This is a genomic window from Chryseomicrobium imtechense, assembly GCF_041475995.1.
GTDB classification, from domain to species: domain Bacteria; phylum Bacillota; class Bacilli; order Bacillales_A; family Planococcaceae; genus Chryseomicrobium; species Chryseomicrobium aureum.
Genome location: NZ_JBGOBM010000017.1, coordinates 1 through 49,483 on the forward strand (window position 1 = coordinate 1; position 49,483 = coordinate 49,483).

The following is a 49,483-nucleotide window of genomic DNA, read 5'->3' on the forward strand; positions in this document are numbered from 1 at the left end:
CCCAACGGGGGTCGGGGCGGTGACGCTCTATCTTGACGTCTTGCATGTTCAGTTTTCAATGTTCATATGTCGTCTTGAGACAACTTTTAAAGTATATCAACTTATCAATCAGTTGTCAACACTTTATTTTATTGATGTTGTACTGCCTTAGCGACCTACTTATCATACCAAGGATACGGAGAAAGGTCAATACTATTTTTCTAGAAAAATAAAAGAGACTTATAAAATCATAAGTCTCTTTTACTAACTATTAGTTTTCAGTTGGTTCTTCTTCTATAGAAGGAGTTTGCTCGACGGTACCTTCTACTACTGTCCCGTCTTCTAAAAGCTCGACTTCTTCTTCTTCACTCTTTTCAACTTTTGCTACTGTAGCAATCTTTTCTTCATCACTTAAGCGCATTAGTCGAACACCTTGCGTTGCACGTCCAGTCGTGGAGATATCTTCTACAGCCATACGAATCAACATGCCCTGAAGTGTGATCAGCATCAAATCTTCAGTTCCATCAACAGTTTTCAATGCACTCAAGTTTCCGTTCTTCTCCGTAATCTGACACGTCTTTATTCCGTATCCACCGCGAGATTGCAGACGGTACTCAGAGGCAGCTGTACGTTTTCCATACCCATTCTCTGTTACAACGAGGACTTCCTGGTCATCTTCAAGAATTTCCATGCCGACAACGAAGTCGTTTTCGCGAAGTTTGATACCTCGAACTCCAGCTGCTGTTCGACCCATCGAACGGATATCCGATTCTTTGAAGCGTACAGAGCGTCCTTGGTGCGTTCCGATAATGATATCTTTTTCACCATCTGTGCGACGAACAGCCATCAACTCATCCTCTTCACGAAGAGAAACAGCAATCAGACCGTTTGTACGGATGTTTGCAAATGCTGTAACTGGTGTACGCTTTGTAACGCCATCACGTGTTGTAAAGATGAAATACTCGTTGTCTTCAAATGAAGACATTGGGATCATCGCCGTAACATTCTCATCACGCTCGATGTTGAGTAAATTGACGAGTGGCAATCCTTTTGCTGTACGGCCATACTCAGGAATTTCGAATCCACGTGCACGATACACCTTTCCTTTGTTCGTAAAGAAGAGAATGGTATCGTGTGTAGAGGTATTCAATAGGTGTTCTACGAAGTCATCTTCGTTGGTGCCCATTCCTTGAACACCTCGACCCCCACGACGTTGACTTCGGTAAGTATTCACCGGCAAACGTTTGATGTAGCCTTTGTTTGTCAATGTCAGTACCGAGTTTTCTTCTGGGATCAAGTCTTCATCTTCCATGATTTCTGCCCCACCCGCCATAATTTCTGTACGACGTTTGTCGGAGAACTTGTCACGAATCTCGATAAGCTCTTCACGAATGATTTCAATAACACGGTATTCATTTTCAAGAATAAATGTTAACTCTTCTATGAGAGCAAGTAATGCGTTGTATTCTTCTTCAATTTTGTCGCGCTCAAGCCCTGTTAGACGTTGTAGACGCATATCTAGGATAGCTTGCGCTTGACGCTCGGATAGTTCGAACTTTTCCATCAATCCGCGTTTTGCTTCGTCGCCAGTTTGAGAGGCACGAATCAATGCGATGATTTCATCGATATGATCTAATGCGATGCGCAGACCTTCTAAGATGTGTGCGCGGTCTTTGGCTTTATTCAAGTCAAACTGTGTACGACGACGGATGACCACTTTTTGATGCTCTAGGTAGTGGTACAATGCCTCTTTCAAGTTCAATACTTTTGGTTGGTTGTCAACAAGGGCAAGCATGTTCACGCCAAAGCTTGTTTGAAGTTGTGTTTGCTTGTATAGATTATTCAAAAGGACATGCGTGTTTGCGTCTTTACGTAGCTCAATGACGATACGCATACCATCGCGATCGGACTCATCTGCAAGGTGTGTAATACCTTCGATTTTCTTATCACGCACAAGCTCTGCGATTTTTTCGATCAAGCGTGCTTTGTTGACTTGATACGGAATTTCTTTGACGATGATGACTTGTTTGCCACTCGCTTTTTCCTCGAATTCAACTTTTGCACGCGTGATAATTGAGCCGCGTCCTGTTTCGTAAGCACGACGAATCCCGCTTCGTCCCAAGATGATTCCACCAGTAGGGAAATCAGGACCTGGAATAAATTCCATCAGTTCATCAATTGTAATTGCTGGGTTTTCAGCAAGGGCTAAAACACCATCGATGACTTCTCCAAGGTTGTGTGACGGAATGTTTGTTGCCATCCCAACCGCAATCCCTGAAGCTCCATTAACCAGTAAGTTCGGGTAACGACTTGGCAACACAGCTGGCTCTTTTTCTTGGCCATCGTAGTTGTCTTTATAATCGATTGTATCTTTGTTGATGTCACGCAGCATTTCCATTGCGATTTTTGACATACGCGACTCGGTATAACGCATTGCCGCGGCGCCGTCTCCGTCAATCGAACCAAAGTTCCCGTGACCGTCTACAAGCATGTAGCGGTAACTGAAATCTTGTGCCATACGTACCATCGCATCGTAAATGGAGGAGTCGCCGTGTGGGTGATATTTCCCCATTACGTCACCGACGATACGCGCTGACTTTTTATATGATTTATCCGGTGTGTTCCCGAGCTCTTGCATTCCATAAAGAATTCGGCGATGAACCGGTTTTAATCCGTCCCGTACATCTGGTAACGCACGTGAAACAATAACACTCATAGCGTAATCAAGGAATGAAGTCTTCATCTCATTGCTGATATTAATTCCTCTTACGCCTTTATTCGGTACTTCCGACATGCTGCTTGACCTCCCATTCTTTCTTCACCTAAACGAAATCACACATCTCGCCGAAAAGATGACGAGATGTGGTACTAGTTTTAAATATCTAAATTTTTCACGTATACTGCGTTGTCTTCAATGAACTGACGACGTGGTTCTACTTCATCGCCCATCAGTTGTTCAAAGATAGAATCTGCTTCAAGTGCATCTTCTAAATTGACTTGTAGCAATGTACGGTACTCTGGATCCATAGTTGTTTCCCATAACTGCGTAGCATTCATCTCACCAAGACCTTTGTAACGCTGGACATTTGGCTTTGGTTGTTTTGGAAGACGCTCTAAGATGGCACGTAATTGACTATCGCTGTAACAATATTCAATATGCTTTCCTTGTTTCACTTGATAAAGTGGTGGTTGTGCAACATAGACATACCCCGCTTCAATCAACGGACGCATAAAACGGAAGAAGAACGTCAATAGGAGTGTACGAATGTGTGCACCATCGACATCGGCATCCGTCATAATCACGACTTTATGGTAACGTGCTTTTTCTAAATTGAACTCGCCACCGATTCCAGTGCCAAGTGCCGTAATCATTGCACGAATTTCATTGTTTCCTAGGATACGGTCAAGACGTGCTTTCTCCACGTTCAAAATTTTCCCGCGAAGTGGAAGGATCGCTTGGAAGTGACGGTCACGACCTGATTTTGCAGAACCGCCTGCAGAGTCACCCTCTACGATATACAGTTCGCTTTCTGCCGGGTTACGTGATGAACAGTCCGCAAGTTTCCCTGGTAAGCTCGACACTTCAAGTGCAGATTTACGACGTGTAAATTCGCGAGCTTTTTTCGCAGCGACACGTGCACGAGCGGCCATTAGACCTTTTTCGACCACTTGACGTGCTACTGAAGGATTTTCAAGCAAGAAGCGCTCGAAGCCTTCTGAGAACAAGCTATTTGTGATCTGGCTCACTTCTGAGTTCCCAAGTTTCGTCTTGGTCTGCCCTTCAAACTGAGGGTCTGGGTGTTTGATGGAAATGATAGCCGTTAGACCTTCACGTACATCGTCACCTGTCAGGTTGGTTTCAGATTCTTTTAAAAGATTATTTTTACGCGCATAGTCGTTGATCACACGTGTAAGAGCTGTTTTAAATCCAGACTCATGTGTTCCGCCTTCATACGTATTAATGTTGTTGGCAAATGAGAAGATGGCTGCATTGTATCCTGCGTTGTATTGCATCGCAATTTCAATTGCAATTCCTTCTCGCTCTGCTTCTACAAAAATCGATTCGTGAAGAGGCTCTTTTTTGGCATTCAAATGTTCGACGTATGATTTAATTCCACCTTCATAGTGGAACGTCTTTTTCTGTTCTTGGCCTTCACGCTCATCCTGAATCGTGATAGCTAGACCACGGTTCAAATAAGCAAGTTCACGGATACGATTCGCTAGAATATCAAATTCATACTCCGTTGTTTCTGTGAAAATTTCCGAATCTGCTTTGAAACGTGTTGTCGAACCTGTAGTATCGGTATCTCCAATGACTTCAAGTGGTTGCGTAACAGCGCCACGCTCAAACTTGATTTCATGAATTTTTCCGTCACGATGCACAATTACTTCAGCATGTTCGGATAAGGCATTTACTACTGAAGCACCTACACCGTGAAGACCACCAGATACTTTGTAACCGCCCCCGCCGAATTTTCCTCCGGCGTGAAGAACAGTCATGATGACTTCAACGGCTGGTTTCCCCATCTTTTCATGGGTGCTGACAGGAATACCTCGTCCGTTATCTTCTACACGGATCCAGTTGTCTTTTTCAATTGTGACTGTAATATGGTCACAGTGACCGGCTAATGCTTCATCAATCGAGTTGTCGACGATTTCCCATACTAAATGGTGAAGACCTTTTGAACTGGTAGAACCAATGTACATTCCAGGGCGCTTACGGACGGCTTCGAGACCTTCTAAAACCTGAATCTGGTCTGCATCATAAGAAGTTTGGATTTCTTTTTCTTCCATTGCCAAGTGACTCACCTACTCTTTCTGTTTGGCACATCTAGTGTTTCTCTTCAATCGTTCCATGTTCCACATGAAACAATTTGGCTTGTGTGACGACGTCATGTGTCAGACCATCTACAGTTGTGGTTGTGACAAATGTCTGCACTTTATCTTGAATAGTATTTAACAGATGCGTTTGTCTGAAGTCATCGAGTTCAGATAAGACGTCATCCAATAATAAAATGGGTGGTTCACCGACTTCTTGGTGAATCAATTCAATTTCAGCAAGCTTCAGTGACAACGCAGTCGTTCGCTGTTGTCCTTGAGATCCATAGGTCTGTACGTCATAGTCGTTAACAAAGAACTGCAAGTCATCTCGGTGTGGACCGTAAAGGCTTGTTCCCCTCTGGACTTCTTGACGCTTCGACTTCTCAAGTTTTTCTGTCAGCTGTTGCTTCCACTCTTCAGGACCTGCATCTAAATCGATACCTGCTGTGCACTGATAGCGGATGTTTAACTTCTCAAGTCCTCGGGAAATACCATGATGAATGGGTTCTGCCCAGGACTGCAACAGCTCGATAAACTGCATGCGTTTTTTCAGCACTTTGACTGCTGCTTCTACATATTGTTCTGTATAAATCGCAAACATCACATCGTCGAACGAAGGATTCCCTTGGTTCTGCTTCAAGATGTGGTTGCGTTGTTTTAAAATCTTTTGAAATTGTAAAAGGTCATGCAAATAAACAGGTGATATCTGGCCGATTTCCATATCCAAAAACCGTCTTCTCACCTGCGGGCTACCTTTTACCAAATTCAAATCTTCTGGTGCAAACATGACGACGTTCATTTGACCGATATAGTCACTAAGACGGGATTGTTCCAAATGATTGACCTTTGCTTTCTTGCCTTTTTGCGAGATGGTCAGTTCGAATGGAATGGTGCCGTATTTTTTATGAACATCACCTTTTATTTTACCATATTCCGCGTTCCAACGTATCAATTCTTTATCGTTTGAGGTGCGGTGAGATTTCGCCATCGCAAGTACATAAATGGCCTCCATGATATTGGTCTTGCCTTGTGCATTTTCACCGAGGAAGACATTCACATGTTTAGAAAAATCAGCTTGAGCCGATTCATAATTCCTATAATTTGAAAGCGCCAATGTCTCGATGTGCATTCTACGCCTCAGGTCCGATCAATTTAAACTTTCCATGCTCAGGAATGAGAACGACATCTCCTGTCCGAAGCTTCTTCCCTCTGCGGTCTTCTGCTTCTCCGTTGACAAAAACTGTGTTCATTTGAAGAAATGGACGCGCCATCCCACCTGAATCAATGGCACCGGTCATTTTTAATAGTTGACCGAGTGTGATGTATTCTGAATCAAATCGAATCTCATTCATCGTTTGATACCTACTCTTTCTAAAAGTCATTATCACTCCATTTTACCCTATTTTTGTGGATAAGTAAAAAGGAGTCGCTGCAATGAGCGACTCCTTGGAAATTAATACGTTCGGACTGGCAAGATCAATTGCAAAATCGCATCATCATGCACAGATTTTAAAATGAACGGACGCATGACCCCAGTGAACTGGATTTGCACGTCATGACCTTCAATAGCTTTTAGTGCATCCATCATATACTTTGCACTGAACGAGATAACTAGCTCTTCTCCTTCAATCTGCTCTGCAAGCACTTGCTCTTCTACTTTCCCGATTTCAGGAGAGTTGGATGAAATCTCTACTGCACTTTGCCCTTGTGTCGTGAAACGGACCACGTTGTTGCGATCTTCACGCGCTAATAAAGATGCACGATCGATGGCTTGGTGAAGTGCACGGCCATTTACTACGACCAGCGTCTTATGTTCAGAAGGAATCAGGCGGCTCGTGTCCGGATAGTTTCCTTCAAGAAGACGTGAATAAAATAGGACGTTTCCAGCTTTGAATAAAATTTGTTGGGAAGTTAATACAATCTCGACAGGTTCTGAGTTATCTTCAAGAATCTTATTGAGCTCGTTTAAGCTTTTCCCTGGAATCACTGCGTTGTACTCTTCAGAAGGAGCACTTTCAAGCTTTGTCGAGCGACGTGCTAGACGGTGGCTGTCTGTTGCAACACACATCAACTCACCATCACGGATTTGCCAGTTCACCCCTGTTAGTACTGGGCGACTTTCTGAAGTCGAAACTGCAAAGACCGTTTCACGAATGATGGACTTGACTAAGTCAGCTGGCATTGTGAAGGATTGGTCTTCTTCCATCTGAGGAAGTAATGGATAGTCGTTGGCATCTTGACCGATCAGATGGAATTCTGATTTTCCAGAACGAACATCTGTCTGATAATTATTTTTCACTTCAATAAGAACGTCATTTGTTGGAAGCTTACGAACAATCTCATTAAAGAAACGTGCTTGCAATACGATGGAACCAGTCTGTGTCAATTGAACAATCTGCTCTCCATCTTCTTCAAGTGGGATGAATGTTTGAATTGTAATATCTGCATCACTACCTGTTAAGTAGATCCCTTCTTTTTTTGCCTCGATTTTAATTCCTGTAAGAATTGCGACGGTGGTTTTTGAACTTACTGCTTTCATGACATCATTCAATGCCTCGAGTAAGCGATCTCGCATTACTTCAAATTTCACGCTGAAATCAGCTCCTTATATACATATTTATTTTTATTAAAGAATAACAGCAATAGTAATAGGCACTGTGAATATGTGTATAAGTGCATTTTCCCCTACAGAAATATGGTTATCCACATGTGCATAAAGTGTTTGTAAGTTAACGAATAACTAGTAGAGTTATCCACACTATTCAGATGAGCGTCCTAATAGACTCTTAATCTGTTTAATTTCACTTTTAAGCGTTTCATCTGTTTTGAGCAGAGTTGAAATTTTTTCAGTCGCATGAATGACCGTTGTATGATCACGACCTCCAAATTCTTCTCCGATTTTCGGCAGCGAAAAATCTGTCAGTTCACGAGAGAGATACATAGCGATCTGACGTGGATAGGCAATTGATTTTGTTCGCTTCTTTGCTGAAAAGTCTTCTAAACGTACATGGTAGTGCTCTCCAACGACTTTTTGAATGTCTAAGATGGTGATGATGCGTGAGCGACTGGCAGGCATAATATCTTTTAGTGCTTCAGAAGCCAAATCGACATTGATGTCGCGATTGATCAAAGATGAATACGCAACGACACGGATGAGAGCTCCTTCAAGCTCGCGGATATTAGAATCAATCTGATTGGCGATGTATACCATCACTTCATTACTAATATCTAAGCCGTCTGCACGTGCTTTTTTGCGAAGGATTGCGATACGTGTCTCTAAGTCCGGTGGCGAAATATCGGTAATCAGGCCCCATTCAAAGCGCGAACGTAAGCGATCTTCAAGTGTTGGAATTTCTTTAGGCGGACGATCACTAGAGATAATAATTTGTTTAGATTCCTCATGCAACGCATTGAATGTATGGAAAAATTCTTCTTGGGTTGATTCTTTTCCAGCAAGAAACTGAATATCATCTATTAGCAGCACGTCTACATTGCGGTACTTATTGCGGAAATGGACAGTTTTATTGTCTCGGATGGAGTTAATGAATTCATTTGTGAATTTTTCAGATGACAAATACACCACCTTGGCATTTGGATTATGTTCTTGTACATAATGACCAATGGCATGCATCAAGTGGGTCTTTCCAAGTCCAACTCCTCCATAAATGAAGAGTGGATTATACGCTTTTGCAGGTGCTTCAGCGACTGCGAGTGATGCAGCATGCGCAAAGCGGTTTCCGGAACCGATAACGAATGTATCGAACGTATACTTTGAGTTCAACATACCTGGTGAGAAGTCCGGCTGATCGTCTTGAGAGACCATCGGCTTTGGTGCAGGAATGTCATAGTCTTCTAAGTTTTGATCTTTTGGAACGATGAAGGAAATCATCGCTTCCTTTCCAGTCAAATCATGCAAAATCGCAGCAATTTGATGGACATAATGGTTTTCAAGCCAGTCACGCGCAAATGAGTTTGGTGCTGCGATTGTCAACGTGTCTTGTTTATAAGATAAGAGCTTTGTCGACTTCAGCCACGTTTCAAAACTCGGTTTCGAAACTTGTTTCTCCATCTCAGCGAGCACCCGGCCCCATAGTTCTTCGAGTTGATCCAACGAGGTACACTCCTTTCTGATTTGTGTCATATAAAAGCCAGACGCAATTCGACATGGCAAAAAAATATAGAACAATTATACACACTATAAAATACATGTGGATAAAACTTTACACAGACTGTGAAAAATATTATCCACACTTTATTAACAAATGTGGATAACTGAAAAAGGCGATTTTTTATGTACAGAGTAAAACACAATTAGCATATCATTTTTAGCTAGTACTGACAAGACTTGATTGAACTTATCCACAAAGCCTGATTTACACACAGTTATAGTTGTCCACAGGTATGAATATGTGCAAAAACTGTTCATAAGGGATGTTGATAACTTAGAATGGTGATTTTACATATTCCCATCGAAATTTGCAAGTGTTTGTCGAGAATGTGGATAACTTGATCTGGAGCATGAGGAAAAACTAAATTTTGCGCATTGACAGTCTGGGGCAGATTTAAGTATAATAGTCAAGACTGTCTGGAGATATTTAAGAATAGTCAAAGCAGGAGGTGTCTTACACAATGAAACGTACATTCCAACCAAATAAACGTAAACGCAGCAAAGTTCACGGGTTCCGCGCACGTATGAGCACAAAGAATGGTCGCCGCGTATTAGCTTCACGCCGTGCTAAAGGAAGAAAAGTATTATCAGCATAAGTCCACTGAACCCTCAGTGGATTTTTTTTTACTATATTAGATGTGGAGAACGCCACTCTAGAAACTCCGAGGAAATCAGACGTGCCCGTGAAGGCGCTCTTCAGCCTTTGCGGGTGCGGCTGATTCCGGAGTGTGTTTCTGGCGTTCGGAACTCGATTCCACCACAAAAAACTTTGCTCTTCCTATTAGAAAGAAACCAAAACACGCAACAGATATTTACAGGAAGGTCGGAGGTCCATGAATAAACACCAGCGGATCAAAGACAACAAAGAATTTCAGGAAATCTTTAAAAAAGGGAAGTCGTATGCCAACAGACAGTTTGTCGTTTATATCATGCCAAGTGAAGAGACACATTTCCGAGTTGGGCTTTCTGTCAGTAAAAAGGTAGGAAATGCAGTCACACGAAATCGTGTTAAACGATACATACGTCAAACCTTTCTAGAACTGAAAGACGATGTTAAGCCCGCCAACTATATTATTATCGCCAGGATTCCGGCGGCCACACTAGATTTTCATGAGACAAAAAAGAGTCTCGAACACGTATTGAAAATCGCGAAAGTTTATCGTTCGAGTGGTAAGATAAAGAAAACAGAAGACAATGCAGGGGGACGTACAAGGTGAAAAAGAAGGCACTTCTCACTCTGCTTATAGTGTCTGCACTATTTTTAGCAGGGTGTACAGAATTCAATGCGCCAATTTACGATGAATCAACCGGGTTCTGGAATGAATACATCGTATGGCCACTTGTTTCAGCTATCACGTATTTTAAAAATCTGCTTGGAACGTACGGACTTGGAATTATCGCAGTTACGGTCATTATCCGTTTAGCCATCCTTCCACTTTTGATTAAGCAGACAAAGAGCTCGAAAAAAATGCAGGAAATTCAACCTCAATTGAAGTTACTGCGTGAAAAATACAGCTCAAAAGATGCACAAACACAACAAAAATACCAAGCAGAAATGATGGAACTCTTTAAAGAGAAGGGTGTCAACCCAGCAGCAGGTTGTTTACCGGTCTTGATTCAGATGCCGATTTTAATCGGATTCTATCATGCCATCAGCCGCATGAATGCTACTCCAGAAATTAATCTTGGTGATTTTTTGATTTTCCCATTAGCAGAGCCAAGTATTACACTTGCGATTCTTGCAGGGGTGTTCCAATTAGTTACTCTGATGACAGGCCCAGCGATGGACAACCCACAAATGAAAATCATGATGTATATTATGCCATTTATGATTGTCGGATTTGGTTTGATCTTACCATCAGCATTAACCCTGTACTGGGTAATCGGAAACATTATCTCATTGATCCAAAACTTAGTAATCTACAAGCCGTGGAATAAGCCACAGGTCGTTCCAGTTCAAACGGGAGGGAAAAAGAGATGAGATCCACTACACAAACTGCAGCAACAAGTGAGCAGGCAATTCAACAAGCATTAAAAGAGCTTGGAATTCGTCGCGATCAAGCGTCGATCAAGATTTTAGATGAAGGTAAAAAAGGCTTTCTCGGTCTAGGAGCGAAGCCTGCAGTTGTGATAGTGAATGTCAAAGACGGTGTGACTGTTGAAGAAACACCGTCCTCTCCAGTGGTTGTCGAAGAGACGAAAGAGGTCGTTGAATCAGCAGCAGTTGATATCAGTGAACAGCCGATTGAGGCTGTGTCTGAACAGACTGAACCTGTAGTCGTCGAAACACCCGTTGCCAAGATTACAAATGATAAAGCAATTGAAGAATCGATCCGATACATGAAAGAAGTCGCGCAAGGAATGGGAATCAACGACTTAGACGTTACACATGAAGTCGAAGGCAAGTATGTTCACTTCCAGTTGAACAGTTCGAAAGCTGCTCAGTTGATTGGAAAGCGTGGTCAAACTTTAAATGCGCTTGAAAATCTTGTTCAATTGGTTGCAAATAAGTACTCGGGGAACTTCATGATCGTCAAAATGGACGTTGAAAACTACCGAGAGAAGAGAAAAGTAGCACTTGAACAACTCGCAGAACGAATGGCGGATAAAGCACGTCGTTCTGGAGAGAAAGTCGAGTTCGAACCGATGAATGCGTATGAACGAAAAATTATTCATAATGCATTATCTACACATGTAGACATCGATACGTATTCTGTTGGAGCAGACCCACATCGTCACTTAGTAATTGAACCGATTCAATAAGCAAAGGAGCCCCTTAGTGGGCTTCTTTTTTTGTCCAATTGTCACAGTTCCATAACTAGAGTTTTCCACAAAAATATGCTATTGTAAGGTGTTAGTGCGTTCAATAAAAATCAGTTATCCACACGTGGATAACTGTTCGATAGAGGAGAGAAACCAATAATGGAATTTGATACAATTGCAGCGATTTCCACACCACTCGGAGAAGGGGCGATCGCAATTGTTCGCCTAAGTGGTCCAGAGGCTGTTTCAATTGCTGATCAGGTGTTCCGCTCTCCTTCCCATAAAAAATTAGCGCAAGAAGCGACACATACCATTCATTATGGACACTTAGTCCGTCCTGAGACTGAAGAAGTCGTAGAGGAAGTCATGGTATCTCTGATGAGAGGGCCTAAGACGTTCACACGCGAAGATGTAGTAGAAATCAACTGCCACGGAGGGCTTGTCACAGTCAATCAGGTCCTGCAACTGGTATTACGTGCTGGAGCGCGCATGGCAGAGCCTGGAGAGTTTACAAAGCGTGCCTTCTTAAACGGTCGAATTGACTTGTCTCAAGCAGAGGCGGTCATGGATCTTATCCGTGCTAAAACGGACAAGGCGATGAATGTGGCGCTCGGTCAAATGGATGGTCGACTGTCTCGACTTATTCAATCTCTTCGCCAGGCATTGTTAGAGACGCTTGCACAGGTCGAAGTAAACATCGACTACCCAGAATACGATGACGTGGAAGAAATGACGATTCCACTCATGCGTGAGAAGGGCATGTGGGTCAAGCAAGAGATTGAGAAGCTGCTAGAGACGAGCATGCAAGGAAAGATTCTGCGTGAAGGGCTTGCGACTGTTATTGTCGGTCGTCCGAACGTAGGGAAATCTTCTCTATTAAACAGCCTGATTCAAGAAAATAAAGCTATTGTCACAGATATTGCGGGAACGACTCGTGATATTATAGAAGAATATGTCAATGTTCGTGGCGTGCCTCTGAAATTAGTCGACACGGCCGGTATTCGGGAGACAGAAGACATCGTTGAGCGTATCGGTGTCGAGCGATCTCGTCAGGTGTTAAAAGAAGCGGACTTGATCTTGTTGGTCATGAACCACTCAGAGGCATTATCAGAAGAAGATGAGCGTCTCATTGAAGCGACGCATGGTATGGAGACGATTGTTATCGTCAATAAGACGGATCTTCCGCAAGCATTGGATTACAGCAAGCTTGAAGAACTTGTCGGCCACCGCCGTATCGTGACGACATCTATTCTTCAAGATGAAGGTATTGAGGAACTTGAGCAAGAAATTGCGAAGCTGTTCTTTGAAGGGAATATGCAGGGAGGCGACATGACGTATGTATCGAACGCGCGTCACATCGCACTTCTTCATCAAGCCAAACAAACAATCGAAGATGCCCTGGATGCTACAGAACAAGGCGTTCCAGTGGATATGATTCAAATAGATGTAACTCGAACTTGGGAAATACTTGGAGAAATCGTAGGAGACACTGTAGAAGAAAGTCTCATCGATCAACTCTTTGCTCAGTTCTGCCTCGGGAAATAACAACAGAGAGGAAGAGACTATGCGTACTTTTGACGCAGGCACGTATGATGTAATTGTCATCGGTGCCGGGCATGCCGGAGTAGAAGCGGCACTTGCTTCTGCCAACATGGGTGCCAAAACACTCGCTTTAACTATTAACTTAGATATGATTGCCTTTATGCCATGTAACCCATCCGTAGGAGGACCGGCAAAAGGAATCGTTGTCCGTGAAATCGATGCACTTGGAGGCGCAATGGGGAAAGTCATCGACCGTACCCATATCCAAATGCGGATGCTCAATACAGGAAAAGGGCCAGCTGTTCGAGCGCTTCGAGCACAAGCTGACAAAGTCCTTTACCAACAAGAAATGAAACGTTTGATGGAAGAGCAACCAAATCTTTCTGTTCATCAAGCAGTAGTAGAAGAACTGATAATCGAAGACGAGGAAGTAAAAGGTGTTATCACACAGGTAGGTGCTATTTATAAAGCCAAAACTGTTGTTGTTACGACCGGTACTTTCTTGCGCGGGGAAATCATTATTGGTGACTTGAAGTATTCATCAGGTCCGAATAATCAACAACCGTCTATAAAACTCGCAGATAACTTGCGTGAACTAGGCTTTGATCTTGTCCGTTTCAAAACAGGTACACCACCACGTGTAAATTCAAACACAATTGATTATTCAAAAACTGAAATGCAACCAGGAGACGATGTACCACGTGCTTTCAGTTTCGAAACGACAGAGTTCATCATGGACCAACTGCCGTGCTGGTTAACGTATACAGGGGAGAAGACCCACCAAATCATCGAAGAGAACTTGCACTTATCACCGATGTATTCTGGAATGATCAAAGGGACTGGCCCACGTTATTGCCCGTCTATTGAAGATAAAATCGTGCGTTTTAACGACAAGCCACGCCACCAGATCTTCTTAGAACCAGAAGGACGCAATACAAAAGAAGTGTACGTACAAGGCTTATCAACGAGCCTTCCTGAGCATGTACAACGTCGTCTGTTAGAAAGCATTCCAGGTCTTGAAAAAGCGGAAATGATGCGTGCAGGCTACGCCATTGAGTACGATGCGATGGTTCCGACACAACTATGGCCAACACTCGAGACGAAAAAAATCAAAAACCTCTATACAGCAGGACAAATCAACGGAACTTCTGGGTATGAGGAAGCAGCGGGTCAAGGGTTGATGGCAGGTATCAATGCAGCACGCCGCTCGAAAGGTGAAGACGAGGTCGTTCTGAGCCGTTCTGACGCGTACATCGGCGTATTAATCGATGACTTAGTAACAAAAGGAACGAATGAACCGTACCGTCTACTGACTTCACGTGCTGAATACCGTCTCCTTCTTCGCCACGACAATGCAGATCTTCGTCTGACAGACTTGGCATATGAGATTGGACTCGTGTCTAAAGAGCGCCACGACCGTTTTACAGCGAAAAAAGAAGCGATTGAAACAGAGTTAAAGCGCCTTCGCAGCATTATCATCAAACCAAATGAAGAGACGCAAAATCTGATTCGTTCTGTCGGTGGAAGTGAATTGAAAGACGGAATTCGCGCGTCAGATCTATTGAAACGTACGGAAATGACGTACGACCTAGTTGCACAACTTGTACCGTCTGAAGTAGAACTCTCTGAAGACAGCAAAGAACAAGTCGAGATCCAAGTGAAGTACGAAGGATACATCGAAAAATCATTGCAACAAGTAGACAAACTGAAGAAGATGGAAGATAAAAAAATCCCAGAAAACATCGATTATGATGCTATTTCAGGCCTCGCCACAGAAGCACGTCAAAAACTGAAAGAGGTACTGCCACTTTCATTAGCACAAGCTTCTCGCATTTCTGGAGTAAACCCGGCTGATATTTCTATTCTTCTAGTTTATATCGAACAGGGACGAATCGCTAAAGTCTCAAGCTAAGGAGCATTTCATGAACGAACAACAATTTATCGCAGCATTAGCTGAAAAAGGCATCCATTTATCGGAGCATCAGATCAAGCAGTTCAAGACATACTTTGAACTGTTGGTCGAATGGAATGAAAAGATGAACCTAACAGCTATCACAGATTTAGAAGAAGTCTATTTAAAACACTTCTATGATTCCATTACTGCAGCATTTTACGTGGATTTCTCAGAGCCTCTTACAGTTTGTGATGTAGGTGCAGGGGCAGGATTCCCAAGTCTTCCAATGAAGATTTGCTTCCCAGAAATGCGCGTCACAATCGTCGATTCACTTAACAAACGTATCCAGTTCTTAACACACTTAAGTAAAGAACTCGGACTTTCCCATGTAGAGTTTGTACATGCGCGCGCCGAAGAGTTTGGCCAAAACCCAGCGTATCGCGAGTCGTTTGACATTGTCACAGCGCGTGCTGTTGCACGTCTATCAGTATTATCGGAGCTTTGTGTGCCGTTAGCAAAAGTAGGGGGGCGCTTTGTAGCTATGAAAGCAGCGTCAGCTGAAGACGAGTTGAAAGATGCAAAAAAAGCGCTAACAGTTCTAGGTGCAGAATTAAAAGAAGATTTTGCATTTAAACTGCCTGTTGAAGAGAGTGATCGCAAACTTTACATTTTCACAAAGAAAAAAACAACACCAAAGAAATATCCGCGAAAACCTGGGACGCCGAACAAAAGTCCAATCCAGTAAAATGTTCCACGTGAAACATTTAATCTTCAAGCGATTTGTGATAGATTAGTAATAGAAGGTGGTGCACGTTTAGATGAAAAGTCCTTTTTCCAGGCTCTTTGGTGGTACAGATAAAGGGAAAGAAAAAGATGCAAGTTCAGAAGTGACAGCAACTGCAGCGACATCTACTACTGTAGAAGAAGTTGTTCAAATCCCAATTGGACGCATCGTTCCAAATAAGTATCAGCCTCGTACAGTTTTTGATGATTCAAAGATTGAAGAGCTTGCCCGGACGATTCGGACTCATGGTGTAATTCAGCCAATCGTTTTACGGGAAATCGAATCCGGTCAGTATGAAATCATTGCAGGAGAACGTCGTTTTAGAGCGATGAGCAAGCTAGAGTGGACAGAAGTACCTGCAATTGTTCGTAATTTATCAGATAAAGAGACGGCTTCTGTTGCGCTTATTGAGAACCTACAACGAGAAGAATTGACAGCTATTGAAGAAGCGCTCGCCTATCAGCAGCTAATCGAGTTACATGAATTGACGCAAGAAGCTCTTGCACAGCGACTAGGAAAAGGGCAATCAACAGTCGCCAATAAAATTAGGCTTCTTAAATTACCGCAACAAGTCCAGGATGCGATTTTGACTAAGGACTTATCCGAACGACATGCGCGTGCATTAATGAAAGTAAAAGTAGAGGAGCTGCAACTTGAACTTCTAAAACTAACGATTGATCAACAATTGAGTGTCAAACAATTAGAAGAACATATTGCAAATCTGCAAGCAAAAGCAGAAAAATCCGAAAAAAAGACTCCGGCTAAACCGCGACAGAAGATGGTTAACAAAGACGTGCGTATAGCCTTGAATACATTGAAGCAATCTCTCACAATGATTTCAAAAAGTGGGATCAACTTTGAAACACAAGAAGAGGATCAAGATGATTACTATCAAGTAGTCATTAAAATTCCAAAGCGAAAATAGCCCATTTAAACATCTTTGCACTGTGTGTAGAGATGTTTTTTTTGTAGAATGTTACGCACATGTAACACTATAATTAAAAAAATTTGATAGAATAAGAGATATGAGCTCAGAAAGTAGGTGCAAGAGTGGGAAGAATTATCGCCATCGCCAATCAGAAGGGCGGAGTGGGAAAAACCACCACATCCGTGAACCTCAGTGCCTGCCTTGCATATTTAGGCAAAAAGGTACTACTTGTTGACATTGACCCACAAGGCAACGCATCAAGTGGGGTCGGAGTAAACAAAGGTGAAGTCGATCAGTGTATATATGATGTGTTGATTGATGACGTGCCTGTAAAAGATATTATTATGGAAACTAAAGTAGAGAATCTACATATCGTTCCAGCTACAATTTCACTTGCTGGTGCGGAAATCGAATTAGTGTCTACTATTTCACGAGAAGTTCGCTTGAAACGTTCACTGGAAGAGGTTAGTCCTTATTACGATTATGTCATTATTGATTGTCCTCCGTCTCTTGGCCTTTTGACGATCAATTCTTTAACGGCATCAGATGCCATCATCATTCCTGTACAATGTGAATTTTATGCCTTAGAAGGGCTTAGTCAGCTTCTAAGTACAATTCGTTTAGTACAAAAGCATTTAAATAAGAACTTATCCATCGATGGAGTTCTACTAACGATGTTCGATGCTCGTACAAACCTTGGTATTCAAGTCATTGAAGAAGTGAAAAAGTATTTCCAAGAAAAAGTGTACAAGACCATCATTCCGCGTAATGTGCGTCTTTCAGAAGCACCAAGTCACGGGGAACCTATTATTATATATGATCCAAAATCACGTGGTGCAGAAGTGTACCTGGAACTGGCGAAGGAAGTGATTAAGCATGGCTAAAGGATTAGGAAAAGGCATCAATGCACTATTTCCAGGCGAAGATCAAAACACACAAGAACGTGTGGAACAGATTGAATTGAAACTCATCAAACCAAACCCTTACCAGCCACGTAAAATCTTTGATCAGCAGGCACTACAAGAGCTAAGTGCTTCTATTAAAGAACATGGCGTCTTGCAACCAATCATGCTTCGCAAAAAGGGAAGTAAGTTTGAAATTGTGGTTGGAGAGCGACGATTCCGCGCTTCACAGCTAGCAGGTTTAGCTGAAATTCCAGCAGTTGTCCGCAATTTAGACGACCGTGAAATGATGGAACTTGCTATTCTTGAAAACTTGCAACGAGAAGATTTAACGGCAATAGAAGAAGCAGAAGCGTATCAAAAGCTGATGGATACACTTGATTTAACACAAGAACAATTGGCTTTCCGTTTAGGAAAGAGTCGACCGCATATTGCGAACCATCTTCGTCTCTTAGTATTACCTGAGGAAGCAAAAAAAGCGATTTCAGCTGGTGAAATTACAATGGGTCATGGAAAAGCGCTTCTTGGTCTGAAAAAGAAGAAAAATATCCCATTGATTCTTGAAAAGACGAAGAAAGAGCAATTGAATGTTCGCCAACTGGAGGCACTTGTCCAACGTTTGAATGAAAATGTTCCACGTGAAACAATTGAAAAAGATAAGAAGGATATTTTCACTGTAGAGAAAGAGTCTGAATTGCGTGAGCGATTTGGTACAGCGGTGAAAATTAACCGTTCAAAAGATCAAGAAAAAGGAAAAATTGAAATTGATTTTTACTCAAAAGATGATCTGGAACGTATTCTAGAACTTTTAGAAAAGTAAACACTGACCTATTTCCACGTGCTGTGGAAATAGGTTCATTTTTTATAGTGCATGATTAGCGAAATGAAATTGTGAGAAAAGTAGGGATGAAGATGGTGTTATGGGGGACGCTGATCAATGCGCTTTTGATTGTAGTAGGAGCAATTGCTGGGCGACTATTAAAAGGAATCCCAGATCGTATGAAAGAGACGGTTATGTATGCAATTGGCTTAGCGGTTGCAGTGATGGGAATTCAAATGTCATTTGAAAGTACAAATTTTATTATTGTAATCATTAGTTTAGTAATAGGAACTGTACTAGGGGAGTGGTGGGATCTTGACCGTCAATTAAACCGACTGGGTCAGTGGCTTGAGAAGAAGATGAGCAGAGGTGGTCAAGAAGGCACGATTGCTCAAGGGTTTGTTACAGCGACTTTAATTTTTGTGATTGGTGCTATGGGCGTGTTAGGTGCATTAAACAGTGGGCTACGTAACGATCATGAGTTGTTGATTAGTAAAGGAATTATTGATGGATTCACATCGATTCTATTAGCTGCCACTCTAGGAATCGGAGTTCTACTTTCTGCAATTCCAGTCGCACTTTACCAAGGGAGTATCGCTTTATTTGCTACACAAATCACGCGACTTGTTCCAGATGAGGCATTGACACTCTTCTTAAGTGAGATGACGGCGACTGGAGGCATTATGATCTTGGCCATCGGGTTAAACCTAATCGGTATTACAAAAGTGCGTGTCGCTAATTTGCTGCCAAGTCTGTTGGTAGTGGCTCTTTACGTAGCATGGACGTTTGTGTTTTAGCTAAATGACGATGCCATGCTAGAAACAGGGCATTCGCTATGACACGCGCCATGTCATGTGTAATATGAAGCCGAGTAGTTTGCAACGTTTCGATTCCTTCGCTATGAAGGTGGTTGACTACACCTTTAATCGAATAAGACCCTATAGCGGGTAAGTCCTTTTGAACGGCTTTGCCTGGCCAAAGAGGACCAATCTCGAGTAAAATATCACCGATGGCACGATGATTGCCTAAACAGGCATCAATTGCGACGAGTGGAGCGTCTGAATCAAAGGAATGCAATTCTTCTACAATAGTAGTTAGATTCAATGCATGTACAAGCGAATCTAGACAACCTACAACGCGAAATGGAAAGCTTGAATAAAGGGACAAGAATGATCCGGTGAGTGGGCCGAGAGCATCACCTGTTGAACGGTCTGTGCCGATGCATACAAATGTTAGACGGGGGTCATCAAAAGGGAGTACAGTTAAGAGAGCCGAGCTCAGCTCCCAAATAGCACCTTGTGCTTCAAAATTAGTTGAGTGAGTTGTAGGATTCATAAGATATCCACCTTTCCAGCAGTAGTTCTAGTAGTTTATGTAGAACTCACTAATAGTATTCATAAAAAAGGAGGTTCTCTATGAGTGTCGAACGAATATGGGAACGAACAGTTGAATTTATAGTTAATGAAGCATTATGGATTACCATTGGAACAGCTTTACTGAAAATCTTATTAATTCTTATATTAATGGTTGTTGTAGTTAAAATCGGAAAATCCGCTATTGAACGTGTGATGATTCTTCGTTCTAAAACACCAATTGGCTATACAGAGCGCAGACAGAATACACTGATCAAATTACTGCAAAATGGTCTCACATATATCGTCTATTTTGCAGGGATTTTAGCTATTCTTTCTGCAATGAGCATTAATGTAGTCGGTCTTCTGGCTGGGGCAGGGATTGCAGGCCTTGCCATCGGTTTTGGTGCACAAAGTTTAGTGAAAGATATTATTACCGGATTCTTCATTATCTTTGAAGACCAATTTGGTGTTGGGGATACAGTCATGATCAATCAGTCAAACGGAACTGTAGAAGAAATTGGTTTGCGTACAACAAAAATCAAGACGTACACAGGTGAGCTTCATATTATTCCGAACGGTAATATCTCGGAAGTGATCAACTACTCTGTGTATAATTCGTTGATCATGGTAGATGTTTCTGTAGCATACGAATCTGACGTGGATGAAGTAGAACGATTGATCAACAAGTTTTTAGATTCGACGGAGGAACGTTACCCGGAACTTGTCCGACGACCTGATTTGCTCGGAGTGAATGCGTTAGGTGCATCAGATGTTGTTATGCGTATAGCAGCGGAGGCGTTACCGATGAATCACTTTAAAGTCGGTCGCCTACTTCGAAGAGACATCAAGAAGTTCCTAGATAATCACGGCATTGAAATTCCGTATCAAAAGATGGTCGTGTTTGAACAAAAAGGAGGAGGCCAAACGAATGCAGGCAAATAAAGAGTTTCAGTTACACGATGTCGTGGAGATGAAGAAACAACATCCATGTGGTACGAATGCTTGGAAAGTCATTCGTCTTGGTGCAGATATCCGAATCAAATGTGAAGGCTGCGGACATAGTGTCATGATTCCTCGTCGTGAATTTGAGAAGAAGATGAAGAAGGTCCTTGTGCGTCACGAGGAACAATAGACAGGGGGCGCGTTGCCCTTTATACTTAATAGGTTGAAACAAGAAAGGTAGGAGAACCCATGGCTTTAACAGCTGGTATTGTTGGTTTACCGAACGTAGGAAAATCGACGCTATTTAATGCAATTACAAAAGCAGGGGCACTAGCAGCAAACTATCCGTTCGCGACGATTGATCCGAACGTTGGAATTGTTGAAGTACCTGATGCACGTTTAGATAAATTAACTGAGATGGTAGAACCTAAGAAGACGGTCCCAACGGCATTTGAATTTACGGATATCGCTGGAATCGTAGAAGGCGCTTCAAAAGGGGAAGGTCTTGGGAATAAATTCCTTTCTCACATCCGTGAAGTAGATGCAATCTGTCAGGTTGTGCGTTGTTTCATAGATGAGAACGTCACGCACGTGGCAGGAAAGGTCGATCCAATCTCGGATATTGAAGTAATCAATTTAGAATTGATCCTTGCTGACTTAGAAAGTGTCGACAAGCGTTTGCAACGCGTCGGTAAGATGGCGAAGCAAAAAGACAAAGAGGCGATGGTAGAACAACCCGTCCTTGAGAAATTGAAAGAAGCATTCGAAGCGGGTCAGTCTGCTCGTTCTGTTGATCTTTCTGATGATGAGAAGAAGGTTATCAAAGGTCTTCACTTATTGACAATCAAACCGATGTTGTACGTAGCAAACGTATCAGAAGACGATATCATGGACGGCGGCTCAAACGAGTACGTAGAAAAGGTTCGTGAGTTTGCAGCGGCAGAAGGTGCAGAAGTGATTGTGATCTGTGCGAAAATTGAAGAAGAGATGGCAGCACTTGAAGACGACGAGAAAGCCATGTTCCTTGAAGAGCTAGGCATCGAAGAGTCAGGTCTTGATCAAATGATCAAAGCATCGTATAGCCTACTTGGCCTTGCCACATATTTCACAGCAGGTGTTCAGGAAGTGCGCGCCTGGACGTTCCGTAAAGGAATGAAAGCTCCACAATGCGCGGGTGTTATTCACTCAGACTTCGAGCGCGGGTTTATCCGTGCGGAGACAGTGGCGTATGATGACTTAGTAGAAGCGGGTTCTATGCCAGCAGCGAAAGAAGCGGGTAAGGTTCGTTCTGAAGGAAAAGAGTATATTGTTCAAGACGGCGACGTTATGTTGTTCCGTTTCAACGTGTAACTAACAAAGAGGGATTCAGCTTAATACTGAGTCCCTCTTTTTTTATAAGTAGTCCAAAGTTCGATCCCTTTATCGAGCGTAAATTTGGTGAGTGTGAACAACCCGATCAGTGTGTAAATCACCAGGAATACATAGCCATCAGACGTTTTGTAGAAGTACGTGACGATAATCCAGCGTGCAATTGCAAAGTACACTAGGTAGAGGGCCACGAACGCAGTGTTGTAAAGGTACTTATTTTTCATGAAACAGTCCCTGGCCGTTTCGGAAGTGGTCGCTCAAGCGCCCAGTCTGTTGTGATTTTACTTAAAACTGAGACGACAACTAAGAGGACTAGGGAGAAAACTAAATTTAATCCGTTAGAAGCAATAGAAATAGGCAGATACTCAAGGGCTGTTGAAAGAACCCAATAAATCAAGACAAATGATGCAACATAAACAAAGTAATAGCGCAGCTTCACAAAAACACCCCTTTTTTAGAAAAAACTGTTAACTTAAGTATACTAAAAAAGCCTTTAAAGTAAAGATTCCAAAGCAAAGAATATACATTGCATTCCACTTCCCAATATGATACAATTCATTGATGTGAGTAATACAATTACTTACTCCTTGCCGGCCTCAAAACCGGCCAAAGTCCATAGGGAGGTGCAGAATAGATGAGACAGTACGAATTAATGTACATTATCCAGCCAGCAATCGAAGAAGAGGCGAAGAAAGCTCTAGTTGAGCGTTTCAACGACATCCTTACTTCAAATGGCGCTGAGATCATCGAATCAAAAGAGTGGGGCAAACGCCGCTTAGCTTATGAAATCAATGACTTGCGTGAAGGTTTCTACCAAATCGTTAAAGTAAATGCAGATTCTAAAGCAATCGATGAGTATACACGTCTTGCTAACATCAATGAAGACATTATCCGTCACATTGCTGTTCGCGTTGACGAGAAATAAGAATTCAACGATCGCTGACGAGGGAGGTTTGTAGGCATGATTAACCGAGTTGTATTAGTAGGCAGATTGACGAAAGATCCGGAGCTGCGTTACACACCGAATGGCGTAGCAGTGGCACGCTTTACACTTGCTGTAAACCGTACATTCTCAAGCCAATCAGGAGAACGTGAAGCAGATTTCATTAACTGTGTTGTTTGGCGTAAACAAGCTGAAAACACAGCAAACTACCTGAAAAAAGGTAGCCTTGCTGGAGTCGAAGGCCGTATTCAAACAGGAAGCTATGAAGGACAAGACGGCAAGCGCGTCTATACGACAGAGGTTGTTGCAGATAGCGTACAGTTCTTAGAACCACGCAATGCATCTGGTGGTGGTGGCGATCGCGGACAACAAGCAGCTCCTTACGGAAATGCACCGCAGTCGAACAACTACAACAACAATTCTAATCAGTATGGTTCAAACCAACCATCGAATCAGCAAAATTATACCCGTATGGATGATGACCCATTTGCAAGTAGCGGTCCGATTGAAGTCTCTGACGACGATCTACCATTCTAACAATCGGCATCTCAAACGGATTACTTGATAACGAAAAAGGAGGCAACCAATATGGCACCACGTCGCGGAGGCAAACGACGCCGTAAAGTTTGTTACTTCACTAGCAACAACATCACGCACATCGATTACAAAGATGTAGATTTGTTGAAAAAATTCGTGTCTGAGCGTGGAAAAATTCTTCCACGTCGTGTGACAGGAACTAGCGCGAAGTACCAACGTAAACTTACACGTGCGATCAAAGTATCTCGTATCATGGCTTTATTACCATTCACAGCTGAAGAGAGATAAGATCTTACTCAACCACCTGTCCGGATTCCGGGCAGGTGGTTTTATTTGTTCCTAGAGTGTTCAAAGCGTTTCGCGCTTTAGTATGATAAAATAGTAGGGATATCTTGAGAGAAGGAAGGTTCCTATGCAACAAGAAAAATCAATCTGGCTACATGGCTTGAGTACGCTATCGATCTTTACGTTGCTGCTCCTGATTGCCGTGTATCTGCCTGTACTTGGGCTAGTTGGACTACTGCTCGCAGTTGTTCCCATTGCCTGGTTTCGTGCAAACCATACACGCATTAACGCTGTTTTCTTAGCCGTTCTTGGCTTACTGCTTGCCATCCTACTTGGTGGCTATATAGGTCTGTTTGTGGCCCTCGTCACTGTCCCTGTCGGATTTATGATTGGAGACGGTCTGGCGGAGAAGAAATCAAAAGTTTTTCTACTCGTCTCTACAGCCATTACACTCATTTTAGCTACACTTACACAAATTCTTGTCTCACAATTTCTGTTCGGTGTGAATTTACTAGAACAGATGATGGATCAAATTCGAGATACGTATTCCCAAGTGGGGGACTTGATGGAAAGTGCCGGGCAATTGCCGGATGACTTTAATCAAATTGTAGCATCGAGCTTACAGACATTTGCTCTTGTTTTACCAGGCTATTTCATTGCGGTAATGTTTGTGACGGCTTGGGTCTATCTCGTAGTCGCCCTTCCGATTCTACGCAAACTAAAAGTGCCAATTCCGCGCTTTGCAGCCTTTCGTCATTTTCAATTGCCACGCGCAGTGATATGGTATTATTTAATCGTATCCTTGCTGTCATTACTTGGCACATTTGAAGCCGGAACAATCGGAGAAATGGCGGTTGTGAATGCCCTATTCGTATTCCGGGCATTACTGTATTTACAAGGGGTTTCCTTGATTCATTATTACTTCCATCAACAAGGTTGGCCAAAGTGGGGCGCGATTGCAACGACGATTGTGTCAGTGCCGTTCTATTCCATCGTGGTCATCATTGGAGTCATTGATTTAGGTTTCCGTCTGCGTGCCTACATCGGCACAAGTTCAAAAAAGTAAGGAGTTGAGTAGCATGGCCACTTTTTTCCGGAAACGACCAATGCGCTATAGCATCGTCTTATTTGCCATTCTAGGCGTTGTCGCAACAGTCATTCTTTTCTCCCAATCCCTTTGGGTCGGCGTGCTTTTCGGACTCCTCGTAGCCGTTGTATCGGGTTACGCATGGGTGACGGAAAACCGGGTCTATCAAGAGACTGAAAAACATATTGAAACGATGTCATACCGGTTAAAGAAGGTAGGGGAAGAAGCCCTGCTGGAGATGCCGATCGGAATCGTCTTACTAAACGAAGCACAAGTCATTGAATGGGCAAATCCCTATATGACGAAGCAAATGCCGCAAGACTCCCTTATTGGGTTAGATGTGCATGACTTGTCTGATCAAATTCCGTCTGTATTGAATTCGGAAGAGATCAACGACAGTACGGTTGAAATCGGCGACAACAGTTACAAAGTATTTTATAAGCCAGAAGAGAAGCTGCTCTATTTCTTCGATGTCACAGAACAAGTTGAAATCGAGACGCTCTATTATGGCGACCGTACGGTTATTGGAATTTTGTTCATCGATAACTACGATGAAATCACGCAAGGCATGGACGACCAAGTACGTGGGCAACTGAACAGCTTGATCACGTCCACTGTGAATCATTGGGGTGCAGAGTATGGTATCTTCGTGAAACGCGTGGCGTCTGACCGCTTCATCGCAGTGTTGAACGAATCGATCCTATTAACGCTTGAGAAGACGAAATTTAGCATTCTCGATGAAATTCGAGACGTGACGACGACATTTGGGCACGGAGTGACACTAAGTGCCGGTGTCGGGACATCATCCACATCTCTTGTGGAGCTTGGAGAACTCGCGCAGTCCAGTCTAGACCTAGTACTAGGGCGCGGAGGAGACCAAGTCGCAATCAAACAAGCAGATGGAAAAGTAAAGTTCTACGGAGGCAAAACAAATCCTGTGGAGAAACGTACACGGGTACGAGCTCGCGTTATTTCCCACGCACTGCGTGACTTGATTCAAGATAGTGACCAAGTTCTCGTCATGGGCCACCGTTTACCGGATATGGACTCAATCGGAGCCGCTGTTGGTGTACGGAAGATGGCTGAGATGAACAAGGTCGATGGATTTGTTGTTGTTGACTTCCAAGAGCTTGATAAGAGCGTTTTGCGTTTGATGCATGAAATCAAGCAAAACGAGTCACTCTACTCACGCTTCATCACACCAGAAGAAGCGTTGAACCGGATGACGGACAAAACACTTCTTGTCGTTGTCGATACGCATAAGCCGAGTCTCGTCATTGATGACCGGTTGTTGCAGAAGGCGGAAAAAGTCGTCGTCATTGACCACCACCGTCGCGGGGAAGAGTTTATCGAAAATACGTTACTTGTCTATTTAGAGCCGTATGCATCTTCTACAGCAGAATTAGTAACCGAGCTCATCGAATATCAACCAAAGCATGATAAATTGACGATGCTCGAGGCGACCTCGATGCTTGCAGGGATCACGGTAGATACGAAGAGCTTTACATTACGCACCGGTGCTCGTACGTTTGAAGCAGCGTCGTACCTGCGTACGAATGGCGCAGACACCGTACTTGTACAGAGCCTACTAAAAGAAGACCTTGATACGTACGTAGAACGTGCGAAAATTATTCAGTCTGTCGAGTTTTATCACGAGGGGATTGCAATTGCACATGCACCTGAAGAAGCGGTGTACAATCAAATCCTGCTCGCACAAACTGCGGATATCTTATTGACGATGAACGATGTACGCGCATCCTTTGTCATCGGGCGCAGAGATGAATCTAAAGTCGGAATCAGTGCTCGTTCACTCGGAGACGTCAATGTGCAACTCGTAATGGAAAACTTAGGAGGTGGCGGTCATTTAACGAATGCTGCTACGCTTCTTGAAAACATAACGGTCGCAGAAGCTATCGACCAAGTAAAAGAAAGCATTGACCGAATTACGCAAGGAGGAACTGACCAATGAAAGTTGTATTTTTAAAAGATGTAAAAGGTAAAGGCAAAAAAGGCGAAATCAAAAACGTAGCAGACGGCTATGCGCATAACTTCTTGATTAAGAACGGCTATGCTGTAGAAGCAACATCATCTGCACTTTCAGCAGTAGAAGGCCAAAAGAAATTGACGGAAAAACAAGCCGCACAAGAGCTTGCGAATGCAGAAGCATTGAAAGAGGAGCTCGAAGCATTGACGGTTGAATTAAAAGCGAAATCTGGAGCAGACGGCCGTCTGTTCGGATCTGTGACGACAAAGCAAGTGGCAACCGCTCTTGAAAAAGTGCACGGTATCAAAGTCGACAAACGCAAGATGGAACTTGACGATGCAATCCGTACACTCGGTTACACAAACGTACCTGTTAAACTTCATCAAGACGTCACGGCAATATTGAAAGTTCACGTAACTGAAGAGTAAGGAGCGAATAAGATGAGCGAGCCGTTCATGGACAGAGTTCCCCCCCATAATCACGAAGCTGAACAATCCGTTATCGGTGCCATCTTTTTAGAACCACAGGCGCTGATTACGGCGGCAGAGGTCCTCGTACCCGATGATTTCTATCGCACGGCCCATCAGCGTATTTTCCACACGATGATTCGTCTCAGTGACCAAGGGAAGGCGATAGACGTCGTCACTGTCACAGAGGAGCTCTCGGCAAAGAAAGAGCTCGAAGACGTCGGTGGAATTGCTTATTTAAGTGAATTAGCAAATGCAGTACCGACAGCTGCAAACATCATCTACTATGCCCGTATCGTCGAAGAGAAGGCGCTTCTGCGTCGCCTGATCCGTGTAGCTACAAGTATTGTAGAAGACGGCTTCACGCGCGAGGATGAAGTAGCCGCTGTGTTATCAGAAGCTGAGAAGAAGATGATGGACGTCTCCAGTCGAAAAAATGCAGGAGACTTTCAAAACATCAAAGATGTCTTAGTGCAGACTTATGACAATATTGAGCAGTTGCATTCTCGGAAAGGCGATATCACCGGGGTTCCAACAGGATTCCGAGATCTCGACCGCATCACAGCCGGTTTCCAACGCAATGATTTGATCATAGTAGCTGCCCGGCCATCTGTTGGTAAGACGGCCTTCGCACTGAACGTGGCACAAAACGTCGCGACGAAGACCGATGAAAATGTCGCCATCTTCAGTCTCGAGATGGGTGCTGAACAGCTTGTTATGCGTATGCTCTGTGCGGAAGGAAACATCGACGCCCAGGTACTTCGTACAGGTGCCTTGACGAACGAGGATTGGAAGAAGCTCACGATGGCGATGGGAAGTCTTTCAAACGCCGGAATCTTTATCGATGATACACCAGGTATCCGAGTAACCGAAATTCGTGCAAAATGTCGTCGCTTGAAGCAGGAGTATGGTCTTGGCATGATTTTGATCGATTACTTGCAGCTGATCCAAGGGTCTGGCGGCAAAGGCGAGAACCGTCAACAGGAAGTATCGGAAATCTCCCGTTCTCTAAAAGCACTAGCACGTGAGTTGCAAGTACCCGTTATTGCCTTGTCGCAGCTCTCTCGTGGAGTAGAGCAACGACAAGACAAGCGTCCGATGATGTCCGATTTACGTGAGTCGGGTTCGATCGAGCAAGATGCCGATATCGTATCCTTCTTGTACCGTGAAGATTACTACGACAAAGAGACTGAAAATCAGAACATGATTGAAATCATTATTGCGAAGCAGCGGAATGGTCCAACTGGTACTGTCACACTTGCGTTCGTTAAAGAGTTCAACAAATTTGTCAATATTGATTGGAGCCAACATTCGGCTCCGCCTGCCTCCTAACAATAGGGGGCTTTTTTTGTAACTTTTTAGAGGACTAAAACGTATAGTTACAAACGAAAAGGAGTGGATGCAATGAAAAGCTTGATGGGTTGTCTGTTTGCCGTCGTCATTTTCATCATTTTAAGCATCATCGGAGTTTTTGCCTTTTTCACCTTAGCCCCACGAGAAAGTGTAGTAGAAATGTCTTCTTCAGGAATGGAGAGCGTATCGCCTAATGGGGACTATCGTGTGGAGATTATTGAACCTGGAGGGGGCGAGCCATATGAAGTGTACTATGGACGTTGGGAACAAGAAATTGAAGACATGAGCATGCTATATATGCCGATAGATGGCTATGCAAATCCGTCTATTGCTATTGAGTGGCAGGAAGAGAATGTGGCATACATCAAGATAATGGATGGGGAACAGGAAAAACGTGGCGTGACTTTAACAATTGGTGAAGAATAATACAAAAAACTTTGAAATCGTGACTTTTTATAAAGAATCAGCATCTAAACACGAACGTTTACAATTTAGACAATTCAGATGTTCGTAAATGGGTTGACGGAATGGGCATACGCTGATACACTGATACTGTTTGAAATAGGACACACAGTGTCTAGCGGAGGTGCTGATCATGCCATCAGTCGTAGTTGTAGGAACCCAATGGGGAGACGAAGGAAAAGGGAAAATCACAGACTTTCTTTCAGAGCATTCAGAAGTAATTGCACGTTACCAAGGTGGAAATAACGCAGGTCACACGATCATTTTCGGTGGAGAGACATACAAACTGCACTTGATTCCATCAGGTATCTTCTATAAAGATAAAATCTCAGTCATCGGAAACGGGATGGTTGTAGATCCAAAAGCTCTTGTGAAAGAGTTGAAAGGTCTTCATGAGCGCGGAGTGAGCACAGACAACTTGCGTATCTCTAACCGTGCCCACGTCATCTTACCGTACCACTTGAAGCAAGACGAAGTGGAGGAAGCCCGTCGTGGTGCGAATAAAATCGGCACGACAGGAAAAGGAATCGGCCCGGCATACATGGACAAAGCAGCACGTGTAGGAATCCGTATGGCTGACCTTTTAGACTACGAGACATTTAAAGAGAAACTAGACTTAAACTTAAAAGAGAAAAACCGCATGTTTGAAAAGTTCTACGAAACAGAAGGCTTCAAACTTGAGGATATTCTTGAAGAATACTATGCATACGGACAAGAAATTGAGAAGTATGTAACCGATACATCAAAAGTATTGAACGATGCTTTAGATGAAGGCCGTCGTGTTCTGTTTGAAGGCGCACAAGGTGTTATGTTAGACATCGACCAAGGGACGTATCCATTCGTTACATCGTCTAACCCAGTAGCAGGTGGCGTGACAATCGGAGCAGGTGTCGGTCCAACAAAGATCTCTCACGTTGTCGGTGTATGTAAGGCGTACACTTCACGTGTTGGTGACGGTCCTTTCCCAACAGAATTGTTTGATGAAATCGGCAACCAAATCCGCGAAGTCGGAAAAGAGTACGGAACAACAACGGGTCGCCCACGCCGCATCGGATGGTTTGATTCTGTCGTCGTTCGCCATGCACGCCGCGTGAGTGGATTGACTGACTTAACGGTGAACTCAATCGACGTATTAAGTGGTCTTGAGACAGTGAAGATCTGTACAGCGTATAGCTACAAAGGTGAGTTGATCACAGAATACCCAGCAAACCTACGTATGCTTGCAGACTGTGAGCCAGTCTATGAAGAAATGCCAGGCTGGTCAGAAGACGTGACGTCTTGCAAGTCACTTGACGAACTACCGGACAACGCACGTCACTACTTAGAGCGAATCGCTCAATTAACAGGCGTTCAAGTTTCAATCTTCTCGGTTGGTCCAGACCGTACACAAACAAATATCGTTTCTAGCGTTTGGCGCTAATACAAAACCTCTTCCTAGCAGTTGCTAAGAAGAGGTCTTTTTTTGTCTAATTCTGTATAATTTCGCGCAATTCAGAGAAATACTGAAATAATTGAAATATAAATTAGTTAGTATTTCATAGAAGTGAACCAAATACTTCTAGTAAATTGTAGGAACTGGAATCTATTTCACATTTTGATTACAAACGGGTCTATTCGTTCACTTTGCATAAATGGATATGGTAAATTAGAAGGGCATGAAAAATGCCAGAGTGTGTTTACAAACGGAAGGAGCTTTATCATGTTTTGGAATAAATCGAAGGAAGAATCGGCTGTTTTATCGACAGACGGACTTTCTAGGAAGAAAACCAATGTGATAAAGAAAGCAGCCATCACAGTAGTATTGCTTTCTGGGTTGTCCGTCAACTTCGCTTTTGCAGATGAAACTGCAGATAGTAAATTGACTACAATCTATCATATATATACAGAAGATCAGTACGTAGGTGCGATCTCAGACAAAAACGAAGTCGAGCAATTGAAGCGCAAAAAAATAGAAGCTTCCAAATCACAGTTCGAAGGTCTTTCGTTAACAGCTGGTAATAATTTCTCGGTGGTTGAAGAGAAAGTATTTACACCTGCTACGGACGACGCCACTACTTTAGAACAAGTAGAGGACCTCATTGAAGTGAATGCCAATGCATTCGCCATTTCAATCGATAACGAGGTGGCAGCCTACGTTAAAGATTTAGATGCTTACAATGAAGTGCTTCGGAAAGTGAAGTTGAACTACATTTCGGAGAAAGAGCTCAACTTTTTGGAAGCTAAAAACACTACTAGTAATTCTGTACCCGAATTACAGCCAGGTGAAACACGAATTAAAGATTTAACAATCGAACAGAACGTGTTCGGTGCCACTATGACGGTGAAGCCAGATGAGGTCTTGTCAGTCGACGAAGCAACAGAACGTTTATTGACGGGCGTTGAGAAACAAGAGACATATACAATCAAACAAGGCGATGTCATTTCAAAGATTGCAAGTGCTCATAACCTCTCTACAAACGAGTTAATTGAGTTGAATGAAGGACTAGAAGAAGGTGGGACACTCTCTATCGGCCAAGAGCTGAATGTCACGGTATTGCGCCCAGCTTTAAACTTCACAGCAACTTACGAGCAACGTGCGAAGGAAGAAATCGCATTTGATAAAGTAGTAGAAGAAACAGACACGCTCTACAAAGGCGACACCAAGGTGAAAACTAAAGGGGAAGCCGGCGAGCGTATTGCGACGTATGCCATCACAAAAGTGAATGGCCAAGAGACTGCCAAAGACATGGTGGAAGAGGAAATTACGAAGCAAGTGCAACATGAAGTAACACTAAAAGGTACGAAAGTGATGCCTTCTCGCGGAAGCGGATCATTCGCTTGGCCAGCACAAGGTGGGTATATCTCGAGCCATATGGGTCACCGCTGGGGTCGTATGCACCAAGGAATTGATATCGCACGTCCAAGCGGCTATGATATTTTAGCTTCTGATAATGGAGTTGTCGTAGCAGCTGGTGTAGAAGGTGGTCTTGGAAACCGTGTCGTGATTGATCACAACAACGGCTACCGCACAGTCTACGGTCACTTGAACTCAATCAGTGTTTCAGTAGGCCAAACCGTTCCACAAGGAACAAAAATTGGTGTCATGGGGAACACAGGTCGTTCTACCGGCACTCACTTACACTTTGAAGTCATTAAAAACGGCACGCACATCAATCCGATGTCTGTGTTGAAGTAATAGATAGGAAAGCCGCCCGAGGTTGGGCGGCTTTTGTTGTAGGAAGGGCTTATTGGTGAAGGGCTTGCTAGAAAGATCTTAGGACATTGGGGTTTGGCGTGGTGGTGGACGGCGGTGGGGGAGGATTTAGTTTCCATAACATGACTTCGGTAGAAGAAATTCCGGTTTGGGTAGAATAAAAGTGCGATTCGGTAGAACAAATATCGGTTTCGGTAGAAGAACGCCCGCTCAGTTTCTAGAGTATCGTTCTACACATCTAAACGAAATCGAGTTGCGCCTCCTAGAAATCCCGCAAGAAGCCATCGCGGCCCATGAAGCCAAGAGCGCTTCACGGTCCACGCTGTCATCTTGCGCAATTTCTGAACAGTCGGCTACACATCTAAAGAGAATATTTCCCGGGAAATAATACGACCATTTTCGACAGGAATGGGAAATAAAATGCGAAAATAGCGTGGGCATGGTATTGTTAAGGATAGTAGAGAACTAGAAAATAGGGGAAGTCTGAACGAATGATGGAGGAGAACGAACTATGAATAAGAAGATTCTCGTCGTAGATGACGAAAAACCGATTGCAGACATTCTGCAGTTTAACTTAAAAAAAGAAGGCTACCAAGTGGAATGTGCCTATGATGGGGACGAAGCGCTTGAGAAAGTTGAAGCCTTCCAACCCGATCTAATGTTACTTGATATCATGCTTCCGGGGCGTGACGGTATGGAAGTGTGCCGTGAAGTCCGCAAGAAGTATGAATTTCCGATTATTATGCTGACAGCAAAAGACTCTGAGATTGATAAAGTACTCGGACTTGAGCTAGGGGCAGACGATTATGTCACAAAGCCGTTCTCGACGCGTGAACTTATTGCGCGCGTGAAAGCCAACATGCGTCGCTCGCAAGTCGTGCCTGCTGAAGATATGGAAGCGAGTTCGAATGATATCCACATCGGACCGCTAACGATTCAGCCAGATGCCTATATGGTGATGAAGCGGGATGAAGCGATTGAGCTGACACACCGCGAATTTGAACTGCTGCACTACTTGGCGAAACATACAGGCCAAGTGATGACACGTGAACACTTACTGCAAACGGTATGGGGTTATGATTACTTCGGGGACGTGCGCACAGTCGATGTGACGATTCGTCGCCTGCGTGAAAAGATTGAAGACAATCCAAGTCATCCAAACTGGATTGTGACACGCCGTGGAGTGGGGTATTACCTGCGCAGTCCTGAACAGGAGTAGGAACATTCATGCATAGAGTAGGCTTTTTTAAATCAATTCACGTTAAAATCGTGTTGATTTATATTTTATTAATATTGATCGCGATGCAGATTATCGGGCTCTATTTCGTACGAGAGCTCGAAGAATCTTTCCGCAACAACTTCCAGGATTCCGTCACCGAACGTGTCGGACTCATGGAGTTTAGCGTGCGCGAAGAACTGATACGAGAACGAGGCGAAGAGGACGCGACGACCGAACAAAGTCTGCGTTCTATTTTGGCTGGCTTAAATTCGAGTGACATCAACGAGATTCGTGTCATCGATGACCGCTATCAAATCCTCGGGACCTCAGACAATGAAAATCAAAGCATCGTCGGGCAACGTTCAGTTGATGAACTAGTGCGCCGGACAATCAGCTCAGAAAATCCAGAGAGTATGATTTCCCTCGATAAAGTAACCCGCGAGCGAATCTGGATCCTCGCTACACCGATCACCTCTCAAGGCAATGTAATCGGCGCACTGTACGTTGAATCAGACATTGAAAAAGTGTTTAGCCAGATGGATGAGATCAATCAGATTTTAGCCGGAGGAACAGCTGTCTCTCTCGGTATCACCATTATCCTTGGTATTTTTATCGCCCGCACGATCACGCATCCGATTTCCGATATGCGAAAACAAGCGCAAGCCATGGCGCGTGGGAATTTCTCGCGTAAAGTTAAAGTCTACGGAGACGATGAGATCGGGCAGCTTGCGATTGCCTTTAACCATTTAACGAATCGATTACAAGAAGCCCAATCGACGACCGATGCCGAACGGCGAAAGCTTGCATCCGTTCTTGCGAATATGACAGATGGGGTTATTGCGACTGACCGCAAAGGCCGCGTAATCCTAATCAATGATCCGGCACTGGAGTTACTCAATGTAAACCGCGACAGCGTCCTCAATCGTCCAATCACATCTGTCCTGACGATTGACGAAGACACGACATTTGAAGACTTGATTCATCAACAAGAACCGATGTCGCTGAACTACAGCACCTATGACATGCCGTATATTTTACGCGCAAACTTCTCTGTTATTCAGAAAGAGACCGGTTTTGTGAATGGTCTGATTGCCGTCCTGCATGACGTGACCGAGCAGGAGAAGATTGATATGGAACGCCGGGAATTCGTTGCGAACGTTTCGCATGAGTTACGTACGCCACTGACAACGATGAGCAGCTATCTTGAAGCGCTTGCTGAAGGTGCTTGGAAAGATGAGACGATTGCCCCGAACTTCTTAGGTGTTACGCAGACTGAGACGGCCCGGATGATTCGTCTTGTAAATGACTTGCTCCAACTTTCGAAAATGGATAGCCGAGACTACGATCTTAACATAGAGGTCATAAACTTCAACCAGTTCTTCCACCGCATTATCGACCGCTTTGAAATGTCGAAGTCTCAAAATGTGTCGTTCTCACGTATGCTTCCGGAAAAAGAGTATTTTGTTGCCATCGACCCAGACAAATTGACGCAAGTGATCGACAACATCATCTCGAACGCGCTGAAGTACTCACCAGACGGGGGAACAGTGCGCTTTGGCTTTACGGTCAAAGACGAAATGATGCAGGTTATGATCTCGGATGACGGGATGGGAATTCCTAAAGAGAATGTCGATAAAATCTTTGAACGTTTCTACCGTGTGGACCGTGCGCGTGCCCGCTCTATGGGTGGTACGGGTCTTGGACTTGCGATTGCGCGCGAGATGATTGAAGCGCATGGTGGGAAAATTTGGGCAGAAAGTGAAGAGGGCTACGGAACAAACATCTTCTTTACGCTGCACGTCGAGCCAGAGGAGAGTGAGTGGGAATGAGATATCTGGAACATGTAAAAAGTGCCGTTCTTGTCATCTTGATTGCCCTCAGTGTGCTCTTGACATTCTCCATCTGGACGTATACACCGCCTTACGCAACACTTGAGGATACACCAGTCGTCGATATTGCGATTGCGGAAAAGAAGCGGACGAGTGACGTCATCAAACCGTACCGCATGTTGATTAGTTATACGGGCGCTTCGGCGATGAAAGGTTCCCTACAGTCGAGCGAGATGGATGGCTTGATGGGCATCATGCGTATGTGGACTTTGAACCCGCCGCAGCTGACCAATAATGAAGCGACGACGGACCAACTCAATGAAATGATTCGCGATACAAATCAACTTGTCTTTTATTACCCGACAGAAATCCCGATCCAAAGTTTCCGTCAGATCATTCCGTTTAGCGACCAAGCCATTCCAGACTTTTCGTTCAACCATATGATTGTGCACTGGGAAAATGGAGACGGAGACCTGTCGATTCACGTGAAATTTATCAACACCGTCTCACAGCGCGTATTCCGCTCGGATGTCGCGGATGTGGATGTTGCAGAATTCTTGAATCGTGTAGAAGATATGGACCGCAGATTGCCAGTGTTCAATGAAATTGTACGAGATAGTTTGCAGTCGCTTTATGTATCATCTGTTCAAGTACCTCTTGAAGAATATACTTTTGGATTAGAAGAGATCTCCCCGGAAAAGTTCAAAAATGCATTATTTACGAATCCGAACCTTGTACGCAGTAATCCAGTTGGCGTTTCGTCCCAGCAGTATACAGACGATAGTGCGCTGATGAACATCGATTATGCACCGCGTCGAATCAGTTACGTGCACCCGGCCTCGGAAACGGAGCTTCCAGGAGACTCGGCGACACTGGTCACGGATAGCATCGAGTTCGTCAACGAACACGAGGGATGGACGGATGATTACCGCTTGAGTCGCATCAATGCGCGTGGTCAGCAGATCAACTTCCAGATGCATTTGAAAGGGCTACCCGTGTTTAGTGACACAATGGCAACAGACATGACGCAGTACTGGGGACTTGATCAGGTCTACCGTTACATTCGTCCGTACTACACGCTGAACCAGTCATCACCTTTCCGCACGACACGTAAGCAGTTGCCGTCTGGTCAGTACATTTACGATTACTTGATTTCCCAAGCATCTGTAGATATCAATCTTGTGACGGATATCAAACCGGGCTACTACGTCCGACGCGATTCGTCCCAACCGATTTTGACGCTTGAGCCGTACTGGTTCTATCAAGTCAATGAGACATGGGTGCGAATCACACCAGAACTGTCAGGAGGTGGCGCGATTGGATTGGAGTAGAACCAAAACTATTTTCATCGTCGTGTTCTCCATCTTGAACGTGTTTTTGATGTCGCTGTATGTGGACCGTTACAACGAATCCATCGGTCTTCAAAGCACGCTCGAAGGCTCGACATCGTTTGAAGAACGTCTCGCTGCAGATTCCATCACGGTGCCGAGGCTGACCAACATGCCGACAAACGTCGCTTACGTATCGGGAACTGTGCACAATTTCACTCCAGATGAATTAGAACAGCTACCGAATGCAGACGTGAGGTCATCAACGGATGGGATCCTGGAAGTGGAACTAGTTGAGCCAGTTTCCGTAGAAGGTGACATGACAGTGGAAAGCGTTGTACAGGAACATGCACACGAAGGCCAGGACTATAAGATCTGGTCGACCGATTCAGAGACGAACACAGCCCTCCTGTTCCAACAAGTAAATGACCGTAGCGTGTACCACAATTCGCGTGCATTCATCTTGGTTCGCTGGAATGAAGAAGGCGAAGTGACGGGGTTCACACAGACATACCTCGAAGACCTCGAAGACTATAACGAAGAACGTAGCTTGATCACGTACATGAGTGCCATTGAAGTGCTGTACAACCGCTCGTTAATTCTTCCAGGAGCGGAAGTGACGGAAGTCAGCCTTGGCTATTCGACTCTCGCACAGCTCGGGGAGACACAGGTGTTTTCGCCAACATGGGCCGTGAAGGTTGAGCTGGCAGATGGTACAATGGAAGAGTACTTCGTCAATGCAATCGACAGTCGAATTCTCGACATCCCGATTGATGCAGTAGAGTCAGAAGATACAGAGGAGTAATCAGCATGAGATTTAGTGTATTGGCGAGCGGCAGTACCGGCAACGCCATTTACGTTGAAAACGAGGAGCACTCCTTTTTAGTAGATGCCGGACTGAGCGGAAAGAAAATGGAGCAGTTGTTTCAGCAAATCGACCGAGATGCCCGCAAGTTGAGCGGAATCTTAGTCACGCATGAACACAGTGATCATATAAAAGGGCTAGGCGTCATGGCCCGCAAATATAAAGTGCCAATTTATGCGAACGCGAAGACGTGGCAGGCGATGGACCATCACCTCGGTGTCATCCCGACCGACCAGCGCTTCCAGTTCGATATGGAGACGGTCAAAACATTCGGTGGACTCGACATCCAATCGTTCCAAGTATCCCACGATGCAGCCGAGCCGATGTTCTACGTGTTTCACGAGAACGGCAGAAAGCTCGCGCTTATCACCGACACGGGGTATGTCAGTGACCGGATGAAAGGCTACATCAAAGGCTCTGATGCGTTTGTGTTTGAAAGCAACCACGACGTGGGGATGCTGCAGATGGGCCGCTATCCTTGGTCTGTCAAACGCCGCATTCTTTCAGACGTCGGTCACGTTTCAAACGAAGACGCGGCTGTTGCGATGAGCGAAGTGGTCGATTTGAAGCCGACGCAGATCTACCTGTCGCATTTAAGTAAAGACAACAATATGAAAGACCTTGCACATATGAGCGTTGAACAAACGCTGCGCTCGTGCGGAATCATCGCTGGTGAGTATGTGCATTTGCACGGCACCGACGCAGAAATTCCAACACCGCTTGTGGAAGTATAAGTAGTCTCGAAACAGTCTCCTAGAATCAGGGGGCTGTTTTTTTTAATAAACTTTTAAGCAATTTTCATCTAATTTTCATCTTCTTAGGGTACAGTATACATATACAGTACAACAAAGGAGATGACGAAGATGGATGATTACAGACCATACAATCCGTACGCGGAAGATCCACAGCCGCCAAAACGTTCAGAAAAACCAGAGAAAAAACGAGGAATTGCCGGCTACTTTTTAGCGGGACTTTCCGGAGTACTCGTCGGTGCATTGCTACTTTGGTTCATGATGCCGAGCTTGCAGAGCGCCCTTCCGAACAATGGAACACGCACTGCAGGCAACATCACTCAGACCGAGCAAGTGAGCACGGAAGTCACGACAGACATCACCTCGGCTGTTGAAAAGACCTCGGCAGCAGTCGTCGGAATCACGAACTTGCAGGAAGTGAATAATTTCTGGAGCAGCGAACAGTCCGGTGAACAAGAAGCAGGAACGGGATCTGGCGTTATTTATAAAGTCGAAGGTGACCGCGCATTTATCGTGACGAATCATCACGTAGTGGACGGAGCCAACTCGATTGAAGTGACACTTGCTGGCGGGAAAAAAGTCAGTGCTGAATTAGTAGGTAGTGACGTTTGGACCGACTTAGCTGTACTTGAAATGGACGCAACGGACGTAGAAACGGTGATTGAATTTGGAGACTCGGATGCGTTAACGCAAGGTGAACCGGTTATCGCAATCGGGAATCCACTTGGCCTCGATTTCTTCGGGTCGGTCACAACAGGAATTCTTTCCGGGAAAGAACGTGTCATCCCAGTGGACTTGAACGAAGATGGACAACAAGACTGGCAGACAGAAGTGCTTCAGACAGATGCGGCAATCAACCCAGGGAACAGCGGTGGTGCATTGATCAACATCGCGGGACAACTGATTGGAATCAACTCGATGAAAATCTCGACAACAACAGTTGAAGGAATTGGACTTGCGATTCCAATCAACTCAGCCATTCCAATCATTGAAGACCTTGAACAAAACGGTGAAGTGAAACGCCCGACGATGGGAGTGACGCTCGTCGATGTGGAACAAGTTCCATCCTTCCACCAGCAAGAAACATTAAAACTTCCAGAAGATATTACAACTGGTGTTGTGGTAGATGAAGTGTTTGATAACTCTCCAGCTGCAGCAGCAGGCATGCAACAATATGATGTCATTGTGGAACTAGATGGAGAAAAGGTTGAAAATATGCTCGACCTTCGCCAATATCTCTACACAGAAAAAGAAGTGGGCGATACAATGGATGTGAAAGTATACCGCCAAGGTGAGATTGTAGAATTCACATTGGAACTGACAGACAACAACGCATTATAAGATGTGGATAACTAAATTCACTTCACAAAAGATTTACACAGGGAGCAGGAGGACGAAGTGGCGTCTTTCCTGCTTCTTTTTTATTTGTTACAATAGGGTGTGGATAAACTAGTACGAATTGTGAATAACTTTGTGCATAATCCTAATTGTCAGAGGAGGTCGAATAATGGAGAAATACGCATGCGAAACCCATGTAAATCAAGTACTTGACGAGGTAACGGCGTCGACAGGAGAATTTCCGATTCTTGAAAAGCTCGAGAATCCAGAAAACTTATCCACACGCTGTGAACATTGTGAACAGGCAGCTATATATATCGTAGCTGGAAAAAAATAAGACACAACATGTAGATAACCTATGTGGATATGTGGATAACTAATGTGGACAATGTGTTTGTAAATGAACTGTAAAGGTGGATAACCTGTGAATATCACAATTGTGACGGTTGGAAAGTTAAAAGAAAAGTATTTAAAAATGGGCATCGAAGAATACGCAAAACGTCTCGGCGCTTATGCAAAAATCGAACAGATCGAAGTGCCAGATGAAAAAGCTCCAGAAAATTTAAGTGACGCGGACATGGAAATCGTCAAACGCAAAGAAGGCGAGCGCATCTTAGCCAAAATTCACCCAGACGCACATGTCATCGCTCTTGCCATTAACGGGAAGACGCGCAGCTCTGAAGAACTCGCTGCGCATCTCAATTCCCTCATGACATACGGCACCAGCAAAATTGTCTTTGTCATCGGCGGATCCCTCGGTCTGCACGACGATGTCTTAAAGCGATCAAATGAGCAGCTTTCGTTTGGGAAGATGACACTGCCGCATCAATTAATGAAGCTTGTGTTGTTGGAGCAGGTGTATCGGAGTTTCAGGATTATTAAGGGGGAGCCATACCATAAGTAGCTCTAACGAATAATCATTTTGAGGGAGGAAGAGCAGATGAATTTCAAAGTAGGTGAACTTCTTCAAGCAGTTGAAAACAATGATGTAGGAAAAGTAGAATCTATTTTACAATATTCGCCCTATCCAATAAATGAAACAAATGACAAAGGGGAATCTCCTTTACTAATTGCCACACATAAGAACTATATTGATGTGGCAAAACGTTTGATTGATGCAGGCGCTGATATCAACCAGCAAGATCATATTCAGGACAGCCCGTATTTGTATGCGGGGGCACAAGGGAAAACTGAGATTTTGAAGTATATGATTGTACATGCTGAGCCAAATCATTCGGTCGTGAATCGCTATGGTGGCAATGCTTTGATTCCGGCAGCGGAAAAAGGCCATTTAGAGAATGTGAAGGTTCTTCTGCAAGACGGGAAAGCAGATATCGATCATCAAAATAATTATGGCTATACGGCTTTGATTGAAGCAGTGGCGTTAACGGACGGTTCAGCGCTGTATCAGGAGATTGTTCAAGAATTACTGAAGTATAATGCGAATAAAGAGCTACGTGACAATCGTGGAAAAACTGCACTAGATTATGCTAAGGAAAAAGGCTACACAGCAATGGTTCGACTGTTAGAAGCCTAAAAAACATCTCAAAAAATTATATGGAATGTTTAGTAATGTTATTTTTAAAAAAGTACCTGTTCCTTAAAAAAGAGTTCTAATTTAGTTCTTCTAGGGAGTCCAGCTTTGCTGTGTTCCTTTTTTCTATGGAAAATGAAGCGGAGTAAATAATATTTTTATATTAGTATTAGTATCAAGTTAAGATAAATATGTCATTAATTTAAATGAAAACATTGTATGAAACATAAATATTTCCCAATTTACTTCTTATTAAATTGTACGAAAAATACTCAAATATATTAGGAATTTGATGAATTTAGTTTTAATTTTTTTTAACCTCATTTTTTTTTAAAATATATACATTTTATAGTTTATTTTCCCAATACCAAAATTTCCCAATGAATTATATTACACATAAGTGAAATATTTGGAAGAATATTTACTAAAAAAATGAGAGAGGTGTAATGATGAATATAAGATTAAAGTTCACAAAAATTGTAATAGCATTAGCTTTGGTAGGAAGTTTCATAAATCCTAGTAGTTCTATGGCCGAAGAGAATTTAGATGAAAAAATCGTTCATAATCCTGATGATACAATGCTAATAAAATCTGAGGTATTCACGTTTGATAACACTGGTAATAGTATTTTAAAAACAACAAAACCAAATAAATACGGGGAGATTTCACCAATGGTAGTTGATCCAGGAAGAGGGGCAGTTAAGATTAATGATGGACTTTCTACACTGAATGGTATTAGAGGCCGTACAGCAAGAGACTTTTCAAATATGGAAACTTTTAAAGCTGCTTCCCTTACAATTGCTACATACATACCTGTAGTAGGTCAATGGATTGAAAAAGGATCATCAATTTGGTCACAACTTTCAAATGTAAAAACTGATATAGGGAGTGGTACTGGAACTAATGTGAGATCGGAGACTGAATATACTGACCGTTATTTTTACCACTGGTTATATGTATATGACGGGGTTTGGAAGGATTACGGATATAGTCAAAGTAGGTACTGGTACAAACTTGTTTCTTTGCGTTATATTGATAAAACATGTGACTGCGTTCGTATTACAGGCTATGATTTTAGTAAACTGCAAAATAGCCCTTCAAAGATTTCTAAAGCCCCAAACTATATGAATAAAACTCGTTTATCAACTATTGTAAAAGAGCGGTGGAACACTGGCCTAGGAAAATACTTTGAAAGCTATTAACTGTCAAATAGACATCATCTTACGCTTACCTATTTTTACTGAAGGTATTGCTGTGTGTAATCCTTATCAACATAATAGTAAAAAACATCTAGTAAAGGACGGATAGCAATGAAATCTTTAGTTAGTTTTATGTACTTATTATTTGTATGTCTCGTCTTAATGGGTTGTGCAAGTGAGAATCAAACCTCGGATAGCGAGTATATCGAGATGGAGTACGAAGATGTCGTCAAAAATGTAAATGAAATAGATCCGTCTAATAATCCCATATTTGATTTGATTTCTATTTCTATTACCGACTTTCAAATTGCTGAAGAGAGTGAAATTGAAAATCGCCTCGATTTCTCATTTGATATTGCAAATATCAGTGATAAAGATATTGAGATTTCTTATTTGGCCTATTTCCCAAAAGAATTAAGTCAGTATTACTTAAGTAGAGAAAAATTCGATACGTCTAATGGGATTTTAGAGAAAAATCAACTGCTTAAAGCCAGTTTATCAACACTCGTTAAAAATGAAGATTATATAGAAAAAGAAGAAAAGGATTTTATTGATCAAAATGGACAATTTGCATATATGGTAGTCAGAATTGATCAAGAAGATTACTTTCTTAAGTTCTCACTAACTGAGTAGGTTATAATTAATTTTATAAAAACACCCCCACAATACATGAGGATGTCTGATTCAAAGTGCGTTCAACAAAAACTGGATTGTGACGATAACGAGGGCGACAAAGATCACTCTCTCGACTAAGCCACCTGTCCGGAAATGGGCGATACGGAATCGCTTCGCTTTCGGTATAGGGAATAGAAGCGGCACCCCTTGAGGGTTCAGCATGTCGAGCAGTACGTGGCTAAGTGCACCGATAAAGAAGCCAATTGCGATTGGGTAAGCGTAAGAGCTGAATTCTGTCACTTCTAGCCCGGAAAAGAGAAGCAGGCTAAACAATCCAATGATAAGTGGGGAGTGGGTTGCTCCGCGATGGGTGGTCGTGCGTCTTACTAAAAAGCCAAAAGGTTTCAAGCGGTTGCTGATGAAACTATTCTTGTGGTCGATGTCTGGCGCAACCGAGCCGACTAGGGTGGCGACGGCAAATGGGACCACTTGCTCTGGCGACACATACTCGGTATGTTGAAGGACCGCGAGTGTAATGAGCGCCCCGCCAGCGAAATGGGTCTTGTATTGCATGAGAAACCTCCTAATATATACTGCTCATCTATAATACGAGGTATCTGGGTACGATACAATCCAACAAATTAAGTATTCAGGAACCATTATGTAATCTATACCTACATTCTTATATTGAAGACGATTTAAAAGTAATGTCATAAGAACTTAGCGAGAAGTGAAATCATTCTTGCTAAGTTCTTTTTTATTGCTCAATACAAGGAATATATAGTAAATCGAAGTAAATGACCTAAATCTGTAATTTTTTTGTTAACCTTTCTAATAGTGAAACGTTTTAAAGGTGGGAGGTTTGAAATGAATGATTCCATAATGGGGAGAAAATTAAATGAACTACTAAAGTTTGTTTACTCGTACTTAATTAAAATGGGTGCTTCCAAGGAGGACGCAGAAGATATTATTCAAGATACTGCGTATAAATTCTTAAAATACATAGATTCCATTCAAGTGGATAAAGTCCAAAGTTGGCTATTTAGGGTAGCTATAAACCACTATTATGATCTTTACCGTAAGAAATCTAAACAAAGAGAAATAGTATTAAAATTCAACATACTAGAAATATTTGATGAGGAAACACCTGAAAGAGTTCTCATGCAAAGCGAATTAGAAAGAGACATACATGAAGTCTTAGTAAAACTAAATCCAAAGCACAGGCAGCTACTTCTTTTGAAATACAGTACAGGTTTGAAAATCAAAGAGATAGCAGAACTCTACAACATGAAAGAAGGGTCAGTTAAAACGATTTTGCATAGAGCGAGACAAGAATTTATCGAACACTATAGGAGGCATGAAAATGAGCAAGGAAAATGATTTTTTTCCTAGGGATTTAGAATTTGAAGGTCTAGTAAAAAAGGCTAAGAGGCGTTCGACTTTAAAAATGGTGATTATTTCATCAGTTATAAGTGCCATCGTATTAGTTGGATTATATAGTGCAGCCAATCTTGTAATGAAAATAAAAATGGAAAAAGAAACAGACTTAGATTCCGCTTGGAGCGAAGTGAAAGGAGCCAATGTCGAAGAGAGAGGAGGCATCTTTCACTACTCCATAACTTCTGCAACGGCCAAAACGAAGTTAGTAAAAGTTGTTGGAGGGGTCCCAATTCCCTGGGGAGAACGTGAAAAAGTCTTTTCAATTTTTGGTTCTTCTCAACTTGTTTCAGATAATGGTGCGTTCGCATTAGGGAATTCAGATGATGCGCGCATTCCTATGTACTATGAAGGGGAAAGAATTGTTGAATTCTTTCATCCCAAAGTAGACTATGAACAGCTTCTCGATGAAAGAATCTTACTAAATGAGATTGAGGATAGTAGAGTTGTGGAGATGGCTATCTCATTTGATGATAGTTATTCAATAGAGGAAGTAAACGAGGTATTTGAAAAACAAGTAGCTTGGTATTGGGTAGATACGTTTAGCGAAGAACAAATAGAAAGAGATACGAATTTTAATAAAGATGAAAATTTTCCGGATACGACGGTCTATGGGTTTGAAGCATACGGATTTTCACATAACCCAAATGCAGAGAATTATTCGGCTTCGGAGTTTATAGCAAACCTAGAGAAAGTTAAGGAAGATGGTGGTGATTATCAAGAGGATGCTGAGAGAATCATTACTACTCTGACCAATCAAGGTGAGATACCACTAGAACCTCAAAGTCTCAGAATCAGTGGTGTGATAGTTACAGGAAAGCCAAGCGAGCTAGTAAGCTTACTTGATGAACCTATAATTCGAGGCGCTACATTAGGGGCGACAACAGATCTATATTAACTATTGCCAGTGTGATAATAACTTTTGAAAAGAGGACTTAAAAATGATGAAGAAAGCTATAATTTCAAGCGCTATAATCTGTTCAATCTTATTAGTTGGGTGTAGCAATAATGACGTCTTAGAAAGCGAACTGGAAGCAGCACTTTCACAGGAAACTATATCCTCTGAATTACAAAATGAACTAATCGCGTCTATCACTGAAGAAACGGAACTTGATAGTGAATCACTAGCAATCATGATTGATGGTGGAGTGGACGAATATACAGTTTCAGTTGGTTTCCCGAACGATGCAGATAGCGATGGAGAGATGATTCAAAAACTAGTTGAAGAGGTGATTCAAGACCTTTCTGAAACTGAAGCGGCTACTGAAGATAAAATAGTGATGAAAATAAAGGTTGAGCAGTACTAATCGTAAAATTCATGGAAATCATATCTGCCCCCATCGAGATGATACAATACTTGTATATATGATGAAACGAGGCGATTGTCATTCACTCCATACATAAACTAGGAGAGCGGTTTTGGTACATTTCCGCTATTTCTTTAACCGACCGTCCGATTCTTGGAATGGTGACGGGCACTGAGAAGACACTCCTGATTGATGCAGGAAATTCGGAAGAGCATGTGACTTATTTTATCCAAGAGCTGAACAAGAGGGCTGTTCCGAATCCAGATGTAGTTGTACTGACGCATTGGCACTGGGACCATATCCTTGGACTTTCCGCACTACGGGATACAGTTTCTCTTGCTTCGAAACAGACTGCTACGGAGATGGAGAAGTTACTGCCATACTCGTGGTCAGATGAAGCCATTGATGAGCGAGTACGAGAAGGCGTGGAAATTGAGTTTTGTGCCAAAGCAATCAAAGAGGAATACAAAGATCACCGAGATATCAAAGTGACGTTGCCAGACAGTACAATCGATAAAAAAGCAAAGATTCATCTTGGCGGTGTGACCTGTATCGTGCAGCATGTCGGAGGCGACCACGCGGAAGACTCGGTCGTTGTGTACATACCGGAAGAGAAAATTCTTTTCCTCGGCGACTGCATCTATCCGAAGATGTACGCAGAAAAAGTACACTACACGGTTGATAAAACCTTGCGACTACTCGACGTATTGGAATCGTTTGATGCAGAAACGTACATCCCTTCGCACCAGCAGCCGATTTCCAAAGTGGAATTTGATCAGGAAGTAGCATTGCTTCGAACTCTTGCAAACTATACAAAGAGTTGCCAAGGTGATCAGCTGAAAATAACGGAACATTATAAAGCCGACGTGAAGAGAGAGCTCACCGAAGACGAACTCGAGACAATCTCTTATTTTGTGGACGGATATAAACAATAAAGAGGAACCGCACCAGGAGTAGGTGTGGTTTTTTTAGAATGGATGATAGGATGAAAAAGGTTTTAAGTTGGATCGGGGTAGCACTTGTTAGTGTGCTTAGTGTTGTATTGAGTTTAGCCACATCAGTAAATCTCGTAGGTTCACTAGGTGGAAGTTTGAACTCAACTAAAATTGATTGGCATATCGAGGAGCTACGAGAACTTGAGTGGTTCAATGCTTTATATGAGAGTGAACACCATCGGAAAAGCTTTTTTGCGAATCGGAAGGTCAGAAAGTATTTGCAGAGTAGCATTCTAGTTTCGCGGTTGAAGACGAGTGAGTGGGAGCAGCGGAGATTTCTTCGATTGTTAGAAAAGAAGGCGGAGTTGCGAGAGAAAAGAATTGAAATGACAAACTAACTTGTCTATCTATAAATATTGCACAAACAAACTCTATTTATTTACCAATATGTAGTAAATTCATTTCATATAAAATATAATGATTCTAAACATTAAATAATAAGAGGGGTAAATTATGTCTAAATTAGATTTAAACCCAAACGAGTCAATTATATTACAAAGTAAAAATGTCGCATCCGGAAAAATTTTAGCTGTTCATACAGATGAACTTATCCTAACGAATCAAAATGTTATACATATTTCAAAAGGGGTTCTTGGAAATACAAAAAGTATTAGAAAGTTCCCTGTTAACCAAATCAAAACTTACAATGGAGAACCTCAAGTTATTTTAGGTAAAGATAGAAATAGTTTACCAAGACTTGAGTTGTATTTCTTAAGTGGACAAGAAAACTTCTGTTTCCAATCCTTACGGAAAAAAGAAGCTAAACAATGGGTTGATGCAATTTATAAATTAATTACTGGAAATGAGACTGTTAAAGCATCTTGGGAATCGGCAATTCCAGGGTCTGAATTTTTAGCGAAAAAAATTAAAGGTACTATGGATGCCTTCAAAGATACTTTGGCTGATAATAGTAATAGAGTAGTTTCATCAAAAAAGGTTACACAGAAGTGTGGTTCATGCTCTGCACCTCTTACAGGATTTAAAGGCCAAGTTATTCAATGTAAATATTGTGATACAGCTCAAGCTTTATAAATAGGGGGGGACATAATGGGGATTATTAAAGCTTTTAGTGGAAGTCTTAGTAGTACAATTGCTGATCAATGGAAAGAGATAATCATACCAGGGGCATTCGATGAATATACAGCGATTTCACCAGGTTTTAGGAAATCAGGGACTACTGGCGGTATGGGGACACAGAATCAATCAAATAGTGTGATTACAAATGGTTCAATAATTTATGTACCTGAAAATGTAGCAGCATTTATATTTAGTAAATCTGGAATTGAAGAAGTCATAACAGAAGCAGGTGGTTATGAATATCAAAAAGGTCAAAGTTCATTATTAAATGGAGAAGACATTGATCAATCAATATTTAAGCAAGCTAAAACTAGAATTGGTTTTGGTGGACTATCCCCAGACCATAAACAAGTAGCATTTATAAATCTACGTGAAATAAGAGATATTAAGTTTGGGACTCGTGGTGCACAGGTTTATCATGACTTTTTCTATGAAACGGATCTGGAGATTTTTGCTTATGGATCATTTACAATTCAAGTTAAAAATCCAGATACATTTATAAAGAAATTTGTTCCTCCCAACATAACTTATTATTCATTCAGTGATTATCAAGTTAGATCGCAAATATTATCTGAATTCCTTCAATCGTTTACAGTAGTATTGAATTCACTTTCAAACACATACAGAATTTCTCAATTGCCATCCCAAGCTAATACTATCTCAAATATGGTAGCAAAAGATTCGACAAATGCTGGTACCTGGGGCGAACGCTTTGGATTTGAAATTGTGAAAGTATCAATCGAGAATATTGAATTTACTCCTGATTCAAGAGAATTAGTTAAACAATATTCCACGAACAAAATGAACATGAAAGCCTACGATAATGTTTCTCAAAAAACATCTAATATTGCTGCTCAACAAAAAATTGCACAAGGAGTTCTTGAAAATGGTTTAGGAAATGTCGGAGGAATGATTTTTAGTGCTAATACTGTGCAGGGTTTAGGTCCAAGTGCAGAAACTAACAAAACAATGTCACTTGATGAACAAATTGAACTTCTTAAGAAATTAAAAAATCTTGTAGATGCAGGAATTCTTACAGATGATGAATTTAATACAAAGAAGAAAGAAATAATGGATTTATAATTAAACTTTAGAGTGGTTCCTTAAAAGTCAAATTAGAAAACTTACTACTTAAGTTTCAATAAAAGAATTTAGAGGGTTAATTTTATATTAAGATATTCTAGAACAGTGGATTCTTAATACTGTTTGAATTTTTGATGATGAGAACTGTAAGTTAAATCAAAGGTAAATAGAACAGAAGTAAACCACCTGAAATTGTTTTAAAACAATTTCAGGTGGTTATTATTATAATCTGAATACCCCCTGCAATGCAGGGGGTTCCTGAGAGCTTTCAGCTATGGACAAAAAAATCCCCTCATCATACGATATTTTCAGGTCTAGCCAACCGAAA

General features: G+C 42.7%; 51 protein-coding genes. 41 read left to right on the forward strand and 10 right to left on the reverse strand.

Annotated elements, in window-relative coordinates; all coding sequences use genetic code 11:
* Positions 1-250 precede the first annotated feature (250 nt).
* The 6 genes from gyrA to dnaA form a co-directional block, all read right to left on the reverse strand.
* A complete protein-coding gene (gyrA, locus tag AB5N96_RS12350) occupies positions 251-2,773 on the reverse strand; it encodes a DNA gyrase subunit A (RefSeq protein ID WP_392455195.1) in 2,523 nt (840 codons plus the stop codon).
* Between the two features lie 80 nt (positions 2,774-2,853).
* Positions 2,854-4,773, reverse strand: a complete 1,920-nt coding sequence (gyrB, locus tag AB5N96_RS12355) for a DNA topoisomerase (ATP-hydrolyzing) subunit B (protein WP_499705697.1) — start codon at positions 4,771-4,773, stop codon at positions 2,854-2,856.
* A 37-nt stretch (positions 4,774-4,810) separates the two neighbouring features.
* Complete coding sequence (gene recF / locus AB5N96_RS12360) at positions 4,811-5,929, reverse strand: DNA replication/repair protein RecF (protein WP_204591230.1); 1,119 nt, start codon at positions 5,927-5,929, stop codon at positions 4,811-4,813.
* Between the two features lies 1 nt (position 5,930).
* Positions 5,931-6,152, reverse strand: coding sequence for a S4 domain-containing protein YaaA (gene yaaA / locus AB5N96_RS12365; protein ID WP_204591228.1), 222 nt, complete (start codon positions 6,150-6,152; stop codon positions 5,931-5,933).
* Positions 6,153-6,253: 101 nt separating this feature from the next.
* Positions 6,254-7,390: a DNA polymerase III subunit beta gene (gene dnaN, locus AB5N96_RS12370; protein ID WP_204591226.1), complete on the reverse strand. Its 1,137-nt coding sequence runs from the start codon at positions 7,388-7,390 to the stop codon at positions 6,254-6,256.
* A gap of 168 nt (positions 7,391-7,558) precedes the next feature.
* On the reverse strand, positions 7,559-8,911 hold the full coding sequence (gene dnaA / locus AB5N96_RS12375) for a chromosomal replication initiator protein DnaA (protein ID WP_204591224.1): 1,353 nt from the start codon (positions 8,909-8,911) through the stop codon (positions 7,559-7,561).
* 518 nt (positions 8,912-9,429) lie between these two features.
* On the opposite strand from dnaA, the gene rpmH reads away from it, so the two are divergent.
* The 11 genes from rpmH (at position 9,430) to AB5N96_RS12430 (ending at position 19,398) form a co-directional block, all read left to right on the forward strand.
* Entirely contained in the window at positions 9,430-9,564 is a 135-nt protein-coding gene (gene rpmH / locus AB5N96_RS12380) for a 50S ribosomal protein L34 (protein WP_094941861.1), read from the forward strand.
* A gap of 237 nt (positions 9,565-9,801) precedes the next feature.
* On the forward strand, positions 9,802-10,185 hold the full coding sequence (gene rnpA / locus AB5N96_RS12385) for a ribonuclease P protein component (protein WP_204591222.1): 384 nt from the start codon (positions 9,802-9,804) through the stop codon (positions 10,183-10,185).
* Entirely contained in the window at positions 10,182-10,949 is a 768-nt protein-coding gene (gene yidC / locus AB5N96_RS12390; RefSeq protein ID WP_204591220.1) for a membrane protein insertase YidC, read from the forward strand. The genes rnpA and yidC overlap by 4 nt, the downstream gene beginning before the upstream one ends.
* Entirely contained in the window at positions 10,946-11,731 is a 786-nt protein-coding gene (gene jag / locus AB5N96_RS12395) for an RNA-binding cell elongation regulator Jag/EloR (protein ID WP_204591218.1), read from the forward strand. Before yidC ends, jag begins: the two co-directional genes overlap by 4 nt.
* Before the next feature lie 159 nt (positions 11,732-11,890).
* Positions 11,891-13,276 (forward strand): tRNA uridine-5-carboxymethylaminomethyl(34) synthesis GTPase MnmE, encoded by a 1,386-nt coding sequence (mnmE, locus tag AB5N96_RS12400; RefSeq protein WP_392455199.1) that lies wholly within the window; start codon positions 11,891-11,893, stop codon positions 13,274-13,276.
* Between the two features lie 19 nt (positions 13,277-13,295).
* Positions 13,296-15,185 (forward strand): tRNA uridine-5-carboxymethylaminomethyl(34) synthesis enzyme MnmG, encoded by a 1,890-nt coding sequence (mnmG, locus tag AB5N96_RS12405; RefSeq protein ID WP_204591213.1) that lies wholly within the window; start codon positions 13,296-13,298, stop codon positions 15,183-15,185.
* Between the two features lie 10 nt (positions 15,186-15,195).
* Positions 15,196-15,912, forward strand: a complete 717-nt coding sequence (gene rsmG, locus AB5N96_RS12410; RefSeq protein WP_204591211.1) for a 16S rRNA (guanine(527)-N(7))-methyltransferase RsmG — start codon at positions 15,196-15,198, stop codon at positions 15,910-15,912.
* Between the two features lie 73 nt (positions 15,913-15,985).
* Complete coding sequence (gene noc, locus AB5N96_RS12415; RefSeq protein WP_392455201.1) at positions 15,986-16,876, forward strand: nucleoid occlusion protein; 891 nt, start codon at positions 15,986-15,988, stop codon at positions 16,874-16,876.
* A gap of 125 nt (positions 16,877-17,001) precedes the next feature.
* Positions 17,002-17,763, forward strand: a complete 762-nt coding sequence (locus AB5N96_RS12420) for an AAA family ATPase (RefSeq protein ID WP_204591207.1) — start codon at positions 17,002-17,004, stop codon at positions 17,761-17,763.
* Positions 17,756-18,601: a ParB/RepB/Spo0J family partition protein gene (locus AB5N96_RS12425; RefSeq protein ID WP_392455202.1), complete on the forward strand. Its 846-nt coding sequence runs from the start codon at positions 17,756-17,758 to the stop codon at positions 18,599-18,601. Before AB5N96_RS12420 ends, AB5N96_RS12425 begins: the two co-directional genes overlap by 8 nt.
* 92 nt (positions 18,602-18,693) lie before the next feature.
* Positions 18,694-19,398: a DUF554 domain-containing protein gene (locus AB5N96_RS12430; protein ID WP_392455203.1), complete on the forward strand. Its 705-nt coding sequence runs from the start codon at positions 18,694-18,696 to the stop codon at positions 19,396-19,398.
* On the opposite strand, the gene yyaC is transcribed toward AB5N96_RS12430, so the two are convergent.
* Entirely contained in the window at positions 19,337-19,936 is a 600-nt protein-coding gene (gene yyaC / locus AB5N96_RS12435; protein ID WP_499705679.1) for a spore protease YyaC, read from the reverse strand. The genes AB5N96_RS12430 and yyaC overlap by 62 nt on opposite strands.
* 80 nt (positions 19,937-20,016) lie before the next feature.
* Between yyaC and AB5N96_RS12440 the strand changes: the two genes are divergently transcribed.
* Genes AB5N96_RS12440 through ychF form a run of 3 tightly spaced genes read left to right on the forward strand, consistent with a single transcriptional unit; the run spans position 20,017 to position 22,248 of the window.
* Entirely contained in the window at positions 20,017-20,898 is an 882-nt protein-coding gene (locus AB5N96_RS12440; protein ID WP_392455205.1) for a mechanosensitive ion channel family protein, read from the forward strand.
* On the forward strand, positions 20,885-21,088 hold the full coding sequence (locus AB5N96_RS12445; RefSeq protein ID WP_204591197.1) for a DUF951 domain-containing protein: 204 nt from the start codon (positions 20,885-20,887) through the stop codon (positions 21,086-21,088). The genes AB5N96_RS12440 and AB5N96_RS12445 overlap by 14 nt, the downstream gene beginning before the upstream one ends.
* 59 nt (positions 21,089-21,147) lie before the next feature.
* Positions 21,148-22,248, forward strand: coding sequence for a redox-regulated ATPase YchF (gene ychF, locus AB5N96_RS12450; protein ID WP_499705680.1), 1,101 nt, complete (start codon positions 21,148-21,150; stop codon positions 22,246-22,248).
* A gap of 20 nt (positions 22,249-22,268) precedes the next feature.
* Here ychF and AB5N96_RS12455 read toward each other — a convergent pair whose 3' ends face one another.
* Positions 22,269-22,490, reverse strand: coding sequence for a hypothetical protein (locus AB5N96_RS12455; RefSeq protein ID WP_499705681.1), 222 nt, complete (start codon positions 22,488-22,490; stop codon positions 22,269-22,271).
* The gene (locus tag AB5N96_RS12460) at positions 22,487-22,705 is read right to left on the reverse strand and encodes a hypothetical protein (protein WP_499705682.1); all 219 of its coding nucleotides are present in this window, start codon (positions 22,703-22,705) and stop codon (positions 22,487-22,489) included. Before AB5N96_RS12460 ends, AB5N96_RS12455 begins: the two co-directional genes overlap by 4 nt.
* Before the next feature lie 195 nt (positions 22,706-22,900).
* Here AB5N96_RS12460 and rpsF point away from each other — a divergent pair, with 195 nt between their 5' ends.
* The 21 genes from rpsF to AB5N96_RS12565 all read left to right on the forward strand — a co-directional run bounded on the left by rpsF (position 22,901) and on the right by AB5N96_RS12565 (position 43,274).
* Entirely contained in the window at positions 22,901-23,191 is a 291-nt protein-coding gene (gene rpsF, locus AB5N96_RS12465; RefSeq protein WP_499705683.1) for a 30S ribosomal protein S6, read from the forward strand.
* Positions 23,192-23,227: 36 nt separating this feature from the next.
* Entirely contained in the window at positions 23,228-23,746 is a 519-nt protein-coding gene (gene ssb / locus AB5N96_RS12470; protein ID WP_204591191.1) for a single-stranded DNA-binding protein, read from the forward strand.
* A 51-nt stretch (positions 23,747-23,797) separates the two neighbouring features.
* On the forward strand, positions 23,798-24,034 hold the full coding sequence (gene rpsR / locus AB5N96_RS12475; protein ID WP_094941845.1) for a 30S ribosomal protein S18: 237 nt from the start codon (positions 23,798-23,800) through the stop codon (positions 24,032-24,034).
* Positions 24,035-24,158: 124 nt separating this feature from the next.
* The gene (locus AB5N96_RS12480; RefSeq protein ID WP_392455208.1) at positions 24,159-25,097 is read left to right on the forward strand and encodes a YybS family protein; all 939 of its coding nucleotides are present in this window, start codon (positions 24,159-24,161) and stop codon (positions 25,095-25,097) included.
* Positions 25,098-25,110: 13 nt separating this feature from the next.
* Positions 25,111-27,087, forward strand: coding sequence for a DHH family phosphoesterase (locus AB5N96_RS12485; RefSeq protein ID WP_204591186.1), 1,977 nt, complete (start codon positions 25,111-25,113; stop codon positions 27,085-27,087).
* Positions 27,084-27,530: a 50S ribosomal protein L9 gene (gene rplI, locus AB5N96_RS12490; RefSeq protein WP_204591183.1), complete on the forward strand. Its 447-nt coding sequence runs from the start codon at positions 27,084-27,086 to the stop codon at positions 27,528-27,530. Before AB5N96_RS12485 ends, rplI begins: the two co-directional genes overlap by 4 nt.
* A 12-nt stretch (positions 27,531-27,542) precedes the next feature.
* The gene (dnaB, locus tag AB5N96_RS12495) at positions 27,543-28,901 is read left to right on the forward strand and encodes a replicative DNA helicase (RefSeq protein ID WP_204591182.1); all 1,359 of its coding nucleotides are present in this window, start codon (positions 27,543-27,545) and stop codon (positions 28,899-28,901) included.
* 72 nt (positions 28,902-28,973) lie between these two features.
* Entirely contained in the window at positions 28,974-29,348 is a 375-nt protein-coding gene (locus AB5N96_RS12500) for a hypothetical protein (protein WP_204591180.1), read from the forward strand.
* A gap of 169 nt (positions 29,349-29,517) precedes the next feature.
* The gene (locus tag AB5N96_RS12505; protein WP_204591178.1) at positions 29,518-30,804 is read left to right on the forward strand and encodes an adenylosuccinate synthase; all 1,287 of its coding nucleotides are present in this window, start codon (positions 29,518-29,520) and stop codon (positions 30,802-30,804) included.
* 279 nt (positions 30,805-31,083) lie between these two features.
* Positions 31,084-32,559 (forward strand): peptidoglycan DD-metalloendopeptidase family protein, encoded by a 1,476-nt coding sequence (locus tag AB5N96_RS12510; RefSeq protein WP_499705684.1) that lies wholly within the window; start codon positions 31,084-31,086, stop codon positions 32,557-32,559.
* Positions 32,560-33,088: 529 nt separating this feature from the next.
* Positions 33,089-33,796, forward strand: a complete 708-nt coding sequence (gene yycF, locus AB5N96_RS12515; protein ID WP_204591173.1) for a response regulator YycF — start codon at positions 33,089-33,091, stop codon at positions 33,794-33,796.
* 8 nt (positions 33,797-33,804) lie between these two features.
* Positions 33,805-35,625 (forward strand): cell wall metabolism sensor histidine kinase WalK, encoded by a 1,821-nt coding sequence (gene walK, locus AB5N96_RS12520; RefSeq protein WP_392455214.1) that lies wholly within the window; start codon positions 33,805-33,807, stop codon positions 35,623-35,625.
* Positions 35,622-36,956, forward strand: coding sequence for a YycH family regulatory protein (locus AB5N96_RS12525; RefSeq protein ID WP_499705685.1), 1,335 nt, complete (start codon positions 35,622-35,624; stop codon positions 36,954-36,956). The genes walK and AB5N96_RS12525 overlap by 4 nt, the downstream gene beginning before the upstream one ends.
* Positions 36,943-37,758 (forward strand): two-component system regulatory protein YycI, encoded by an 816-nt coding sequence (locus AB5N96_RS12530; protein WP_204591167.1) that lies wholly within the window; start codon positions 36,943-36,945, stop codon positions 37,756-37,758. The genes AB5N96_RS12525 and AB5N96_RS12530 overlap by 14 nt, the downstream gene beginning before the upstream one ends.
* A 5-nt stretch (positions 37,759-37,763) precedes the next feature.
* On the forward strand, positions 37,764-38,552 hold the full coding sequence (locus tag AB5N96_RS12535) for an MBL fold metallo-hydrolase (RefSeq protein ID WP_499705686.1): 789 nt from the start codon (positions 37,764-37,766) through the stop codon (positions 38,550-38,552).
* A 129-nt stretch (positions 38,553-38,681) separates the two neighbouring features.
* The gene (locus tag AB5N96_RS12540) at positions 38,682-39,911 is read left to right on the forward strand and encodes a S1C family serine protease (RefSeq protein ID WP_392455217.1); all 1,230 of its coding nucleotides are present in this window, start codon (positions 38,682-38,684) and stop codon (positions 39,909-39,911) included.
* Positions 39,912-40,077: 166 nt separating this feature from the next.
* Positions 40,078-40,245 carry a CxxH/CxxC protein gene (locus AB5N96_RS12545; RefSeq protein ID WP_392455218.1) on the forward strand — a complete coding sequence of 56 codons (168 nt, stop codon included), beginning with the start codon at positions 40,078-40,080 and terminating at the stop codon, positions 40,243-40,245.
* 87 nt (positions 40,246-40,332) lie between these two features.
* The gene (gene rlmH, locus AB5N96_RS12550) at positions 40,333-40,812 is read left to right on the forward strand and encodes a 23S rRNA (pseudouridine(1915)-N(3))-methyltransferase RlmH (RefSeq protein ID WP_499705687.1); all 480 of its coding nucleotides are present in this window, start codon (positions 40,333-40,335) and stop codon (positions 40,810-40,812) included.
* Positions 40,813-40,848: 36 nt separating this feature from the next.
* Positions 40,849-41,445 (forward strand): ankyrin repeat domain-containing protein, encoded by a 597-nt coding sequence (locus AB5N96_RS12555; RefSeq protein ID WP_499705688.1) that lies wholly within the window; start codon positions 40,849-40,851, stop codon positions 41,443-41,445.
* Between the two features lie 446 nt (positions 41,446-41,891).
* On the forward strand, positions 41,892-42,644 hold the full coding sequence (locus AB5N96_RS12560; protein WP_499705689.1) for a hypothetical protein: 753 nt from the start codon (positions 41,892-41,894) through the stop codon (positions 42,642-42,644).
* A gap of 108 nt (positions 42,645-42,752) precedes the next feature.
* Positions 42,753-43,274, forward strand: coding sequence for a hypothetical protein (locus AB5N96_RS12565; RefSeq protein ID WP_499705690.1), 522 nt, complete (start codon positions 42,753-42,755; stop codon positions 43,272-43,274).
* A gap of 51 nt (positions 43,275-43,325) precedes the next feature.
* On the opposite strand, the gene AB5N96_RS12570 is transcribed toward AB5N96_RS12565, so the two are convergent.
* Positions 43,326-43,829, reverse strand: a complete 504-nt coding sequence (locus AB5N96_RS12570; RefSeq protein WP_499705691.1) for a metal-dependent hydrolase — start codon at positions 43,827-43,829, stop codon at positions 43,326-43,328.
* Positions 43,830-44,123: 294 nt separating this feature from the next.
* Between AB5N96_RS12570 and AB5N96_RS12575 the strand changes: the two genes are divergently transcribed.
* The 6 genes from AB5N96_RS12575 to AB5N96_RS12600 all read left to right on the forward strand — a co-directional run bounded on the left by AB5N96_RS12575 (position 44,124) and on the right by AB5N96_RS12600 (position 49,155).
* The gene (locus tag AB5N96_RS12575) at positions 44,124-44,636 is read left to right on the forward strand and encodes an RNA polymerase sigma factor (RefSeq protein ID WP_499705692.1); all 513 of its coding nucleotides are present in this window, start codon (positions 44,124-44,126) and stop codon (positions 44,634-44,636) included.
* Positions 44,620-45,591 (forward strand): anti sigma factor C-terminal domain-containing protein, encoded by a 972-nt coding sequence (locus AB5N96_RS12580; protein ID WP_499705693.1) that lies wholly within the window; start codon positions 44,620-44,622, stop codon positions 45,589-45,591. Before AB5N96_RS12575 ends, AB5N96_RS12580 begins: the two co-directional genes overlap by 17 nt.
* A 43-nt stretch (positions 45,592-45,634) precedes the next feature.
* Positions 45,635-46,000, forward strand: coding sequence for a topoisomerase (locus tag AB5N96_RS12585; RefSeq protein WP_499705694.1), 366 nt, complete (start codon positions 45,635-45,637; stop codon positions 45,998-46,000).
* A gap of 80 nt (positions 46,001-46,080) precedes the next feature.
* Positions 46,081-46,935, forward strand: a complete 855-nt coding sequence (locus AB5N96_RS12590; RefSeq protein WP_499705698.1) for an MBL fold metallo-hydrolase — start codon at positions 46,081-46,083, stop codon at positions 46,933-46,935.
* Between the two features lie 513 nt (positions 46,936-47,448).
* On the forward strand, positions 47,449-48,027 hold the full coding sequence (locus tag AB5N96_RS12595) for a hypothetical protein (protein ID WP_499705695.1): 579 nt from the start codon (positions 47,449-47,451) through the stop codon (positions 48,025-48,027).
* 15 nt (positions 48,028-48,042) lie between these two features.
* A complete protein-coding gene (locus AB5N96_RS12600) occupies positions 48,043-49,155 on the forward strand; it encodes an SPFH domain-containing protein (protein WP_499705696.1) in 1,113 nt (370 codons plus the stop codon).
* The last annotated feature ends 328 nt before the right edge of the window (positions 49,156-49,483 follow it).

Excerpts from the sequence above, each read along its gene's own strand:
- jag (WP_204591218.1), top strand. The coding sequence starts at position 10,946 with ATGAGATCCACTACACAAACTGCAGCAACAAGTGAGCAGGCAATTCAA.
- rnpA (WP_204591222.1), top strand. The coding sequence starts at position 9,802 with ATGAATAAACACCAGCGGATCAAAGACAACAAAGAATTTCAGGAAATC.
- AB5N96_RS12480 (WP_392455208.1), top strand. The coding sequence starts at position 24,159 with ATGCAACAAGAAAAATCAATCTGGCTACATGGCTTGAGTACGCTATCG.
- AB5N96_RS12510 (WP_499705684.1), top strand. The coding sequence starts at position 31,084 with ATGTTTTGGAATAAATCGAAGGAAGAATCGGCTGTTTTATCGACAGAC.
- AB5N96_RS12570 (WP_499705691.1), bottom strand. The coding sequence starts at position 43,829 with ATGCAATACAAGACCCATTTCGCTGGCGGGGCGCTCATTACACTCGCG.
- AB5N96_RS12455 (WP_499705681.1), bottom strand. The coding sequence starts at position 22,490 with ATGAAAAATAAGTACCTTTACAACACTGCGTTCGTGGCCCTCTACCTA.
- mnmE (WP_392455199.1), top strand. The coding sequence starts at position 11,891 with ATGGAATTTGATACAATTGCAGCGATTTCCACACCACTCGGAGAAGGG.
- gyrA (WP_392455195.1), bottom strand. The coding sequence starts at position 2,773 with ATGTCGGAAGTACCGAATAAAGGCGTAAGAGGAATTAATATCAGCAAT.
- AB5N96_RS12600 (WP_499705696.1), top strand. The coding sequence starts at position 48,043 with ATGGGGATTATTAAAGCTTTTAGTGGAAGTCTTAGTAGTACAATTGCT.
- AB5N96_RS12555 (WP_499705688.1), top strand. The coding sequence starts at position 40,849 with ATGAATTTCAAAGTAGGTGAACTTCTTCAAGCAGTTGAAAACAATGAT.
- rsmG (WP_204591211.1), top strand. The coding sequence starts at position 15,196 with ATGAACGAACAACAATTTATCGCAGCATTAGCTGAAAAAGGCATCCAT.
- dnaB (WP_204591182.1), top strand. The coding sequence starts at position 27,543 with ATGAGCGAGCCGTTCATGGACAGAGTTCCCCCCCATAATCACGAAGCT.
- AB5N96_RS12485 (WP_204591186.1), top strand. The coding sequence starts at position 25,111 with ATGGCCACTTTTTTCCGGAAACGACCAATGCGCTATAGCATCGTCTTA.
- recF (WP_204591230.1), bottom strand. The coding sequence starts at position 5,929 with ATGCACATCGAGACATTGGCGCTTTCAAATTATAGGAATTATGAATCG.
- yaaA (WP_204591228.1), bottom strand. The coding sequence starts at position 6,152 with ATGAATGAGATTCGATTTGATTCAGAATACATCACACTCGGTCAACTA.
- AB5N96_RS12440 (WP_392455205.1), top strand. The coding sequence starts at position 20,017 with ATGAGTGTCGAACGAATATGGGAACGAACAGTTGAATTTATAGTTAAT.
- AB5N96_RS12500 (WP_204591180.1), top strand. The coding sequence starts at position 28,974 with ATGAAAAGCTTGATGGGTTGTCTGTTTGCCGTCGTCATTTTCATCATT.
- mnmG (WP_204591213.1), top strand. The coding sequence starts at position 13,296 with ATGCGTACTTTTGACGCAGGCACGTATGATGTAATTGTCATCGGTGCC.
- yyaC (WP_499705679.1), bottom strand. The coding sequence starts at position 19,936 with ATGAATCCTACAACTCACTCAACTAATTTTGAAGCACAAGGTGCTATT.
- AB5N96_RS12445 (WP_204591197.1), top strand. The coding sequence starts at position 20,885 with ATGCAGGCAAATAAAGAGTTTCAGTTACACGATGTCGTGGAGATGAAG.
- AB5N96_RS12525 (WP_499705685.1), top strand. The coding sequence starts at position 35,622 with ATGAGATATCTGGAACATGTAAAAAGTGCCGTTCTTGTCATCTTGATT.
- AB5N96_RS12540 (WP_392455217.1), top strand. The coding sequence starts at position 38,682 with ATGGATGATTACAGACCATACAATCCGTACGCGGAAGATCCACAGCCG.
- AB5N96_RS12565 (WP_499705690.1), top strand. The coding sequence starts at position 42,753 with ATGAAATCTTTAGTTAGTTTTATGTACTTATTATTTGTATGTCTCGTC.
- AB5N96_RS12425 (WP_392455202.1), top strand. The coding sequence starts at position 17,756 with ATGGCTAAAGGATTAGGAAAAGGCATCAATGCACTATTTCCAGGCGAA.
- AB5N96_RS12595 (WP_499705695.1), top strand. The coding sequence starts at position 47,449 with ATGTCTAAATTAGATTTAAACCCAAACGAGTCAATTATATTACAAAGT.
- AB5N96_RS12505 (WP_204591178.1), top strand. The coding sequence starts at position 29,518 with ATGCCATCAGTCGTAGTTGTAGGAACCCAATGGGGAGACGAAGGAAAA.
- rplI (WP_204591183.1), top strand. The coding sequence starts at position 27,084 with ATGAAAGTTGTATTTTTAAAAGATGTAAAAGGTAAAGGCAAAAAAGGC.
- yycF (WP_204591173.1), top strand. The coding sequence starts at position 33,089 with ATGAATAAGAAGATTCTCGTCGTAGATGACGAAAAACCGATTGCAGAC.
- AB5N96_RS12560 (WP_499705689.1), top strand. The coding sequence starts at position 41,892 with ATGAATATAAGATTAAAGTTCACAAAAATTGTAATAGCATTAGCTTTG.
- AB5N96_RS12585 (WP_499705694.1), top strand. The coding sequence starts at position 45,635 with ATGATGAAGAAAGCTATAATTTCAAGCGCTATAATCTGTTCAATCTTA.
- ychF (WP_499705680.1), top strand. The coding sequence starts at position 21,148 with ATGGCTTTAACAGCTGGTATTGTTGGTTTACCGAACGTAGGAAAATCG.
- walK (WP_392455214.1), top strand. The coding sequence starts at position 33,805 with ATGCATAGAGTAGGCTTTTTTAAATCAATTCACGTTAAAATCGTGTTG.
- rpmH (WP_094941861.1), top strand. The coding sequence starts at position 9,430 with ATGAAACGTACATTCCAACCAAATAAACGTAAACGCAGCAAAGTTCAC.
- noc (WP_392455201.1), top strand. The coding sequence starts at position 15,986 with ATGAAAAGTCCTTTTTCCAGGCTCTTTGGTGGTACAGATAAAGGGAAA.
- AB5N96_RS12575 (WP_499705692.1), top strand. The coding sequence starts at position 44,124 with ATGAATGATTCCATAATGGGGAGAAAATTAAATGAACTACTAAAGTTT.
- gyrB (WP_499705697.1), bottom strand. The coding sequence starts at position 4,773 with ATGGAAGAAAAAGAAATCCAAACTTCTTATGATGCAGACCAGATTCAG.
- rpsR (WP_094941845.1), top strand. The coding sequence starts at position 23,798 with ATGGCACCACGTCGCGGAGGCAAACGACGCCGTAAAGTTTGTTACTTC.
- rpsF (WP_499705683.1), top strand. The coding sequence starts at position 22,901 with ATGAGACAGTACGAATTAATGTACATTATCCAGCCAGCAATCGAAGAA.
- ssb (WP_204591191.1), top strand. The coding sequence starts at position 23,228 with ATGATTAACCGAGTTGTATTAGTAGGCAGATTGACGAAAGATCCGGAG.
- AB5N96_RS12545 (WP_392455218.1), top strand. The coding sequence starts at position 40,078 with ATGGAGAAATACGCATGCGAAACCCATGTAAATCAAGTACTTGACGAG.
- AB5N96_RS12535 (WP_499705686.1), top strand. The coding sequence starts at position 37,764 with ATGAGATTTAGTGTATTGGCGAGCGGCAGTACCGGCAACGCCATTTAC.
- AB5N96_RS12580 (WP_499705693.1), top strand. The coding sequence starts at position 44,620 with ATGAGCAAGGAAAATGATTTTTTTCCTAGGGATTTAGAATTTGAAGGT.
- AB5N96_RS12430 (WP_392455203.1), top strand. The coding sequence starts at position 18,694 with ATGGTGTTATGGGGGACGCTGATCAATGCGCTTTTGATTGTAGTAGGA.